Below are 57,527 nucleotides of genomic sequence, written 5' to 3'. Positions count from 1 at the left end.
CGGTAATGGGCGTATCTTCAACCGGGCCGGATTCTTCTGTCGGTGTAACGACAGGGGGCGGAGGAGATACAAATTCGCCGCGAAGCTGGCTGTAGAAAAAGGACAGCGCCTGCGCTGATTTCTTTTGCGCTTCGGTCATGGCCAAGCTGTCGTCTTGCAGGCTGTTGGCCAGCGTGCTTTCGAGCGCATCGATCGATGGATCCCACGACCACTGCGCGGCGGTTTGCCTGCCATTCTCGATGAGCTTCGCACGTAGATCGCCATCGTCCAGCAAGCGCTTTACGGCTTGACGTGCTTCATCGATATTCAGTGCATCGACGACCAGCGCATTCTGCCCGTCGATGATGTATTCGTCGTGCCCGGTGACGCGACCAACCACCACCGCCCCACCACAAGCCATCATCTCCATGGGAGGGCCAAAAAAGCCCTCGACACGGCTGAGCTTCAGCAAGATATCGCAGCTTGAGTAGATGCGCCGCATCTCCTGCATGGGAACGGATTCAAAAAAGCGGTCGCAGCGCCACCCTGCTTCCGGTTTCCCGTACGAGCTCACGCACCAGATGTCGGCATCCAGATCCTGGACCGCCAGGAAGGCCTCCCGCATGCCTTTGTAGGGCAGGCCTATTGCGCCCTCAAGCAGGATGCGCGGCCTGCGGCCTTTGGGTTCAAGTGGCTCGCAGGGATGAAAGATATTCTCATCCAGCCCATTGGGAACAAGGGCTGCGTCCTGGCCAAATTCGTTCCTGAGCCACGCCCTGATCCAGCGGGCTTCGGTCAGGTAGCGGAAATTGACCGAATAAGAGAGGCGCGTAATATGCTGCCACCCGCTACCCTCCGGGTGGAAACGGGTTTCGTCGGACTGGACGAAATAGAAATGGCGTCTTGCTGGCAGGATGGGAGTACGAAACGCCGTAGACCACGCAGTGGCGATCAACACGTCGACATTTTGCGGGTATTCCGTGAGGGGAATGACCGGTACTTGCTGCTCCGGGAACCAGGACATGTCGGCAGCCGCCCCGTCCACCACCAGAAAGACCTCATGCCCCCGCTTTTGAAGGCGGTTTGCATGCTGGCAGATCACGGCGATTCCGCCCGAAACTCCACAACCGGGGATTAAATAGCAGACTCTCATTTCATTACTCGGCCATATGGCTGGAATTAATCTGGGTGGCGTATCAGGATGATCTGACTAGCTTGGCTAGGCGGCTGAAATTGCTTCGAACAATTCTCTGGGTGCTACTCAGGGCATCAAGACTCCAGGCGGGCTGTCCCGCTCTGAAGCGCTCCACCTTGCCCGTATTGATGCGCTCGATCAGGTCAATATACTGGCGTTTTCCATGCAGACGCTCGAGAACCCGTTCGTATCCACTTCGGGCAATTTTATCCCGTTCGTCCTGATGGGTAAGGTAGTAGGTCACTGCGTCATACATTTCTGCAGGGGACGACACTTCGACGTAGTCGATCCCCGGTCGCAGGATATCGTTCGGTGTGATCTTCTCACTGATCAGAAGCGGGCCGCAGGCAAGCATCATTTGTACGCGCGGCTCCCAGGACACCTCGTTTTCCGCGTGAACGTTGAGGCATATCGAAGACTGATGAATGTAATCTACGAGTTCGGGGCCCCACAAGCCGTGGCAAATGTGAAGAAATTGCCGAGTATGCTTTAGGGCACCGAAATATCTTTCGCGATGCGCGGTGCTGCGGCCGATGAAGAAAAGGTCCCATTTCTTGGGACGAAGATCTGGCTTGTATACGCCTGTCGCGACGGGGAACGGAAAATGCCCCGAACAATGAATGCCATCCCGAGCCATGATCGGCAGGGACGCATCGTCATAATGAAACAGATAATCGTAAGGCAAGTGCCTGATCTGCCTGAAATGCAGGTAGCGGTTTACGCTGTCCCAGGTCTTTTCGAGGCGCCCGTCGATGATTCGCGGGAAGGGTTCGCTCGACAGGGCGATCTTGATCCCGGGAATCCGCTCCAGAACCTCCGCCGGCATGAATTCGCCACGGAAAAAGAAATTAAAGTCAGCCCCGAATTCAATCAGCTCGCTGAAATCTCCCCGTTCCAGCATGCGGACGAGCTCGAACTCCCTGACCTCAGTATAGTCGTCAAGGTCGTGCTCATAGGTGAACCGGAAATACTCAGGTTGAGTAATGAATGCCAGCTTTTTAATTGCCCGATTCATGTCGTGTGGTCTGCCTGGCGCGGGTGCCGGTTGCTGAGTGTGATGTTCTTTGCTCGTCATGCCTCGGGGGCGAGCGATGTGGCTCTATTGCGAGTCAATTCCGGGAGAAAAGGGCGGATAGCTTCTTCCCGATCAGGGTAAAGAGATAGCGCCACTCATTGGCCTTGGCCAGCTGTTCGTCCTTGTTACTCAGCATTTCGGCGGCATGCTCCAGACTCTGGTCCTTTTGACGCAGCATGTCCGCAGCCTGCGCGAGAGACTCATCCTTCAGATGGAGCATGTCCGCAGCCTGCGCAAGAGACTCATCCTTCAGATGCAGCATGTCCGCGGCGTGTGCGAGGGATTCATCCTTTTGGCGCAGCATCTCAGCGGCCTGGGCCAGGTGTTCGTCCTTCTGGCCCAGCATCGCGGCTCCCGCGGCAAGATGCTGGTCTTTCTGCTGCATCAGTCCGATGGCATTGTCGATGTCTCTCTGCTTCAGGAGAACCAACTCGGCCTCTTCAATCGGTTGCTCGAATAGCCCACCGGAAAAATCGGGTAATTCGGAGTCGGACGCGAGCGCCATCCAGAAGATCGGCATCGCCAGCCCCGATGCTTCCTGAACCTTGTCCTGTTCTTTCCAGTACGAAATTGCCGTGGCGGGCGTTGCCTCCGGCAAGATCAGCGAGCCGTAGACGACCCGTTGGCCAAAATAGCGTGTCTGCTTGAAGTTGCTCGCGATCAACGCCTTGAACTCTTGTTCGTAAAGTTCCTTGACGTGATGGGGGTTGATGACGCCTGGTTTTTCGGAGTAGTAGTACTTATCGGGACTCGAAATCAGGACGACTCCACCGGGACGAAGTACGCGCCGGATTTCGGCCAGCATTTCGTCGTGGCGGTCGTGGTGTTCAATGGTCTCGAAGCTGATGACAACATCTACGCTGGCGTCAGGCAGAGGGATGGCCGCACAGTCGCCCACCCGATATTCCAGATTGCCAGCCTTATAGGTACTGCTCGCATGCCGGACGGCGTCTTCCGAAATATCGACGCCGGTCACCTTCGCGGCTTTCCCGGCAAGGATTGCAGACCCGTAGCCTTCTCCGCTTGCGATATCGAGCACGATCTTGTCATGGCATATGCGCTGCGCCAGCAAGTAGCGGTGCAAATGCTCCAGCTCAATGTTGCCGATGGTGCCCGGGATGTAGCGCTCGCCGGTAAATTCCAATGGATCGATCTGGTCGCTCATGCCGACTCTCCGGAAACCTCAAGTACGATATTCTGCATCGGGATGCCAATCAGCCCGGTCGACACGCTGCTGCTCGTGGATTTGAAACCCAATGCATCATGGATCCAGTGGTGCTGAATGTGTTCATCCTGCGTGCCGTCGGCCAGCGCCACATTTACCGTGTAGTCACCCATCGGCAAGATCGGCATCTGGAAGGTAAACCGTGCTTGCAGGATTTTCTCCTGTCCGCAGCTGACGGGTTTGTCCTGATAAGCCAAGTAGGTGTTATCACCGAACAAAGCCTGCCCAAGCCGATCTTTCACGAAGAAACCAAAGATCGGGGAGTCCAGCGGGGTTTGTGTGTGTGCGGTAACCAGCAAGGTTACCAACTCTCCGCCAACGACCCAGTGAAGCGCTTTGCCGTCCTGGTCGAGAAACGCAACGTCCACGATCTGGGCGCCGCCTTTGCCAAAGGAGGCTGCTTCAGGGTCAAAGCTGAAAATCTGCATATCGTTGCGCAGATTGCTCGCATTGATGTATTTGAGGCGTTGATCTTCCTGCTGAAGTTGCCGTCGATGCTGAAACTCTGCAGGTTTCATTCTCGTTGTGGTGCTCTTGCCTTGCTGAGCCTCGTAGAACGCTTCCAGGTAGAGGTCGCAGACGTCCTTCGGGTTGCCGGAATGCTGAACTTGGCCTTTTTCCAGCCACAGGGCGTGGTTGCACAGGCTCTTGATTGAGCCGGCGTCATGACTGACAAACAGGACGGTACCCGTTTTCATGAAGCCGCGCAGAAAGCGCATGCATTTTTGCGTAAAGAAGGTGTCGCCAACGGCCAGGGCTTCGTCGATGATCAGGATGTCGGCATTGACGTGCGCGATGACGGAAAAAGCCAGTCGCACCATCATCCCGCTGGAGTACGTCTTGACGGGTTGTTCGATGAAGTCCCCGATATCGGCGAAGGCGAGGATGTCGTCGAACTTGCCTTCGGTCTCCTGCCTGCTCATGCCATAGATGGCACAATTCATATAGACGTTTTCGCGCCCTGTGAACTCGGGGTTGAAGCCGGATCCCAATTCGAGTAGCGCTGCGATTCGTCCGTTTGACGTCACGCTTCCATTGGTGGGATTCAGCGTGCCGCAGATCATCTGCAGGAGGGTGGACTTGCCACTGCCATTACGGCCGATGATGCCGACCGTTTCGCCCTTGCGGATTTCGAACGATACGTCCCGCAGGGCCCAGAACTCCCGGTAGTACTGTTTGCGTCCCCGCGCCAGCATCTGCAACAACCGGTCTTTCGGCTGTTCGTAGATGTGATAGCACTTGCTGAGGTTCTCGACCTTGATTGCAATCTCAGAGGACATCCGCAAACCCCTTGCGTGTTTTCTGGAACCAGGCGAAGCCAAGGCAGGCTACGACGCCGGTTGCGATGACGTACTCCCCAAGCAGCATCCAGTCAGGCAGCCTGCCCCACACCAGCACCTCGCGCGCCATTTCGATGGCGGGGGTGAGCGGGTTGAGGAGCATCAGCGGACGATAGGTCTCGGGAAGCGCGCTGAGGGGGAAAAAGATGGGAGAGAGGAACATCAGGGTGGACACGGCAATGCCGGTTATCTGCGCGATGTCGCGCAGGTAGACCCCGATCGCTGCCAGGAACCATGATATTCCCAAGGTCAGCAGGAGCAGGGGAAGCAGCACGAAGGGCAGCAGCAGCGCCGTGGGGAAGGGGAGGCCAAAGATCGAGACATAAAAGACAAGCCATACGATCAGGCTTGCCATCATGTGGAACAGAGCGGAGCCAAGTGTCACCACCGGCAGGATCTCGAGCGGGAAAACCACCTTCTTGACGTAATTTGGATGCGCCAGAATCAGCCCCGGCGCCTTGTTAACGCACTCTGCGAAGAGGTTGAACACCAGCAGGCCGGTAAAGAGAACCAGCGCGAATTCGGTCTTGGAGTCACTTCCCGCCTGCCAGCGAGCCTTGAAGACGACGCTGAACACAAAAGTGTAAACACCAAGCATGAACAGCGGCAAAAAGAACGACCACAACATGCCCAGCATCGAGCCCCGGTAGCGGCCCATGATGTCGCGTTTGATGAGCGTGCCAATCAGTGTGCGATGCCGCCACGTGCTACCGAGCAGTTCGCGGGGAAAACTAGAAAAATTCTGCATGCATGTCTACCTTCACTCACGCGGCACGAGCCTGCCACCTTCCTGGTGTGCCCGCCATGCTTGGCGGCGGTGGAAGTTGCCTCAGGCATGACGGCTTATTGGCCCGATTCATTCGATGCTGCAGGGCGACCGCGGGGGGAGGTGAAGAGGGCTCCGTTGAGGGGGCTGAGGGCGAAGAATCAACAGGCAATCCTGTCTGGGCTGGGGCGGGCGGAGTTTAACCTTGGAGGCTGCGTGCCTGCAATGGCCGTGTTGGTTTGGTAGTGGCTTTCGTTGTGGCCCCTTTGCGGCTGGCATGTTCTTGATTCTTTTGGGGTTGGGCCAAGTGCATAGGCGGCGCTTCTGTTTGGAGAGGTTGTCTACTAGAACGTACCGAAAACGCCGTGTGCATTGCCTTCTGTCACCGGGGCTGTCGTGAGTTCCGTTGGCCTTAAGCAAGTGGGGTATGTTGTGTTTTCTTGTTTGTCAAGCGAGTATGCCCGCTGGACGCTTCTGTTGAGTGTGGTTTATGCGCAAATCTGGCGGGGGGTCTGGCTTGTGTCGTGGCGCGATCCGCGCTAACCTCCCGTTGGATGCACCTATAAATTGCTAATATTGGCTCATTTTATGGACTTCATTCTGAGTTGCCTTGGCAACCCTGACGGAATGCCATGTCGCTTTGCAGGTGTTTGGGCTGGCGATGCGTTAGGGGGTTTTCAGGCAGTTTTAGGTTTGCAGCTAAGTTGATTGCAGTACATGCCAGTGCTGTATTTTCACTGTTTTACCCTCAATCGATTGGGAGTTTTTCATGGCAATTCCTTCGTGGTTTAACGAATATACATATCTTGAAAGTAAGCTGGCGCAACTGAAGGCTGCCGGGGAAACGAAGTACACCAACATCCTTCAGGTCAAGGACGCCATTCTGGCGGCGGGTTTCGCCACGGTTTTTGATCACTACGAAGGCTATGGCCTGCTCGAGCGGACCAACCCCAACGATTGGTTCAACACCGCCGAATACCTGCAAGCCAAGGCCAACCAGCTGAACGCAACGGAGCACGTGACCACGTGGACCGCTGACCGTGTGGCCGTCGCCATCGCCAACGCCGGTTTCAAGAGCGCCTTCGAGCACTTCGCTCAGTGGGGCTGGAAGGAAGGCGTCAACCCCTCCAACGCTTTCGACCTGAACGCTTACCTCGAGAGCAAGGCTGCCCAGTCCAACCTGACCGTGGATCAGCTGAAGGCCGCGCTGATCAATGCCGGTCTGGATCCGGTTACGCACTACATCCTGTACGGCTCCCATGAAGTCGGCGTTCTGGTTTCCGCTGTTCCGGTTGATGAGCAAGTGAATGGCGGCGTGCTGCCGACCTTCACGCTCGTCCCGAGCGCCAACAGCGTGGACGAAGGCGGTCATGACCTGATCACCCTGCATACCACCAACGTGGCTGCCGGCACGATCCTGACCTACAACATCACCGGCATCGATGCCAACCGGCTGGCCAACGGCGCCACCGGTCAGGTGACCGTCGACTCCGACGGCTACGCCACCATCGATCTGAGCGTTGTTGCCAACGGTCACACCGACGGCCTGACCACCGCGGTCATCTCCCTGTCGAACGGCAAGGCTTCCGTGAACATCGCGGTGAACGACACCTCCGTGACCCCGCCGCAAGTGCTGACCACCAGCGCGACCGACGTCATCACGGCGCAAGCCACCAACATGCTCATCCTGGGTCAAGTGACCGACAGCGCTCAGCCCACCCAGGCCAACACGCTGCACGCGTCCGACGTGATCCACGGCAACGCCGACTTCCAGAACACCCTGAAGGTGACCGCTGATGGCGCGAACCCGACCGTCGTCGGTTTCACCATGGATGGCGTGCAAACCCTGGAAGTGGACTCCTACGCCACCGGTGAAGGCGGCGTCACCCTGGGCCTGGTCAACGTTCAGGGCCTTGAGCATGTCGTGTCCTACAACAGCACCGGCAACATCGACCTCAAGTACGTGCAGAACGTTGTCGACCTGACCCTGTCGGGCACCGGCGGCACGGCTGCCAACGGCATCGACGTTACCGTTGAGTACTCCTCCGATGCGGTGAACCCCGTTGCGGGTGGCAGCACTGTTCAGGAAATCAACCTGAACCGCTTCGCCGGCAACATCACCGTTGGCGATGCGGACGCCAAGGGCATCACTGAAGTCGACGTGGCCACCACCGGCCGTGCTTCCGACATCACGCTGACCAGCAATGAACTGGAGACCCTGAACATCTCCGGTGCTGCAGCTCTGACGCTGGCCACTTCCAGCAGCTACCTGGGCACTGTTGATGCTGCTACTTTCAACCAGAACCTGAACCTGACCGCCCAGCTGGCCGGTGATTCGACCGTTACCGTTGGTAATGGCCAAAACACCCTGAATCTGGATGTCTACGGTGGTTCCACTGCCGGTTTGATTCCGGCGTCGGTTCTGCCGTCCGGTGATACCGTCATCACCGCAGGCAATGGTGGCAACACCATCAATGTCACCGAGCATGCCGATTCGACTCATGAAGCCTCCATCACCGTCGACACCGGCACCGGTGCGGATACGGTGAATGTGATCGGTCTCGAGCGTGGCCTGACCAATGTCACCGTTGATGCAGGTGCTGGTAACAACACCGTTACGGTGGGTGTCGAGAGCAACTGGGCTAGCGGCGGTGCCGATAATGCCCACTTTGCCAACAACGTCAGCGTGACCACGCTGGGTGGCGATGACTCCGTTGCCGTGGCCAAGGCCAATTCCCTGACGGTCAATGTGGGCGATGGCACCAACACGGTTAGCGCTTACGACGTCACCTACGATGCCTCCATCACGGGCGGCGCTGGCAACGACAGCGTGACTCTCGGCAATGTCGGTGGCAGCCTGACCGCTTCGCTGGGTGATGGCTCCAACACCCTGACTGCCGGTGACATCGGTGTGGACGCGACCCTGACCGGTGGCGCTGGCAATGACAGCTTCACGGTTGGTGACGTCGGTTCCACCCTTGCCGTAACCCTGGGCGAAGGTGATAACTCCCTGACGACCGGCACGGTGCAAACCGCAGCAGTGGGCGCGGGCAACGGCAACAACACCGTCTCCATTGGCGATCTGTATACCGATGCAGCCCTGACCGTGACCCTGGGTGACGGTAACAACAGCGTGAGCCTCGGCCATGCGGACAGCGGCGGTGCTGATATCACGATCACCGCGGGTAACGGTAACAACAACGTCGATCTGAGCCAATTCACCGGCTACGCTGCCGACGACTATGAGCTTGGTGTTCCTGCCGACCAACTGCACGTGACCCTGGGCAACGGCGACAACACCGTGGAACTGGGTTATGCCGGCCTGGAGTTCTACGATACCAACACGCCGGCGGGTTACACGATTGCTGCTGGCGATTCCGGCAACAACACGCTTATCGTTGAGTCCTTTGACCACATTTCCGCTACGGGCGATTTTGCGAATGTCAGCAACTTCCAGACCCTGGAAATCACTGGTGATGTTTCCGGCAGTTTCGACGGTGCCCTGACCGGTGCCAACGAGACGGGCATCAAGACCTACGTTTTCAATGGCGAGATCGACGACAATCTGGCGCTGACCAACGTCAACGACGAAGTGACCGTTGATATCAACGACGGTACTGACCGCAACGTTGGCTGGGGCCATGCGCTGGAGCTGAGCATCGCTGCCATCGCTCCCGCTGGTCCGGTGCCTGCCGCGGCAACCACCACCGCCACGGTGAATATCAATACCTGGGACGAGACCGAGTTCGCGTACGGTAGCCATGGCAACGGCAATCACGTCACCTTTGGCAACGTGGGTACGCTGAACCTGAACGTGGCCTATGACCCGGTATGGAATGATGTCAACGGTAGCACTGTCCATATTCGCAACGTCGTCGCGCAAAACACCACGACCCTGAACATCTCCGGCAACGCTGCCGTCGATTTCAGCACCGCGTCGGGCAGCAGCGATGTGGCGAACCTGGCTCTGGTCGATGCTCACACCCAGACCGGCGATCTGACCCTGGATCTGTCCGACAACGAGCATCCTGTGGACGGCATCGAGATCATCACCGGCTCCGGCACCAACGACATCACCACCGGCTACGGCAAGGTGACGATCGATGCCAGCCGCAGCAATGCCAACAACACCTTCCACGTTGATTCCGGCGGCGGCGACATCAGCGTCACCGCGGGCGATGGCAACAACGATGCGGGTGACAATGGCTACCTGTGGACCGATGTGGGCAACATCACGGTCAACATGGGCAACGGCAATAACTACATTTATTCCGAAGCTCTGGCCGGCACGACCAACATCACGCTGGGTAACGGTAACAACAGCGTTTATGCCAATACTTACGCGGAGGACGACTCGGCGGGCAACGTCACCGTTACTGCGGGTAATGGCAGCAACTACGTTGAAACCGGCTATGACACCGGCGAAGGTGCTCACCTGGTGAATACCACCGACACGGTTACCCTGGGTCTGGATCATGAAGTCACGACCTGGGATCTCCAGGGCGGGCGCAGCACCGTGACGATGACGGGCAATGTCAGCGGCAGCACCGACGGCGACAACACCGTCTACTCCTACAGCCATGACTCGGTGATCACCACCGGTTCCGGCAACGACGCCATCTGGGTGCAGAACGACGGTATTACCGAAGTGCACGCCGGTGCGGGCGACGACGAAATCAACTTCTCCTACGCGAGCGAGCTGACCGCGGCCGACATCCTGGACGGCGGCACGGGTAACGACACGGTGGACATGTCCGCCTGGGGCGCCGGCTCTCTGAGCGTGCAGGATGATTCGTTCTTCCGCCACTGGAACAGCATCGAGAACTTCGTTCTCGACGGTGGTGGCAACGACATCACGCTGGGCTGGATCGCTCAGAACGATGCGGGCCTGAAGACCGTGGCGCTGTCGTCTACTGGTGCTGGCGATACGCTGCGCTTCAACAATGACTTCACCGGTACGCTGGCAGTCATTCTGGGCGGTGGTGCTGACACTATCGCCAGCAGCGTGATCAACCCCGTGACCGCCGGTGGTCCGGCTGCGCTGAATGTGTACGCCTACGATGGTCAGGTGCTCGCTTCCGACAGCCTCTCTGGCTTCAACGGGACTGACACCCTGTTCCTGACGGCTGATAACGGCGCAGCCGACCTGACCGCTCTGAAGGGCGGATTCGAGAAGGTAACCGTCGAACAGTCCTACACCGATGTCTACGGCAACACCAACGGCACTCAAGGCGCTAGCACCACCTTGAACCTTGGTCTGGTGAGCGGCGGTACCGATACGGTCAACAATGGCAAAGCCCTGACCATTGACGCAACCGCTCTGACCAATGAAATCGTGTCCGGCGGTGGTAACGCGCTCGATGTGAACGGCAACACCATCTGGAAGGCTGGCACTTTCAACCTGCTGGATAACGGTGAGCTGAGCATCAGCAACAACCTGACCATCAAGGGTGGCGAGGGCGCCAACAATATCCAGTTGGGTCACACCACTGGCACCGTCTCCATCGATCTGTCCAACAGCACGCTGTCCTTGGGCTTTGCCAACACCGTTACGCTGGGTTACGGCAACAGCACGGTGACGCTGGGTGACAATAACAACCTCGTTACTCACAACGGTACTACTGGCAACACCACGATTACCGGTGGCGACGGCAGCAACATCGTGAACGTTGGTCATGCAAATGGTGTGGGCCCCACTGCTTACACCAGTGTGGACAGCGTCACGCTGGGCGACGGCAACAACCTGGTGCTCGAGGCGTCTACTGGTCTCGGCTCGTCCTTCACGACCGTGCTCGGTAACGGTAACAACATCGTCACCAGCACTGCTCTGACGAACAGCGTGACGGTGGGGACCGGTAACAACGCGATCAACACCTCTGCGACCTTTGGCTCCACCAGCACTGTGGTGGCTGGTAGTGGTAACAACAGCATCTACACGGGTTCCGGTAGCGATTCCGTTACTGTGGGGACTGGCACCAACTCCATCACCGCTGGCTTGGGTGCAGATACCATTACCCTCGGTAGTGCTGCTGCTGATGGCCGTGGCGTCGATACCATCTACTACACCAGCGTTCAGGACTCCTTTGGTACGTCTCTGGATAGCATCACCGGCTTCAAGGTCGGTTCGAGTGGTGATGTGATCGACTTGTCGGGTGTGTTGGCTGAAGCGGTGAGCAAGTATGGCGTTGGCGGTTCCGTCGATGCCGGTCTGTTCACGGGTGATATTGGCGGTAATTACGCCATCAACTTCCTGGGCGTCGTCAAGAATGCCGTCTTTGCTGGTAACGCGCTGGCTTCTGCCGATCACTCCACGTTGAACGTGGTGTTCGACGCGGGTGATAACGCGCTGATCGTTGATGCTGACTTCAGCGGTACGATCTCCAACGGTGATCTGACGATCGAACTGGTTGGTATCACCTCCGGTTCCGGTGCAAGTATCACCAGTGGTTTTGCCGCTGCTAACGTGCATGCCACGACTATTCCTGTTGCTTAATACTTTATGTATTTTGGATAGTTCTTGCAGGGTTAAAAGCCTGTAAGTTAGAAGGCCAACCGCAAGGTTGGCCTTTTTTTATCATTCCCCGGAATGCGTAGCGGACCCCAAATCGAAATGAGCGAGTCACAATCCAATAATTCCCAGCCAGAACCCAAACAACGGCCGATGCGGGTGGCCTATGTTTCGCCGAGTGCATTGTTCGATCCGGCCAGTGGTGCGGCGCAGTCCGTGCAAACCATGCTGGGCGCTCTGGCCGCGAAGGGCGCTGAATGCCATGTGCTGACGGCAAGTTGTTTCGACTCGCCGCAAGGAGATCAATTGCCGGCGTTTCTGGAGGCGCTGGGTTTGAAGCCGGGTAGAACCAGGAAGGATGGTCCGGTTGTCTGGCACGGGATCGCCGGAAAACTGCACGTGCATATGATGCACGTGCAGTCGCAACGCCGCATGACGATGCAGACATGGGAAGAGACCGGTTTTCTGGAGCTTGCGCAGGACTGGCTCAAGCAGGTGCGGCCGGATGTCGTCATCACCTTTGGCGGATTGCTGCTCGACATGGAACTGATGCGCCAGGCGCAGGCGCATGGTGCGGCGGTGGCTTTCTATCTGGCCAATGGCAATTACCATAAGCCGCAGACCTTCGAGTCCGTGGATGTGGTGCTGACCAATTCCAGCAGCACGGCGGCGTTGTACAAGAAACGCATGAATCTGGACGCCTGCAATATCGGCTTGTTCGTGGACGGAGAAGCGGCCAAGGCGGCTGCGGCGGAGCGGAAGTATGTGACCTTCATCAACCCGCAGGCGGAAAAGGGCGTGACCCTGTTCGTCAAGCTGCTGGAGCGGGCGAAGGATGAATGCCCGGATATGAAGTTTCTGGTGGTGGAGAGCCGTGGGCAATTGCTTCCCGCAATCCAGAAGCTTGGGCTGTCCGAGTCCCTGCTGGAAAATGTCATGCGTGTGCCGCGTCAGCACAACCTTAAAGCGGCTTACGCCGAGACCCGGATCCTGTTGATGCCGTCTTTCTGGTTTGAAGCCGCTGGACGTGTACTCATTGAAGCTACTTCAAACGCCATCCCCGTGATTGCCGCCAATCGAGGTGGAATTCCGGAGACGCTGGCGGGAGGCGGCGTTGTCCTCGATGTCCCCGAGGCATGCATCAAGGATCACTGGCAGGTGCCCGACGCGCAGACGGTGGATGTCTGGTGGGAGCAACTCAAGCGGCATTGGCTTGACCCGCAGGTGTACCAGCAGGCCAGCGATACAGCCCTCAAGGCTGCGCAAGCCCATGCGCTGGATGCCAAGGCGGGTCGGTTGTTGAAACTGTTGCATGCCGCCATGGCGCACCGTAGTCAGAAGCAACAGCGCAGACGCCAGGTGCTGCTCAGCATGCAGCAGCAATCGGAAAAGGCATGATGGCGTATCCCCACATCCTTTCGCCGCAGGCCGCGCAGGTATGGCATTTGAGCCAGCAATTGGCCGCATTTGAACGTGCTTCAGCGGAACAGCAAAGGCAGGTTCAGGCCCAGTCACTCCGTACGCTAATGGACTGGGCCCAGCAGCACAGTCCATTTTGGCGCGGGCGGCTACAGGCGATGCGGGGAGGCGCGCTGACAGATGTCCGGGAACTGCTGGCAGATTTGCCCCCACTCACGCGGGAGGATCTGCAGACCCATTTTGATGCCATGGACTGTTCGGTGGCGCTGGGGGGAGAGCAGGCCTGCATCTTGGCAAGGACAAGTGGCTCGACGGGGCGGCCGGTCACGGTGAAAAAGCACCGCATACCCTACCTGCTGCGCTATCAGGCGCAAACCTTGCGCAATAGCGCCTGGCACCAGATTGATGCCAGCAAAGCGCTGGTCAATATCGGGCCACGTCGCCCGGATGATGCGTCTGCGTCCTGGGGGGCGCCGGAATCCTTGTTTGGCAGAACGGGGCCAGCCCGCAGCGTCAAAGCGGGAGATCGGGACATCGCAGACGTCTTCAAGATTCTCCTGAAGGATCCGCCAGCTTACGTGGTTACCAATGCAAGTATCGCAGCCGGGCTGGCGAAATACGTATTGGAAAACAAGCTGCAAACACTCAGGCTGGATGCGATCCTGGCCACAGGTGAGGCGAGTACGGAAGAGATCAGGAGCTTGTGTCATGAGGCATTCGGCGCTCGGATGCTCGATCGTTACAGCAATGAGGAAGTGGGCTGGATGGCTATTCAATGTCCAAGGCACAACCACTTGCATGTCTTGTCGTCGAACTGCTTGCTGGAGATCGTTGATGACGACGGGCAGCCCAGCCCGATCGGGCGGCCTGGCAAGGTACTCGCTACCGCTTTGCACAGCGAAGCGATGCCGCTGATTCGCTATGAGACAGGGGATGTGGCCGAATGGGGAGAGCCATGTGATTGTGGGATACATCTTCCCGTGATCAGGCGGATATGGGGCCGGGATCGTGAATTCTTCAGAACCCCCTCCGGCGAACTGCGCTACATGGCGCTGTTGGCGGATGATTTTCTGGCATTGGCGCCGATACGCGACATGCGTCTGCGTTACTACACGAATCCACTCGCGTTGCTGGAGGTGGTTGCATTGCAAGCTTTGACGGCGGAGCAAAAGTCCGCCCTGAGCGGCAAGATCCAGAGCATGCTGGGGTTCGACTGTCCGGTCGTGGTCGAAGAGAAGGCTCGGATAGATTGGGGTGGAGGGAAGCGGATCGCATTCATGTCGGTGCCATCGTCGTACCCATGACTGGGAATGCAGCCAGGCAGTCCGGCATGTCGTCATGGGCGAGTTGCGCGGTAACTTCTGGTGCAGAGGGCGGGGAATCTGTCAGGAATCTCCTGTATAAGGCCGCAGGAGCATCTAGTGCTTGCACTCGCCGGCCTCTGCCGCGAAACTTCGGACGCCATGAACGACCCTGTGATTATCAGTGGCACGACACTCGTGCCTGATGCAAAGATTTCTGCACCCGCCGCTGAAGGTGTTGGCGTGGATGAACTGCTGGAACTCCATGCCGTCAAGGCTGAATCCATCGGCTGGTGGCCCGTGGGCGCCGATGCTTACCTCCACGCCGTAGATTGGTCTGGTGATGGCGCGACTGTCATCAGCATTGTTGGTATACCGCAGGATGCCGAGGAAGGCGTACCGACCCTGTTGTTGGTTTGAGTCTGGCTGTCCATGACTGAGTTGCAACGTTTCACCACCGAATTCGTGGAACTGGAAGATCGCATCCGCCTAAGCGGCGAAACCGCTCCGGGGGAGGCGGAGGTCTTGTGGTTGACCCGGCGGCTGATCGGCCGCCTTGTGCCCCATCTGTGCTCTTGGTTGGAGAAGCAGGGCGGCATGGGAGTCGCCGTAGGTGACCACAATGTGGTCGACGCAGTGCAGGGCTTCGCCTTGCAGGCGGCGCTGCAATCACTGCCATCGCTGCCGCCAGTGCCACCGCAGCAGGCTCGGCGCAGCTGGCTGGTGCAGTCCGTGAATATGGCCAGCAGCGGGAATGCGCTACGCCTCGCCTTTCGGGGCGTGGACGATGCGCGTGTGTCTCTGATCCTGCGACCCCAGGCCTTGCGGCAATGGCTCGGTATCCTGCACGGTCAATGTCGTGCGGGAGCGTGGCCCATGGACGCCTGGCCTTCCTGGGTGGTTGAACCAATATCAAGTGATATGCCGCAAGCTATGCTGCATTGATGATTTCCTGAAATTGTATCTGCATGAACATTCTGATTATTCATCCGCATTTTCCCGGCCAGTTTTCCCATCTGGCCGTGGCTTTGGTCCAGGCCGGACATACCGTTGTCGCTCTTACGATGCAGGCCGTGACCGTAAAGGAATGGGAGGGCGTGCGCCTGGTGCCGTTTACGCCGCCGCGTCGTCCTGCAGTGGGCGGGCACGCTTGGCTTGCCGACCTGGAGGGCAAGACCTTTGTCGGCGAAGCGTGCATGCGCGCCGCCTTCGGGCTGAAAGCCGAAGGCTTTACGCCCGAGGTGATCGTGGCCCATTCGGGTTGGGGTGAGAGCCTGTTCATCAAGGATGTCTGGCCGGAGGCACGTCTCGGTATTTGTTGTGATCATTTCCGGCGGGCTGCCGACGGGGCCTTCGATGCGGAGTTCGCCGCAGAGGAGCCGGTTCAGGCCCAGGGACCGAGTCTGCGGATGCAGCAACTGGCCCAGCGTTTGCAGTTCGAGCAGGCTGATCAAGGCATGGTACCGACCCGCTGGCAGGCCGACTCTTTTCCGGAGTCCTGGCGCAGGCGCCTGTCGGTGGTGCCGGACGGGATTGATACCGATGGGCTGGCGCCGAAGGCAGATATCAGCCTGACCCTGGACGGACAACTGCCGCTGACCCGTAATGACGAGGTGCTTACCTTTGCCTGCCGTGAGCTGTTGCCTCAGGCCGGCTTCCATGTGTTCATGCGCGCCGTGCCGGATATTCTGCGTCGCCGGCCGGGCACCCAGGTGCTGATTGCCGGTGGTGACGGGCGTGAGACCGTAGCTCAGGGCGGTCGGGCCTGGCGGGAGTCGCTCGCCGCTGTGCTGAAATCACAGCTTACGGAGAGCGAGTGGGCGCGGGTGCATTTCGTCGGCGCGCTGGCGTATCCCCAGTGGATCGGGTTGCTGCAGTTGTCTACCGTGCACGTCCAGCTGAGTTATCCATCGGTGGTACCGGCAGGGCTGCTGGAGGCGATGAGTGTCGGCTGTGCCATTGTCGGCAGCCGGACAGTGCCGCTCGAAGCGGCCATCCAGCATGGCGAGACCGGGAGCCTGGTGGATTTCTTCGATAGCCAGGCACTGGCGGACGAGGTCGGCCGGCTGCTCGATGCGCCCGAGGAGCGAGCCCGTCTCGGGCAGCAGGCCCGGGAGTTCGTCCGTAGCCATCACGATGCGCGGACGGTGTGCCTCACGCAGCAACTGGCGTGGGTGGAGGGGCTCACCGCCACGGCGCCCGAAGCGGTGTTCGGCACTGCCGAACTGCGCGGCAGCCTGCAGGACATCCTCGCGCTCCTGTAGGAGCGCACGAAAATCCGCCCTTACGGAGAACGTGTTACGTAATCCGTAGGGGCGAATTCTTTTGCCGGTCGCAGGCTCAGCCGCGTGGCGTATCCAGCCAGTTGTTGATGGTCTGGATCTCGGTTTCGTTGAGGGAGTTCACCAGCCCCTGCAGCCGGACGCGGGCCAGGACGTAGACGAGCCGCGCCTGGGCCAGATCTCGCTTGGTGTTGATCAGTTGCTGTTGGGCGTTGAGGATGTCCACCCGGCTGCGGGTGCCGGCCGGATAGCCTTTCTGGTTGGAGTCGAGGGCCCGTTCGGCGGAGCGCTCGGCCTGCTGCAGGGCCTGGATCTTGGCGATGCCTTCTGTGATGTTCTGGTATTCCTTGCGTACCTGGAGGCTGACTTCGCGACGACGAGCCTCGTACTGCTGCTCCATCTTCTCGATGTTGGCGCGGGCCTGGCGCATCTGCGAAGACACGTTACCGCCGGAGTACAGGGGAATGCTCACCTGCACGCCGAACTGGGAGGTCAGGTAGCGTGTGTTGATGGAGACGTTGTTGTCGCTCTCGCTCATCGTGCGCTGGACCACCAGGTCGGCGGTGGGGTAATGGCCGGCGCGGGCTTTGGCAAGTTCCTGGTTGGCGGATTCGATGCTGGAGCGTAGCGCCCGCAATTCCGAGTTGGTCTCTTCCGCCCGGGTGATCCATTCTTCGACTTCGTTCGGGAAGGGCGGGGTCAACTCCAGGCGGGCCGGCACCAGATCGGCGATAGTTTCCACCGGTTCATTGACGATGACCTGCAGTGCCCGGCGCGTGTAGCCGAGGTTTTGACGGGCTTCCAGTTCCTGGGCGATGGTCATGTCGTAGCGGGCCTGGGCGTCGTCCACGTCGATGATGGTGCCCTGGCCCTTGGCGAGACTCTGCTTGGCCGCGGCCAGCTGGAGGCCGTAGGCATCCTTCTGGGCCATGATCAGGGCGTAGTGGGCCTTGGCCATCAGGGCTTCGAAGTAGGCGCTGGCCATGCGTACGACAAGGTCTTGCTGGCTTTTGTCCAGGTTGGCTTCCGCAGTTGCCACGTCGGATTGAGCCTGTCGGTAAACGGCAAAATTGTATTTGCGGAACAGCGGCTGGCGCAGGCTGATGCCATAGTTGCTGCTGAAGTAGTCGTAATTGGTCTTGCTCAGCGTTCCCAGCAGAGAGTTTGGGGAGCGTTGCTCCGTGATGTTCTTGCTGCGCGACAGGCTGCTGGAGACGTTGGGCATCAACTGGGCGCGGGCCTGGGGGATGGCTTCCCGGCGGGCGTCGGTATCGGCGCGAGCCGCCTGGAAGTTGGCGTCCTGGCTGAGGGCCCGCTCGTAGGCTTGCATGAAGTCGATGGCGCCGGCTTGCGTGGCGGCTAGCGTCAGTACGACAGCGGCGGTCAGGCGGGGCAGGCCGGTGCCGGCGATGGATTGGACTGTGTGGCGGATTTCGAACACGGTTTATTCCTCTTTCATCGCTGCGGCGAAGCGCTTCAGCAACGGATGGAGCAGGTACTCGAGGACGGTACGCTGTCCCGTCTTGATGACGACTTCAGCGGGCATGCCGGCCTGCATCTGACGGTCGCCCAAGGTCTGCAGACCTTTGTCGGTCAGGGAAATCCGGGCCAGGTAGTAGCTGCTGCCGGGAGCGTTGGCGGTCCCCGGTTCGTTGATCAGATCGGTGGAGATGGAGTCCACCTTGCCTTCGACGACCAGTGCCGGGGAATGGGCGAAGGTCGAGAAGCGCACATCGGTTTCCTGGCCCGGCTTGAGACGATCGATCAAGTGCGGCGGCACGTGGGCTTCGAGCAGCAAGGATTCATGGCGTGGCACCACATCCATCAGCTTCTGGCCCGGTCCGATGACGCCGCCGACAGTCTGGGTGGTCAGACCTACGACTTGCCCTTCCACCGGAGAGCGGATGGTGGTGCGGGTCAGTTCGTCGCTGGAGGCTTTCATTTTTTCGGCGTCGGCCTGGACCTCCCGGCGCACGTCGGCGAGCTGGCCGTCCACTTCCTTGCGGTATTCCTCCTGGCGGGCGCGGGCGCGGGCGCGGGCTTCGGCGATGCCCTGGCGGGAGCGCAGGATGTTGCCCTGCAGGTCGGCCATGGCGGCGGTGGCGTCGGCCAGCATGCGTTCCAGTTCCAGCTGCTTGTTGCGCGGGGCGTAGCCCTCCTTGACCAGATCGCGGACGCCGCTCAGCTCGTCCTGCACGTTGTCGTGCTGGTCTTTGCGGCTGGCCAGTACCCCCTGATAGCCTTGAATGGAGGCTTCGAGGCCGCGGATGTTCTCTTCGTAGGCCTGCAGATCGGCCGCCAGTGCGCTGCGACGGGACTGGAACAGGCTCTGTTGGGTGTCCAGGGTCTGGCGGACCAGCGGATCACTGCTGACCTTCTGCAGGTCGGGGTGGAAGCTGATCTTTGCCTGCCCGGTCTGTTCGGCGACCAACCGACCTTCCATTGCACGGACGGTCAGGTAATGTTGGCGGACGGATTCAAAATTGGCCTGGGTGGCGGCGTCGTCGATGCGTACCAGCGGTGCGCCGGACTTCACGAACTCGCCCTCCTTGACGAAGATCTCCTGGACGATCCCGCCGGTCAGGTGCTGGATTGTCTTGCGCTTCGTGTCGATGCTCACGATGCCCGAGGTGGGAACGCCTTCGTCCAGGGGGGCCAGCGAGGACCAGAGCAGGAAGCCGCCGAAGCCGAGGCCGAGTACCCACAGACCGATGCGGGCGGGACGGGCGGTATCGGTGGGCAGCTGAGCCTCTGCTTCCTGGAGCGGTTTGGCAGCAATGGACAGGTTGCCAGAATTGGAAGTGCTTTGATTGACCATGACGGCTTCTCTGGAAATGGGTTGCTACTGGGGTCAGGCGGGCTGTGTCACAGGGCTGTGCCCTTGTTGGGACGTAGCCTGGCTTTGAAGTGTGTCGATGACGTCCGCGCGGGGGCCGTACAGCGCGATGCGACCGTCGTTCAGTACCAGCAGGCGGTCGGCAACATTGAGTACGCTGGGCCGATGGGTGACGACGAAGACGGTACTGCCCTGCTGTTTGAGGTCCTGGATGGCTTTGAGCAGAGCGGCTTCACCGACGTCGTCCAGGTTGGAGTTGGGCTCGTCGAGCACCAGCAGTCGGGGATCACCGTACATGGCACGGGCAAGTGCAATGCGCTGGCGTTGGCCGCCCGACAACAGTCCGCCGGCCCGGCCCATTTCGGTATCGTAACCTTGCGGAAAGCGCAGGATCATGTCATGGACGCCGGCGCGTTGGCAGGCGCGGATGACTTTCCCGGGATCGACGTCGCCGAAGCGTGCGATGTTCTCGGCGATCGAGCCTTCGAACAATTCGATGTCCTGAGGCAGGTAGCCCAGGTAGGGGCCCAGCTCCTCCCGTTCCCAGTGTTCCAGCGGTACGCCGTCGAGTTGTACGCGTCCGTCGGTGTATGGCCAGATGCCCACCAGCGTGCGTGCAAGAGTTGATTTGCCGGAACCGGAGGGGCCAACGACGCCGATCACTTCGTTGGCCGGGAAGTCGATGCTCAGATCTTTGAGAATGGCTTGCGGACGGGACGGTGCCGTGGCGACGACATTTGTGAGGCTGAGCTGCCCCTTCGGTTCGGGATGTATCAGGGTCGTGTCCCGCGGCGGGTTCTGGGCCAGGGTTTCTTCCAGTCGCAGGAAGCCCTTGCGGGCGGACAGGAGGGACTTCCAGGTCGTGACGATCATGTCCACCGGCTGGGTGGTGCGACCGATCAGCACGTTGGCGGCGACCATCGCGCCCGGGCTCAGTTCGCCGCGGATCACCAGTATGGCGCCCGCGGCCAGGGCCAGGGATTGCTGCGTGTAGCGTACGAACTTGGTGAGTGCCTTGATGCGCTCGGAGACATTGCTGGCCTCGCGGTTGAGTGCCAGGTAGTGCTGCTGGCGACTCTTCCAACGGGTACGCAGGTTGTTCAGCATGCCCATGGCCTCGATGACTTCGGCGTTACGAAGCTTGCTGTGAATGTAGCCGCTGACTTGGCCACCTGCCTCCTGGGCGGCTTCGATGGGCGCGTGCGACATCCGGTGGGACACCCAGGCCATGCCAACGAGTATCAGAGAGAAAATGATGCCCAGAATCCCTAGCCACGGATGCAGCATGAACAGTACTGCCAGGTAGATTGGCGTCCAGGGCGCGTCCATGAGTGCGAACAGCCCGTTGCCGGTGAGGAACTGGCGAACGTTGGCCAGGTCACTGAAGCCTTGGGTAGGCTGTTTGCCCTGTTGGCGCAGTGCGGCTTCAAAGCTGGCAGCGAAGACCCGGGAGTTCAATTGCTGGTCGAGCCTGATGCCGAGGCGGACAAGGACGCGCGAGCGGGACCACTCCGCAAAGGCCACGGCGGCAAAGCAAAGCAGCATGACGATGGTCAGCACCGTCAGCGTAACGAGGTTCTGGCTGAGCATCACCCGGTCGAACAACTGCAGCATGTACATCGTCGGGGTCAACATCAGGATGTTGATCAGCACCGAGAACAGCAGACAGACCGTGAACTCGCGACGGAAGGCCCACAGAACGGCGCGTAGCTCGCTGTGCTGGAAGGAGGAGGGAGTCTTCATCAGGATTTGATGGGCTGGATGTGGGGGTCAGGCTGCAGCCGATTGGGGCGCGAGTACGGCCTGCTGGGCGCCGCGCTGCAGGGCAGCGAGGACTTCGTCACGCGGACCGTAGGCCTTCACCTGGCCATCGGTGAGCAGTAGCAGGTTGTCCACGGCCACCAGCACGCTGGTGCGATGGGTGATGACGATGATCGTCGAGCCCTGGGCCTTGAGGCTCAGCAGCGTATGGACGAGGGAGCGCTCACCGGCTTCGTCGAGACTGGAGTTGGGTTCGTCGAGTACGATGAAGCGCGGGTTGCCATAGATTGCCCGGGCCAGGCCGATGCGCTGGCGCTGGCCACCGGACAGGCGGCAGCCGTCGTCGCCGATGTTGGTTTCATAGCCGTCGGGCAGCGCCATGATCATGTCGTGGACGCCGACAGCGCGGGCTGCAGCCTCCACCTTGACCATATCTACCTCGCCGAAGCGGGCAATGTTCTCGGCCAGCGCGCCGTCGAAGAGTTCCACCTCCTGGGGCAGGTAGCCAAGGTAGGGGCCCAGTTCGGCCTTGTTCCACGGATAGATGTCCACGCCATCCAGGCGTACCTTGCCGTTGACGGCAGGCCATACGCCGACCAGCAGACGGGCCAGCGTGGACTTGCCGGAGGCGGACGGACCGATCATGCCTACCACTGTGCCGGATGGAACCCCGAAACTCACTCCACGCAGGATGGCCGCCTGTGAGCCAGGGGCGCCGGCGATCACGCCTTCTACCGACAGTTGCCCCTTGGGGGCGGGGAGTGGCATGCCAGGTTCCCGTAGCGTGACGTTCTCGAGCAGGTTGTCGAGGCGAGCATAGGCCTCCCGTGCCGCCACCACCTGCTTCCAGGCGCCGATGAGCTGCACGATCGGTGACAGTAGTCTGCCGCCGAGGGTCGAGGCGACGATGACCAGGCCACCGCCATGGGGAAAGAGGCCCGTGATGATGAACCAGCAGCCGGCGCCCAACAGCAGGGATGACTGGGATTGCTGCACGAATCTCGACAGGGCCGAATAAGTGCCGGCCTTGTCCGAGGCGTGTGCCTGTTGGCGCAAGGTCTCGTTCTGGCGCTTGAGCCAGCGTTGGTGGATGCCGCCCTGCATGCCCATCGCCTCGATGACCTGAGCGTTGCGCAGGCTGTTGGCGGCGTAGCTCTGTGCAGCGATGGCGGAACGATTGGCTGCACTGAGTGGCGCCTGGGTGTCCCTTTCGGTCAGCCAGGCGAGGCCGACCTGGATCAGTGCGCCGACGATGGACATCCAGCCCATCTCCGGATTGATGAAAAAGATCGCGAAGATGTAGAGCATCGCCAAAGGCACGTCGATGATCGAGATCAACGCATGGCTGGAGATGAAGTCGCGCACAGTGCGCAGGTCCTGCAGCATCTGGCCGGTGGCGCCGGAGAGACGACGCAGGTTTGCTTCAAAGACAGTGTTGAAGACACGTTCGTTGACGCTCGCGTCGAATTTCAGCGCGATCTCGTGCAGTATGCCGCTGCGCACCCATTCAAGGGTTTCCATGACGATGTAGAGCACGACGACCAGCAAGATCAGCATGCCCAGCGTTGTCAGGTTGCGGCTGTTCACCACCCGGTCATAGACCTGGAGCATGAACACCGTGGGTGTCATGACCAGCAGGTTGATGAAGAAGCTGAAGAAGATCACCTTGTGGAAGGCGGATTTCTGCTGCAGCAAGGCTTCGCGCAGGGCGGAGATTTTTTCGCCGGGCTTCATGGCTGTTACCTGAAAGGGGCTTACATGGATGCCGACTGGGTGGCTTCCTCAGTCGGAGAGGCGGGAAGGCTGTTTTCGGAGACGAGCACGTACTCGGGCAGGTCGCCGCTTTCATCGAGGCTGATGTCGATGCCTTCGGCTTCAGTGGCCTGGGGGTCGGAAAAAGTGAAGGACAGGCGGTAGCTGCCCTGATCCGGGGTCTGGGTCAGCACGATCTCGCGCAGCTTGCTTTCCTGGAAGCGCTGCACGTCGGTGTCGGTGAGGTTGAGCTGGAACTTCATGCGCCCGTCGAGGGTGTACATGGACAGCTGGCCAACCTTGACGCTCAGGGTGTGGCGGTCGAAATACACTGGCAGGCTGGGCTGAAACTGCAGTAGCGGCAGCGGTTTGTCCGGATGGCGGGCGACGTTGAACGGGCTTTGCGGGTGCTGGAACAGCAGGCGGCAGGTGCGCGATACGGAGTAGATCGCGTTGCAGATCATCTGCGAGCCAACCTGCGGGAAGCGCTCACGCAGGCTGCGGTAGGCCAGGTGATGCAGGCCGACGCGGTTCCAGCAGCGGGTGTCCCGCACGATGGGCGCCAGTGCGTTGCACACTTCTGCCACCGCCTGTTGCAGGGCGGCCAGGCGCTCCCGTTGCTCGGGCAGGACGTTAAGAGGAATGTGCACTGAAAAGTTCATATAGGAGAATATATCACGGATTCTCCTATATGAACTTTTGTGGCGACGCCTGCTGCCCCGGTTGCGGTGGCCAAGGCTGTTGCCGGATACTGCAACGGAATCCCGTTTTCTGCTGACAGGCAAGCATGTCCGATACATTGCGCTGGCTGGCCGTGCCCATGGCATGGTTGGCGGCTTGGCTGGCCACGCGGGCGTGCTGCCACCCCGCGAGCCGGCTGTATTTTCTCGATCATCCGAACGAGCGCTCCCTGCATTCGCAGCCCATTCCGCGCACCGGCGGTGTCGGCGTGATGGCCGGCAGCCTGGTCGGCGTGGGGCTGACCGCGGCCTCCGGCTGGCTGCCGCACAACGTGCTGCTGGCCTTCGGCGGCGCCGTTGCGCTGGCCCTGCTCGGGCTGTTCGACGATCGCCACACCCTGCCGGCGCGCCTGCGTTTTCTCGTGCAGGTGCTGGTGGCCGCCAGCTTCCTGTACGGAGCAGGCCTTTCGCCGGGCTGGGCGATGGGCGCCCTGTTGCTGGTGTCCCTGGTGTGGCTGGCCAATCTCTACAACTTCATGGACGGCTCCGACGGGTTGGCCGGCGGCATGGCCCTGTTCGGCTTCTCCGCTTATGCGGTGGCGGCCTTTCTGGGCGGGCGCTTCGGCCTGGCGCTGGCGAGCGCCTCCATCGCCGCCGGGGCGGCGGGCTTCTTGCTGTTCAATTTTCATCCGGCGCGCATCTTCATGGGCGACGTGGGGTCGGTACCCCTCGGTTTCCTGGCAGGAGCCCTCGGCCTCGCAGGGTGGGGCGGCGGAGCGTGGCCGTTGTGGTTCCCGCTGCTGGTCTTCGCGCCCTTCGTGCTGGATGCCACCGTTACCTTGCTGCGTCGTGCGCTGCGCGGCGAGAAGGTCTGGCAGGCCCATCGCAGCCATTACTACCAGCGCATGGTGCGGATGGGCCTGGGACACCGGGGCACGGCCCTGCGGGCGTATGCATTGATGCTTGGAACGGGGGGTTCGGCGGTGCTGATCCTGCCCTCAGGGTTTTCGCTGCAGTGCATCACGCTTACAATGTGGATCATCGTTTTTTTGGCGGTAGGCGTGTGGGTTGACCACCGTTGGCGGCGTTTCGACGCTGCAACGGCTGCCAAGTCTTGAAGGAAGTCATGTCCCGGTCATTGCTGGTATTCCTGTCGGACCTGTTCGGGGTTGCACTGACGTGGTGGCTGGCCTACCTGGTCCGCTTCAATACCGACATTCCCGCCGATTTCATGCCGGCCTTCGGCGTGGCGCTGCCCATCGTGCTGCTGTTGCAGGGCGTACTTTTGCGGACCTTCGGCCTGTATCGGGGGATCTGGGTGTTCGCCAGCCTGCCCGACCTGCTGCGCATCCTGAGGGCGGTGGGCGTCGCCACCCTGGTGACACCGCTGGTGCTGGTCGTCGCGGTGCGTTACTACCCCACTGTGCCGCGCCTGATCTACATCCTGCAGCCCCTGTTGCTGATCATGTACATGGGGGGGACGCGGGCCCTCTACCGTACCTGGAAGGAGTTCCGGCTGTACGGCGCGCTGCGCGCCCAGGGTCAGCCGGTCATCGTGATGGGCGCCGGCGAGGCCGCGGTCGGGTTGATCCGGGAGCTGTCGCGGTCGTCCGAGTGGCGGGTCGTCGGTCTGCTCGACAAGACGGGCGAGAGCGAAGGGCGGGAGATCTACGGCTGCAAGGTGCTGGGCGCCTTCTCCGATCTGGCGCGGGTGGCGGCGGAGCACCGTGTCGGCCACGCCATCATCGCGCTGCCCCAGGAGCGCCACGAGCTGCGTCGCAGTGTGACGAGCATCTGCGTGCGGGCCGGCGTCAAGGCCCTGACGGTGCCGGCCATCGAGGACGTGATGCTGGGGCGCGTGAAGGTCGGGGATGTCCGCCAGGTGGATGTGGAAGACCTGCTGGGGCGCGATCCGGTGCGCATCCATGCGGCGGAGGTCAAGGAGTACCTGCGCGGCAAGACGGTGATGGTGACCGGCGCCGGTGGCTCCATCGGTTCTGAACTGTGCCGCCAGATCGCCCGTTTCGAGCCGTCTGTGCTGGTCTGCTTCGAGCTGTCGGAATTTGCGCTGTACCGCCTGTGCGAGGAGTTCCACACCTATTTCCCGAACGTGCAGCTGGTGCCGCTGGCCGGCGACGTGAAGGACGCTGTCCGCGTCGACGAGGTGCTCAAGCGTTACCGTCCGCATGTGATCTTCCATGCCGCGGCCTACAAGCATGTGCCCCTGATGGAAGAGGACAACGCCTGGCAGGCGGTGCGCAACAACGCGCTGGGTACCTGGCAGGTGGCGCGCAGCGCGGTGGCCTTCGGCATTCCGCGTTTCGTGCTGGTGTCCACCGACAAGGCGGTCAATCCCGTCAACGTGATGGGCGCCACCAAGCGCCTGGCCGAGCAGGTGTGCCAGGCCCTGGCGGCCCATGGGAGCACGCAGTTCGAGATCGTGCGTTTCGGCAATGTGCTCGGCAGCGCGGGCAGCGTGATTCCCAAGTTCCAGGAGCAGATTGCCGTCGGTGGGCCGGTGACGGTGACCCATCCGGAGATCACCCGCTATTTCATGTCGATCCCCGAGGCGGCCCAGCTGGTGCTGCAGGCAGGCTCGATGGGCAAGGGCGGCGAGATCTTCGTGCTCGACATGGGTGAGCCGGTGAAGATCGCCGAACTGGCGCAGGACATGATCCGCCTGTCCGGGCGCAGCGCGGACGAGATTCGCATCGTCTTTACCGGCCTGCGCCCCGGCGAGAAGCTCTACGAAGAGGTCCTCGCCGATGCCGAGGAAACCCGCGCCACGCATCATCCGAAACTGCGCATTGCGCGGGCGCTGGCGGTCGAGGAGGGCTGGCTCGATGCGCTGCTGCTGTGGCTGCGTCAGCGCCGCCCGGTGGATGGCCCCGAGGTGCGCCGCGAGCTGCGCCGCTGGGTGCCCGAATACACGCCGGCCAATATCACGGCGCCGCATCTGCGGCCGGTGACGCAGGCCGCCGGAAGGCATTGAAAATGGCAACTTACGCAATCGGCGACATCCAGGGCTGCTTCCAGTCCCTCACCGCGCTGCTCAACCGTGTGTCCTTCGATCCCGCCCACGACCGCCTGTGGCTGGTCGGTGATTTGGTGAACCGCGGGCCGGATTCCCTGCACACCCTGCGCTTCGTGCGCGACCTGGGGCCTGCGGCGGTCACCGTGCTGGGCAACCATGACCTGTACCTGCTGATGGTGGCCTACGGGGCGATCCGCAACCGCGGCAAGGATGACACCATCCAGGCCGTGCTCGACGCGCCGGATCGGGAGGCACTGCTGGGCTGGCTGCGCACGCGGCCGCTGATGCACGTCGAGAACGGTTTTGCGATGGTCCATGCCGGCCTGCTGCCGGGCTGGACGGTGGAGCAGGCGCGGGCCCTGGCCCGGGAGGTCGAGGGGGCGCTGGCCGGGCCTTACCATTCGGACCTGCTGCATAACATGTGGGGCAGCGAACCCGCCGCGTGGAGCGACGATCTGCGCGATTACGAGCGCATGCGGGTGATCGTCAATGCGATGACACGCATGCGCTTCTGCACGGCAGATGGCGTGATGGACTTCAAGGTCAAGGGCGAGGTGACCAAGGCCCCGAAGGGCTACCTGCCCTGGTTCGAGGTGGCGGGGCGGAAGAGCGCCGATAGCACCGTCGTCTTCGGCCATTGGTCGGCGCTCGGGTTGCGCGTCGAGCCCAATCTGATGGCGCTGGACTCCGGCTGTCTGTGGGGGCGCGAGCTGACCGCTGTGCGGCTGGAAGACCGGGCGGTCTTCCAGGTGGCCTGTCCGGGCCTGGCCCACGGCAAGCCCAAACCCTCCTGAACGTTCAGTCGGCGATGCGCGCGGCGATGCGATCCCGCGCCGCGTGGGCGATGGCCTTGCGGTCCGGCAGTTCGCCGGGCTGGATGACCGGTGCCACGCGTATGCGGGCGATGATTTCCGGTTCCGCGATGATCGCCTTGATGCTGTCGAGCAGGCTGAGGTCGCCGTCGTAGGCCGGGGAGCGGGTGTAGCGTCCGTCCGGCAGGCGATAGGCGATGGCCAGCGGCTGGATCGGTGCGCCGGCTTCGATGGCCGGCTGCAGCAGAGCCGCATGGAAACCCAGCACGTGGCTGCCGTCGGTAGTGGTGCCTTCCGGGAAGATCGCCACGTGGCGGCCACGGCTGAGCAGGCCGCCGATTTCTCCATTCACGATCTTGGCGTGGCCGCGGCTGCCGCGGCGCAGGAAGACCGTGTCGTTCTTCGCTGCGAGCCAGCCGATCAGCGGCCACTGGCGGACTTCCGCCTTGGACACGAAGGCGGCTGGATAGGCCGCGTTGATCACGAAGACATCGAGCCACGACACATGGTTGGCGACCAGCAGGCTGCCGGGCACGACGAAGGGCTCGTCGGTCTGCAGGCGCACGCCCAGCGTGCCCAGCAGGCGCGCCGACCAGCGCTGGCGTTGGCGCAGGCGCTTGTGTGCGGACAGGAAGGGGAAGGCAAACGCCGCCAGTAACAGGCCTTGCAGCAGGTGGACTGTCAGGTGGGCGGCGCGAGCGATGCGGATCGGGCGAGGAGTGGGGCTGGCGGGTTTCAGTCCTTGCGTCCCATGAAGTGTTTGGCGTAGCGGGCGTCGAGCCGGGAGACCGGCAGCAGGATCGGCAGATCGGCCGTGTTGAAGTCCGGATCCCAGGCCGGATCGCCGCAGATCCACGCGCCGGCACGCAGGTAGCCCTTGATCAGCGGCGGCGTGTCGGCGTCGAGATCCTGGCGCAGGGCCTGGATCGGCAGCGGCGTGCGGGGGAAGACCCGGTATTCGAGCGGGCACAGATGCTCGTCCTTGAGGCGATTATACAGGCTGGCTGCGGCATGCCCGCCGTCGGCCATGCTGATCGACGCGCAGCCGATCAGGTAGTCGTGGTTGTTCTCGAGCATGTAGCGGGCGAGGCCGGCCCACAGCAGCGTGATGACGGCGCCGGAGCGGTAGTCAGGATCGATGCAGGAACGGCCGATTTCCACCATGCGGCCGCGCAGGTGGCGCAGGCGGGTCAGGTCGAATTCGCTCTCGGAATAATAGTTGCCGACTTCACGGGCGGCGGACGGCGACAGGATGCGGTAGGTGCCGACGATGCGGCCGGCGTCCTCGTCGCGCACGATCAGGTGGTCGCAGAAGGCGTCATACAGGTCGCGATCGACGCCCGGCGTGCGGCTCGACAGGCGGGCGCCCATTTCTTCGGCGAACACGCGGTAGCGCAGCTTCTGGGCTTCCAGAATCTCGGTGGAGCAGCTGGCCAGCCCGACGTGCAGGTTGCGACCGGGGCGCTGGGCGACGTGTTGTTCCTTGTGCAGCATTGACGGAATCCTCATTGGGTTTCCGCGCATTGTGAAAATGCTGCATTGCGGCGCCGTGAAGAGGGCGTTACGGACGTGTGACCGGATCCTGAATCCGGGCACTTCTCCGCGTGGTTCCCATTCCGTGGGGGTGAATGTGATCAATCCCACGGAATGGAATGGGGTCAGCGGCTGACGCGGGTGTTGCGGCCGTCCTGCAGCAGGCGCACGCGCTCACCGGGCTTGAAGTTCTCGCCGCCGTCCTCCTGCACGATGGCCAGCAGTTCGCCGTTGTCCATCTTGAGGGTGACTTCGACGCCCTGCTGGCGGGTCAGGCCTTCCTCCGCCGCCGAGCCGGCCAGGCCGCCGGCCACCGCGCCGACGACGGCGGCAATGGCCGAGCCCTTGCCGCCACCGACCGTGCTACCGGCCACGCCGCCGATTGCGGCGCCGGCAACCGTTCCGACGGGAGACTTGGTGCCTTCGAGCTTCACCGGTCGGACGCTTTCGATGACGCCCATGCGCACGCTCATCACGCGCCGGGCTTCGGTCCGTTCATAGTCACCACCACCGAGGCCGGAGGCGCAGCCGGCCAGGTTGATTGCGGCCAGCAGGGCGAGGGTCAGGCTGAGGATTCGCATCATGTGTCCTTTTTTCACCACAGGGTTGAGCCGAAAGCCGCGCGATAGGCGTCGGCGATTTCGTCGCGACTGGGCGCGTGATTTTGCCCGCCGCGGCAGGCGATCTTGAGGGCGCCCATCAGCGAAGCCAGACGCCCGGTCTGTTCCCACTCCATGCCCTGTTCGATGCCGTACAGCAGGCCTGCCCGGTAGGCATCGCCGCAGCCGGTGGGGTCCTCGAGGGCGGTGGCGCGGGCGCAGGGGATCTCGATGCGGCGACCGCCGGTGTAGATCTCGGAGCCTTCGCCGCCACGGGTCACGACCAGCGCCTTGACTTCGCCGGCCAGGGCTTCGAGGCTGCGTCCGGTGCGCTCACTGAGCAGGCGCGCCTCGTAATCGTTGACCGTGCAGTAGTCGGCCAGTTGCAGGCAGGCCAGCAACTCTTCGCCGTTGAACATCGGCAGGCCCTGGCCGGGATCGAAGACGAAGGGGATGCCGGCTTCTGCGAACTGGCGGGAATGCTCCAGCATGCCGTCGCGGCCGTCGGGGGCAACGATGCCCAGCGTGACGCCGCGGGTGTGCTCCACCTTGTTGAGGTGGGAATGGACCATGGCGCCGGGGTGGAAGGCGGTGATCTGGTTGTCGTCCAGGTCGGTTGTGATGAAGGCCTGGGCCGTGTAGGTGCCGGGGACGAGGGTCACGTGGGCGCGGGACAGCTCAAGGCGTTCCAGGCGTTCCAGGTAGGGGCCGGCGTCGTCGCCGACGGTGGCCATGATCAGCGGATCGCCGCCGAGCAGCTTGAGGTTGTAGGCGATGTTGCCGGCGCAGCCGCCGAATTCCCGGCGCATCTCGGGCACCAGGAAGGAGACGTTCAGGATGTGGATCTGCTCGGGCAGGATGTGATTCTTGAAGTGGTCCTGGAAGACCATGATCGAATCGAAGGCGATGGAACCGCAGATGAGCGTGGACATGGCGTCGGGAGAAAGTGGCGAAATGATTATGGGGTACCGGCCCGGCAGGCCGGCGCGGGCGAATGCTGCCGGATATTATCTTGCGCCGCCGGCCGGGCGTTCAGGGGTAGAACGCGTATACCCGGTAACCGGCGGCGGCTACGCCGGGCGCGTCGAAGCGGACCCGGGCGGGCACTTCCTTGCGGGCCGGGAAGGCGTCCTGCGGCATGTCGGCGGGCAGCCATTGCTTGGGCTCCAGAACGCGGCGCACCAGCGCCTTGTCGCGGGCGTCGGTGAGGGTGATTTCCAGGTGCGGCCAGGCCTGCGCGAATTCGGCGCGGTTGCGCAGCGTGGCATGCAGCGTGAAGGAGGCTTCGCGGTTGGCATCCGGCTGGATGTCGGAGCTTTCGATGGTGATCGACGCGGATTCGCGCGGCAGCGGCAGCTCGCAGCCCATGCCGGCGCAGATGCTCTCCATGAAGAGCCGCATCTGCGGGGACGACTGGGCGATGTCGCTACGGAACACCAGCACGCCCTGGGCCAGCAGGGCCAGCAGCAGCAGCGTGGCACCGGCTGCCCAGGCCGCCTGTTGCAGCGCGGTGGGGCCGGCGGGCTCGGAGGTTTCTTCCAGAAGGTCGTCCTGCTCATCCGGCTCGTCTGCTGCACCGATGCCGATGACGGGTTCCGCTGCGGTCTCGATCGGTAGTCCGAGCACGGGCTCGGGCTCTGCGGTCGGGGCCGCGGGGATGTCCCGGTCCAACGTCTGCAAGGGTGTGCCCGGGGTGTCGTCAACGACCTTCTTGTGCAGTAGCGAGTCGAAGTCGAGGGGGCCGTCCTCGATCAGCGCTGCGTCGGGCGGACGCGTCAGGTCGAGCTCGGAGGCATCCGGCCAATCGGGCTTGAAAGAAAAGGGGGCGGCGGCGGCGGTGTTGTCGTCGGCGTGATCTGGTGCCGGGAGGTCGTCGTCCAGCGGATCCTCGTCCAGCACGTCCTCGCTCGGGGGGGCATCCTCGCTTGGAGCGGCCGCTGCCGGGGGCTTGGCGGCGCCCGGCCAGGTATCGAACGCGTCGAAGTCGATTTCGCCGCTGGGTTCGATGCGCTCATCCACGATGTCCGGCAGGGCCGGGGCCGGGGCCGGCGCGGGTGCGTGCTGTTCGTCGGCTTCGTCGAGAGCGATGAAGGCCAGGTCATCCGCAAAGGCCTCCGGGGTGGCTGCGGGCGCTGCAACCGGAGGCGCGGGCGTTTCGTCCGCGGCGATGTCGTCGGGGGCAGCTTCGTCGTCGTCCGGCTGTTCCACAAGGGCGACGACATCCTCGTGCTCCGGCGCGTCGTCGAGTGCATCGTCGTCGGTACTGGCCGGGGCTTCGGGCGGCTTCTCCTGCAGGACGAACAGGGGCGTGTCAGATGCCGCGACGACCGCTGTCGTGGCGGGCGTGGCCGACGGCAGGTCGTCGGCCAGCGCTTCTTCCTCGACCTGGTTTTCCAGAGCGTTGAAGGCGTGCTGGCACTGGCCGCAGCGTACCCGCCCTTGCCGGGCATTCAATTGCTCGGGGCGCACCCGGAAGGTGGTTGAGCACGCCGGGCAGCGCGCGAGGATCATGACTGCGCCGCAGCCGGCCGGTCGCCCTCGAGGCGGACCCAGCCGTCCAGGGTGGCTCCCACGCGCAGGGCGATGAAGGGCGCGTAGGCTTCGATGACGTCACCGGCCTGGGCTTCCAGCACGCCGGACAGCGCCAGCTTGCCGCCGGGCGCGACGCGGGCGGCGAGCAGCGGGGCCAGCATCTTGAGCGGATTGGTCAGGATGTTGGCGACGACCCGCTCAAAGGTGCCGTCGAGGGGTTTGGCAGACACCTGCAGGTGCAGGCTGACGCCGTTGTTGGCGGCATTGTCGGCGGCGGTTTCGACGGCCTTTTCGTCAATATCCACGCCGGTGACATCACCTGCGCCCAGCTTGGCGGCGGCGATCGCGAGGATGCCGGAGCCGCAGCCGTAGTCGAGGACGCTGACGCCCGCCGGAATCTCCGCGGTCAGCCATTCGAGGCACAGGCGAGTCGTGGGATGCGAGCCCGTGCCGAAGGCCATGCCCGGATCGAGCACCAGATTGATCGCGTCCGCGTCCGGGGATTCGTGCCACGACGGCACGATCCACAGTTTGTCGGTGATGCGGATCGGGTCGAACTGGCTCTGGGTGAGCTGCACCCAGTTCTGTTCTTCGACTTCTTCGATGGTAAACGGCGGCACGGCGTCGAGCCCGACCGCCGCGGATGCGGTGGCCAGCGCCGCCGCCAGGTCGGTGTCGGTGTCGAACAGGGCGACGACACGGCTGTGGTCCCACAGGCTGGCCGGGTGCATGCCCGGCTCGCCGAATTGGGGCTTTTCCGCGTCGGTGCCGGCGTCGGCGTCGTCGATGCTGACCGACAGCGCGCCATGCTCCATCAGCGCTTCGGACAGGGCTTCGGCGCGCGTCGCGTCAGCCTGCAGGATGACTGAGATCCACATTCAGGCCTCCCGTTGGGCCGCCCCGAGGGAGGCCTGGGCCCCCTTGGGGGGCAAGGAATGAAATGAGTGGGGGCGCACCATCATCAGTTCTTGCTGACTTCGTTACGGCCCGCCAGCTTGTGCTCCAGATAGTGGATGCTGGTGCCGCCTTCAACGAAGCGGGCGTCGAGCATCAGTTCCTGGTGCAGCGGGATGTTGGTCTTGATGCCTTCGACCAGCATTTCCGACAGCGCGATGCGCATGCGGCGGATCGCCTGATCGCGGGTGTCGCCGAAGGCGATCAGCTTGCCGATCATCGAGTCGTAGTGCTGCGGCACGGTGTAGCCGTTGTACACGTGGGAATCGACGCGGATGCCGGGGCCGCCGGGAACGTGCCAGTTGCTGATCTTGCCGGGACAGGGCGTGAACTTGAACGGATCTTCGGCGTTGATGCGGCATTCGATCGCATGGCCGCGGAATTCGATGTCCTTCTGCCGGTAGTTGAGCTTCTGGCCGGCAGCAACGCGGATCTGTTCCTGCACGATGTCCACGCCGGTGATCAGCTCGGTGACCGGATGTTCGACCTGCACGCGGGTGTTCATCTCGATGAAGTAGAACTCGCCGTTTTCGTACAGGAACTCGAAGGTGCCGGCGCCGCGGTAGCCGATCTTGCGGCAGGCTTCGGCGCAGCGCTCGCCGATGCGGGTGATGTGGCGGCGCTCGATGCCCGGTGCCGGGGCTTCCTCGATGACCTTCTGGTGGCGGCGCTGCATGGAGCAATCGCGCTCGCCCAGGTAGATCGCGTTGCCGTGCTGGTCGGCCAGCACCTGGATTTCCACGTGGCGTGGGTTCTCCAGGAACTTTTCCATGTACACGGTCGAGTTGCCGAAGAACGCGCCGGCCTCGGAGCGGGTGGTCGTGACGGCGTTGAGCAGAGCGGCCTCGGTGTGCACCACGCGCATGCCGCGACCGCCGCCACCGCCGGCGGCCTTGATGATCACCGGGTAGCCGATGGCGCGGGCGATCTTGACGATCTCCTTCGGGTCTTCGGGCAGTGCGCCGTCGGAGCCGGGTACGCAGGGCACGCCGGCGGCCTTCATGGCGTCCTTGGCGGAAACCTTGTCGCCCATCAGGCGGATGGTTTCGGCGCGCGGGCCGATGAAGACGAAGCCGGACTGCTCGACCCGCTCGGCGAAGTCGGCGTTCTCGGACAGGAAGCCGTAGCCCGGGTGGATGGCTTCCGCGTCGGTGACTTCGGCGGCGGAAATCAGTGCAGGGATGTTGAGGTAGCTGAGGGCCGACGAGGCCGGCCCGATGCACACGGATTCGTCGGCCAGCTTGACGTACTTGGCCTCGGCGTCCGGCTCGGAGTGGACCGCGACGGTCTTGATGCCCAGCTCACGGCAGGCACGCAGCACACGCAGCGCGATCTCGCCACGGTTGGCGATCAGGATCTTTTCGAACATCGCCATGATTTAGCCGATGACGAAGAGGGGTTCGCCGTACTCGACCGGTTCGCCGTTCTCGACGAGGATGGCCTTGACGGTGCCGCTCACTTCAGCCTCGATCTCGTTCATCAGCTTCATGGCTTCGATGATGCACAGCACGTCACCGGCGGAGACGCTCTGGCCGACCTCCATGAGGGGCTTGGCGCCCGGTGCGCTGGCGCGGTAGAAGGTGCCGACCATCGGCGACTTGACCACGTTGCCGTCCGGCAGCGCCGGTTCGGCAGCGGCGGCGGGGGCCGCCGGCGCGGCGACGGGGGCGCTGACAGCGACCGGGGCTGCAACGGGGGCGGCCATGTAGCTGACCGGCGCGGGGCCCGAGGCGTGTTTGGCGATGCGAACCTTCTCTTCGCCTTCGGTGACTTCCAGCTCGGAGATGCCGGACTCCTGGACCAGGTCGATCAATTTCTTGAGCTTGCGAAGATCCATAGTATTCCCCTTGATATATGTGAAGCGGCCGGCAGCAAGGCCGGCCCGCCGATGTCTTGTGTTTAGGCGCGAGCTGCGCGCAGACGGGCGAGGGCGAATTCGAGGGCGAGTTGATAGCCCTGGGCGCCCAGCCCGCAGATCACTCCCACAGCCTTGTCGGAGAAGTAGGAGTGATGGCGGAACGGCTCGCGGGCGTGGATGTTCGACAGGTGTACTTCGACGTACGGGATGGCGACGCCTGCAAGGGCGTCCCGCAGTGCGACGCTGGTGTGCGTGTACCCGGCCGGATTGATGATGATGAAATCGACGGCTTCGCTTTCCGCCGCCTGCACGCGGTCGATCAGCTCGCCCTCGTGGTTGCTCTGGAAGGACTCCAGCAGCACGCCGTCGGCCTTGGCCCGGCTCTCCATCGCTGCATGGATGTCGGCGAGGGTCGTCAGCCCGTAGATGCCGGGTTCCCGGCGACCGAGCAGATTGAGGTTGGGGCCATGCAAAACGAGAATCCGCGGCTGCGGGAGGTTCTCGTCAGTGGCTTCCTGGGTGCTGGTTTTGCGCGTCATGAGTGCAAGTTTGCCGTAATTACGCGCAAGTTGTCCACCGCGCGGCCCCTGCCGTATGCGTCAGGACTTGCTCAGTTCGGCGAGTTTGCGGTCCAGTTCCTGTTCGGACAATTCACCCAGTTTGATCAGGCTGATGTTGCCGCTGCGATCGATGACCAGTGTGAAGGGCAGGCCCTGGGCGCTGTTGCCGAGTTCCTCGGTCAATTGGACTAGGGACGGATCGCCGATCACCAGCGGGTAGTCCACTGCCTGCTTGGCCTGAAAGCCGGCGACGTTCTTGGCAGTGTCGATGCTGACACCGACAAATTGAACGCCTTTGCCAGCGTATTTGCGACTCAGCGCCGAAAATGCCGGAATTTCCTTGCGGCATGGCGGGCACCAGGTCGCCCAGAAGTTGACCACCAGCACCTTGCCCTTCCAGGCCGAGAACGGCTGCTGGGTGCCCTTGGCGTCAGGCAGGTCGAGGGCCAGCAGCTTGCCGAGGGCGGTGCGCTGGGTCTGGGACAGGTTGGTTGCCGGCGCCGCCGCGTTGGCGTTCGTCGCGTAGGACGTATACAGGCCGGCGCCGGCGGAGGCCAGCGCGACGGCGGTGACGAGGGCGAGGGTGGTGCTGCGACTCATGGATGGATGGGGGCTTCGGCCGGTGTTTCGTTGACGAGAGCTTCGACGACGGACAGGCGCGCGCGTTCCATCTGGCGTGCGCCGTGGCCGCCGCGGCGGCTCAGGCGCTCCACGTCGGGGGAGTAGATGCGCAGCTTGAACGGGATGTCGTCCCAGTCGAAGACCAGGATCGCCTCCGGGCCGTCGGGCTGGTTGCGGCGCGGCTCACGATGCTCGTAGGCGACGTTGTTGTTGAGGAAGAAGATCTCCACTTCCTTGGCGCTCTCGGGAAAGAGATCGATTTCCACTTCCGAGTAGCGCCCGGCGGTGCCTTCCAGCACCGGCCCGGTGAGGTAGGGGCGGAAGGCTTCCAGTTCGCGCATCACCTCGATGGCCGCCGAGCGCATCACGTGCTGGCGCTCGAGGTGCTCTTCGTCCTGGAAAACAGCGAGATAAGTGCGGACTTCGGCCTCGATCTCCGCATTGTTGGGCAGTTCGTCTGCGGCCAGGGCGCCGAGCTGGCGCGCGGCCTTGCGTTTGGCGAAGCCGTAATCGCTGATGCCGTCTTCGGCGATCATGCGGGCCGCCAGAGCGGCGATTTCACGGCGCAGGTTGCTGCGGTGTGGAACGGCAGGGCGCGGCATGGAAGGTCGAAGCTCCCCGTTCGATTAGAATAGGTCCCATTTTACACACGACTGTTGCGGCACTGTTTCTGTCGCTTAGACGAATAATGCACATACACATTCTCGGCATCTGCGGAACCTTCATGGGCGGCGTGGCCCTCCTCGCGCGGGCTGCCGGCCATACGGTGACGGGCTGCGATGCCAACGTCTATCCGCCTATGAGTACCCAGCTCGAAGAGCAGGGCATCCGCCTCGTCGAAGGCTACGGCGTCGAACAGCTGGACATGGAGCCCGACGTGTTCGTCGTCGGCAACGCGATTTCCCGCGGCAACCCGCTGCTGGAGGAGATCCTCGACAAGGGCCTGCCCTATGTGTCCGGCCCCCAGTGGCTGGCCGAGAACGTGCTGCAGGGGCGCTGGGTGCTGGGCGTCGCCGGCACCCACGGCAAGACCACGACCACCTCGCTGCTGGCGTGGATCCTCGAGGATGCGGGTCTCGATCCGGGGTTCCTGGTCGGTGGTGTGCCGAAGAACTTCGGCCTGTCGGCGCGGCTGACCGAGTCGCCGTTCTTCGTCATCGAAGCGGACGAATACGACACGGCTTTCTGCGACAAGCGCTCCAAGTTCGTCCATTACCGCCCGCGGACACTGATCCTGAACAACCTGGAGTTCGATCACGCGGACATCTTCGCCGATCTGGCCGCCATCGAGACGCAGTTCCACCACCTGGTGCGCACCGTGCCGCGGCTCGGCCGCATCGTCGCCAACGCCGCCGAGGAGTCGTTGCCGCGGGTCATGCAGCGCGGCTGCTGGTCTGAGCTCGAATGGTTCAACGACGCAGCCGGCTGGTCGGTGGCGGAGGGTGCCAGCGAGGACGAGGTGGTGATCCGCCACCTGGGCAAGGAGATCGGCCGCCGCCGGCTGCCGCTGTCCGGCCGCCACAACCGGGCCAATGCGCTGGCGGCGATCGCCGCGGCGCGGCATGTAGGCGTTACGCCGGACGTGGCGCTGGATGCGCTGAGCCGCTTCGAGGGGGTCAAGCGCCGCCTCGAATTGCGCGGCACGGTGCGCGGCGTGGCGGTGTACGACGATTTCGCCCATCACCCAACCGCCATCACGCTGACCGTCGAAGGCCTGCGCCGCCAGGTTGGTGATGCGCGCATCCTTGCGGTGCTGGAGCCGCGCTCCAACACCATGAAGCTCGGCGTCATGAAGGACCAGCTGCCGGCCAGCCTGGCCCAGGCCGACAAGGTCTTCTGCTATGCCGCCAACCTGGGCTGGGACGCCCGTGGGGCGCTGGCACCGATCGCCGGCAAGACGCTGGTCGAAGATGATCTCGATGCGCTGGTGGCCGCTATCGTCGCCGAAGCCCGCGACGGCGACCGAATCCTGGTCATGAGCAACGGCGGTTTCGGCGGCATCCACGGCAAGCTGCTGGCTGCCCTCGGGCAGTAAGCTGCCGGATGGATTGAGCGCTGGGGTGAGTACATTCACCCCGGTAATTCAGCGTGCCGATTCGGCGCTCAGCTTTTCAAAACGCCGCGGAAAGCCCGCTGCTGGTTGCCGGTGGCGGGCTTTTGTCTTCTGGAACAGGGGCAGGGCCACGGCCAGCGTGATGCACAGCAGCAGTGCAGCTCCGGTGTTGTGGGCGACGGCCAGCGGAAGCGGCAGTTGCAGCAGCACGTTGGCGATACCCAGTCCGATCTGCAGGCCCAGCGCAGCGAGCAGCGCGACGCCTGCCACGCGCTTGTGCCTGCGGGCCAGCAGGCGCAGGCCGAGGCTGCCGGCGACCAGTAGCACCACACCGGCGAACAGGCGGTGGGTCCAGTGGATGGCGGTCAGGGCGGCGGCAGGCAGCAGGGCGCCGCTGGCGGTGATGCCCAGCTCACGGTCCAGCGTGAAGGCGTGGTGGAAATCCAGCGCTGGGTCGAAGCTGCCCTGGCAGGTCGGAAAATCCGGGCAGATGGCCGCCGCGTAGTTGCTGCTGACCCAGCCACCGAGGGCGATCTGAACGACGACGGCGACGAGCACGATGGCCGCGTGGGCCTGCAGGCCGGCGCCGATGCCCGGAGTCGGACGGAAAACGCGGCTTTCCCGCAGAACGAGGGCCGCCAGCAGCGCCAGAGTCGTCATGCCGCCGAGCAGGTGGCTGGTGACGATCACCGGTTTAAGCAACTGGGTGACGGTCAGCATGCCGAGGGTGGCCTGCACCAGCACCACGGCGAGCAGGGCCAGTTCGAGCGTTGGCTTGCGCCGGGCGCGGTGCCGCCAGCCGAGCACCGCCAGGCCGGCGATGCACAGGCCCAGGGTGCCGGCGGCGTAGCGGTGGATCATCTCCTTCCAGGCTTTGCCGGCTTCCACGCGCTGGCCGAAGGCCGCTTCGGCGGTGCTCACTTCATGGGCATGTTCGGGGACGCCGACCAGCTGGCCGTAGCAGCCGGGCCAGTCCGGGCAGCCGAGGCCGGCGTCCGACAGGCGCACCCAGGCGCCGAGGGACACCACCACGAGGGCGAGCAGGAAGGCGACGACAGCGAGGGTGCGCCGGCCGGACGGGCGCGCCCTCATGCCAGCCGGTCCAGGAACAGGGCCGCGAACAGGCCGGTGAGGTAGATCAGCGAATAGCGGAAGGCGTGCCGCGCACGGTCGTCCGAGTAATCGCGCCACAGGATCCAGGCCTCCCGCAGGTAGCCCAGGTTGAGCAGGCTGACCAGCGCCATATAGACGCCGCCGGACAGGCCCAGCGTGCAGGGCAGGTAGGACACGGCCGCCAGCAGCACGGTGTACAGCAGGATGTGCAGGCAAGTCAGCGGCACGCCGTGGCTGACCGGCAGCATCGGCAGCCCGGCACGGGCGTATTCCTCGCGCCGGTAGCAGGCCAGCGCCCAGAAGTGGGGCGGTGTCCACAGGAAGATGATGAGGAACAGGGCCAGTGCCGGCAGGCCGATGCTATCCGTCATCGCTGCCCAGCCGAGCACCGGCGGCATCGCGCCGGACGCGCCGCCGATGACGATGTTCATCGGCGTGGCCGGTTTCAGGATCACGGTGTAGACGATGGCGTAGCCGAGGAAGGTGGCGAGGGTCAGCCACATGGTCAGCGGATTGACCGCCATGTGCAGCAGCCACAGGCCGGAGCCGCCGGTCAGGCAGGCCAGGCCGAGGGTTTCGGTGGGGCTGATCAGCCCCAGCGGCAGCGGGCGGCCGCGGGTGCGGGCCATACGGGCATCGATGGTCCGCTCGACCAGGCAGTTGATCGCCGCGGCGGCGCCAGCCACAAGGGCGATGCCGACGGTGGCGGCGAGCATCAGGCCGGCTGGCGGCCAGCCGGGTACGGCGAGGAACATGCCGATCAGTGCGGTGAACACGATCAGGCTGTTCACCCGCGGCTTGCACTGGGTCAGGAAGGCGCCCAGGCGCAGGCCGAGGGGAGCGGGTGCGGCGGTGCTGCGGAGGGTCGTCGGCATGGCGGGGATCTCCGGGGTTGTGTGTCAGCCGGCCCACGCATAGCGGAGCAGGCGTTCCATATCCTTGAGGATGCCGCGCGGGTCGGCATCGGGGGCATAGCGCAGGATGATCTTGCCGAGCGGATCCACCACGTACACGCGGTGGCCGTGGCCATCCAGGTCGAAAGCCGCGCGGGCAGCGGCGTTGCGCGCTACGGCAGCATGCAGGTCGGGCTGCAGGGCGTGCAGCGGGGCGATGTCGGGCGCCGTCTGGTCGGACAGCCAGGTGCGCTGGACCCGCGGCATCTGCTTGTAGAGGGCGACGTGGATCTGGCGGGTGGCGACGATCCAGTTGCGGCAGGCGGCGTCGCAGGGGCCGGGGCCGGCCACCACCAGGCTCCAGTGACCGTCGAAGTCCTGTTCGCCGAGGGGCTGGCCGGCGGCGTCGGCCAGCGGCGGCAGCGTGCGCGGCGGTGACAGCAGTTCGCCGTGGTTGCCGGGCTGCTCCGGGTGCCAGCCCCAGGCATACAGGCCAGCGCCGATGGCGAAGGGCATCAGCAGCAGGGCCAGGATCAGCAGCAGCGGGCGGTAGCGGCGCATCAGCGGCGCCTCCAGCCGAGGGCCAGCCAGATCAGCGTTGCGGAGGCCGCGAAGCCGTACCACTGGTAGGCGTAGGACAGGTGGCGTTCGAGGCGCTCGTCCGGGCGCGGCCAGTCACGCACGAAGCCGGCTGGTGCGGCGGCGTCCAGTTGCACGACCACCGGCTGCACCGGCCACGGGACGAGCCGGACGAAGCGCGCCAGGTCGAGGTTCTGCCAGACCGGCTGCCAGGCACCGTCGTTGTCGCTCCCGCCCAGCGTGAAGAAGCGGGTGCCCGGTATGACGGCGGTGCCGCGCAGTTCCAGCGGGCCGCTGGGCGTATCCACCGCGGGAATGTCGGTGTGGCGGGCGGAAGCCGGAATCCAGCCGCGGTTCACCAGCACGCGCATGTTGCCGCCGTCGATGTGGAAGGGCGTGATCACGTGGTAGCCGGCCTGTTCCCGATGGATGCGGTTATCGACGAGGAACTGGCGTTCGGTCTCGAAGCGGCCGCGGATCAGCACCGGCCGCGAGCGCAGGCTGTCGGCGTCGGCCGGCGTGTTGCCAAGGCTCACCGGTGCGTCGGCGCTGCGCTGGTCGAGCAGGGCCTGGGCGGCCTGCTTGCGTTCGGCCTTGCCGTACTGCCAGTTGCCGAGCTGGAGGCAGCCTGCGGCGACGGCCAGCGCGAGCAGGCCGCCCCACACCGAGGGGCGAAAGCGGCGGCCGCTTGTGATGGCCCGGACGCCGGCGCACAATCGGCGAACCGGGTTCGGGGAGCGGGCTGTGGCATTCAAGTTGGCCGTGGTGTTCATGCTGTTGCTGGTGGTCGGCAGCCTTTTTTCGGGCCTGTTCTTCCTTTATCGCGACAGGGGTAACGGCGACCGGGTTGTGCGGGCGCTCACCTTGCGCGTCTCCCTCTCCCTTGTGCTCTTTCTCGGCTTGCTGCTGGCCTGGCATTTCGGCGCCGCGGGGCGCTAGAGCCAATAGACCACGACGAACAGCAGCAGCCACACCACATCCACGAAGTGCCAGTACCAGGCCACCGCCTCGAAGGCGAAGTGGCGCTTGGCGTCGAAGTGTCCGGCGAGACAGCGGCCGGTGACGACGGCCAGCATGATCGCGCCGAGCGTCACGTGGAAACCGTGGAAGCCGGTCAGCATGAAAAACGTGGCGCCATACACGCCGGCGCCCATCGTCAGGCCCATTTCGGTGTAGGCATGGTGGTATTCGTAGGCCTGAAAGCAGAGGAAGATCACGCCCAGCAGCACGGTGAGGATCAGGCCCAGGTTGAGCTGGCTGCGGGAGCCCTTCATCAGCCCCCAGTGGGCAAAGGTCAGCGTGACGCCGGAGCTCAGCAGCAGCGCGGTGTTGATCGCCGGGATGCCCCACGCGCCCATCGGCGTGAAGGGGGCGCCCTTCGGGCCGGCAGTCGGCCAGGCGGCGGTGAAGTCCTTGTACAGCGTGAAGGCCGGGTCCATGTGGGCGAGGGCCGGCACTGAGATGTTGCGGCAGTAGAACAGCGCGCCGAAGAAGGCCGCGAAGAACATCACCTCCGAGCCGATGAACCACACCATCCCCTGGCGGAAGGACTTGTCCTCCCAGTCGGTGTAGGCGCCGCGCTGATTTTCGGTGATCACCGCGCCGAACCACTTGAACAGCACGAAGATGATCACCGCCGAACCTCCAGCCATCACCCAGGGTCCCGGCGCGAACTTGTTCATCAGCAGGATGAAGCCCAGCGCCAGCAGGAACATGCCGCCGGACAGGAAGACCGGGTAGAGGGTCGGCTGCGGCACATAGTAGTGGCCGGTGTGGGGCGCGGCGGAGTTGGCGTGCGAGGCGTTCAAGGCGGACTCCCTAGTTAGGATTCGGTGCCGGGAAGAAGGCGTAGGCCAGCGTGAGTTCGCTGACTTCCTCGCCGATGTCGCCGTCGATGACGAAGGTCAGGGCCATCTCGCGGCTCTCGCCGGGGGCGAGGGTCTGTTGCTTGAAGCAGAAGCAGTCGAGCTTGCGGAAATGGCGGGCTGCCACGGTTGGCGACACGCTGGGCACGGCCTGGCCGACGATGGTCTTGTCGGACAGGTTGCGGACCAGGAAGCGGGTGGTGCGCAGTTCGCCGGGGTGGAGCTCGATGGACGGCTCGAGGGGGCGGATCTCCCACGGCAGGCCGGGCATCAGCGTGGAGGTGAATTGCACGCCGAGGCTGCGGGCGTAATTCACCGCGCTCGGCGGTACGTCCTTGGCCTCGATGGCGTCCTTCAGCGTCTTGCCGTTGAAGCCGACTGCCCGGCACAGGGTGTCGTAAAGGGGCACCAGCGCGAAGCCGAAGGCGAAGAAGGCCGCCGCGATCAGCAGCAGACGGACGACCAGTCGGCCGTGCCGGCGCGGCGGCGGATTGAGGGCGGCCTCGCGCATGGGCGTCGTCAGCGCTCGATCAGGAAGCCGATCAGGTACAGCCCCAGCGCGATGGCGCCGAGGGTCCACGCGAAGCGGGCCGAGGCACGGCGGCGTTGGGCCAGGTCGTCGGAAGTGAGATGCATGATGTGGTCCTCCATGTTCAGCTCGTCTTGATGACGGGCTGGGTTTCCCAGGAGTGGTGGGGCGGCGGGGAGCTGAGTTCCCATTCCAGCCCCGCGGTGCCTTCCCACACCCGGTCGGTGGCCTTGTTGCCACCCTTCACGCAGCGCCAGATGTTGTAGGCGAAGATCAGCTGGGACAGGCCCAGCGCGAAGGCCCCTACAGTCGATATGGCATTGAATTCGGCGAACTGCAATGCGTAGTCGGGAATACGCCGCGGCATGCCGGCAAGGCCGAGGAAGAACTGGGGCATGAAGGTGAAGTTGAAGCTGATCACCGTCAGCCAGAAGTGCAGCTTGCCGAGCTTCTCGCTGTACATGTGGCCGGTCCATTTGGGCAACCAGTAGTACACGCCGGTCATCACGCCCATGATGCCGCCGGCGAACAGCGCGTAGTGGAAGTGGGCCACGACGAAGTAGCTGTGGTGGTACTGGGCGTCGGCGGCCACGTCGGCCAGCACCAGGCCGGTCAAGCCGGCGATGCCGAACAGCACGATGAAGCCGAGGGCGAACAGCATCGGCGTCTCGAAGCTCATCGCGCCGCGCCACATGGTGGCGATCCAGCAGAAGAACAGCACCGCCAGTGGCAGAGAGATCGACATGGTGCTGTACATGAAATACAGCAGCGCCGGGACCGGCAGGCCGGAGGTGAGGAAGTGGTGGGCCCACACGATCAGGCCCAGCACGCCGATGGCGATGAAGGAGTACACCTGGGCGTCATGGCCATAGACCGGCTTGCGCGTGAAGGTGGACAGCACGTGGGGCATCAGGCCCCACACCGGCAGCAGCAGGATGTACACCTCCGGATGGCCGAAGAACCAGAACAGGTGCTGGAACAGGATCGGGTCGCCACCGCCGGCGGCATTGAAGAAATGGGTGCCGAAGTGGCGGTCGGTGAGCAGCATGGTCACGCCGCCGGCGAGCACCGGCAGGGTGATGATCAGCAGCACCGCGGTGACCAGCCAGCCCCAGCAGAACAGCGGCATCTTCATCAGCGTCATGCCCGGGGCCCGCATGTTGAGGATGGTGGCGATGATGTTGATCGAGCCCATGATCGAGCTGATGCCGAGGATGTGGATCGAGAAGATCGCGAAATCCACGCCGATGCCGCCCTGTACGGACAGCGGTGCGTAGAGCGTCCAGCCGGTGGCGACGGCGCCGTCGCCGATGCCGAACAGGGCCAGGAAGAAAGGCATCGTCAGCAGCAGGGCGGCCGGCGGCAGCAGCCAGAAGCCCCAGTTGTTGAGGCGCGGTAGCGCCATGTCCGGCGCGCCTATCATCAGCGGGATCATCCAGTTGGCGAAGCCGGTGGCGGCCGGCATCAGCGCCGCGAAGATCATCACCAGCGCATGCACGCCGATCAGCTGGTTGAAGAACTCCGGCTTCATCAGCTGCAGGCCGGGCTGGAACAGTTCGGCGCGCACCCCGAGGATCATCGCCCCGCCGACGAAGAACATCAGCAGGGAGAAGGTCAGGTACATCGTGCCGATGTCCTTGTGGTTGGTGGTGGTGAGCCAGCGCAGCAGGCCGGTGGGATGGTGCCCGTCATGGTGATCGAGGGCATGGGACGCGGTGTTCATGCTGGACTCCTCAGCGAAGTGCCTTGATCTGGGCGGGCTGGATCATGTCGCCCTTGGTGTTGCCGAAGCTGTTGCGCTCGTAGGTAATGACCGAGGCGATGTCGGCGTCGGACAGGGTGGTCTTGAAGGCCTGCATCGCGGTGCCGGCCTTGCCGTTCATGACCCGGTCCACGTGGCTGTCGGGGATCAGCTTGCCATCCGGCGACAGCAGCGGACCATTGACGATCTTGCTGCCGGCCAGCGCCGGGAAGGCCGGCGGCAGGCCCTGGCCGGTGGGCTGGTGGCAGGCGGCGCAGATCTTGTCGTAGGTCTCCTTGCCGTGGGCCATCAGCTCGTCGCGGGTCCAGGTGCGGTCGCCACTGGCGGCCGCGGCAGCCAGTTCGGTCTTCTTCTTGTCCACCCAGGCCACGTATTCGGCTTCCGGCACAGCCTTGACGACCACCGGCATGAAGCCGTGGTCCTTGCCGCACAGTTCGGCGCACTGGCCGCGGTAGATACCGGGCTCCTCGATGCGTACCCAGGTTTCCCGCAGGAAGCCGGGGATCGCGTCCCGCTTCACGCCGAACTGGGGTACCCACCAGGTGTGGATCACGTCGGTGGAGGTGAGCAGGACGCGTACCTTCTTGCCGACCGGCAGCACCACCGGGTTGTCCACTTCCAGCAGGTAGTGCTCGCCCTTGGTTTCCTTGCCCTCGATCTGCTCGCGGGGCGTGGCCAGCGTGCTGATGTACTTGATGCCGGAGTCTGGGTATTCGTACTGCCACTTCCACTGCATGCCGGTCACCTTGAGCACCATGTCGGCCTTGGTGCGGGTGTCCTCCATGTCGATCACCGCGTGGAAGGCCGGAATGCCCATCAGCACGAAGTCGATGAACAGCAGGATTGCGAAGGGCACCAGTACCCAGAACCATTGCAGGGCGCCGCGCGGGCCGCTGAAGCGGGCCGGCTCGGCGCCGATGCTCTTGCGATGGGCGATCATGGAATAGACCATGATCGAGAACACCACCACGAACAGCACCGTGATGATGACCATGAACTGGTTGTGCATCGACAGCGTGTCACGCCCGATCGGGGTGACAGGCTTGGGGAAATTCCACGTAAAGTCGGCGAGAGCTGAGCCGGAGACGAACAATAGGCCGAGTGCAGCGAGGAGTCTGGCCTGGGAGCGGGGGACGGTTGGGCTCAAGTCTCTACCTCTCTTTTCGTGGGATGATCGGACCCGCGGCGGTTAATGAGGTCTGGCGAGGTGGCGGGAGAGATCCGAGAAAAGCAGCCTGCGTTCATCCGCCGTCAGCAGGCGTCCCACCCGGGCGGTGTGCCCGTGTGAGCGGACGTACAGTAGTGGGTCGGGGCCGTCGGCGGCTTCGAGCGAGACGCGGGCCCAGCCGGCGTGGAAGCGCTGGCGGAACGAAACGGAAGACTGGCGGGTCGAGACGATGAGGCTGTCGTCGTCGAGCTGGATGGATTCGTAATCGGCGGCCTGGCGATCGATGGCGCGCAGCACGATGAAGAGTACGAGAAGTTCGAGGCCGGCGAAGGGAAGCACCAGCCACGCACCGGCCAACAGGAAGCCCGTGCTGACGATGAAGCTGGTGGCGAGGATCAGAGCGATCACGCCGCGCCGCAGTGTGGGGGTGAGTGAGCAGTTGGGGCGCGCGATCCAGGATCGCGCGCCCGCTGCCTCTTTCATTGTTATAGCCATGGCGTCTCCTCCAGGCCTCGTCTGCGTCTTTTTGACGCAGATCAAATTCTGGCGGCAGTGTAGCATCGCCTTCCCGTTTTGCAGTGCACTTTTTCAAAGCTCAGTTAATCTGGTCATAAGGATTTTTTAAATGTTTGCGTTGTTGCGATGCGGCATTGCTGGTTTGGCAGCACTTTGCGTGCTCACAGCCTGTTCGCCCGAGGGTAAGAGCGGGGCGCGGGAGAGTTTCGCCAGTACCGACATCACTGGTGCGAACTACGCGAACGGGTTCCGCCTGACGGATCACCGCGGGCAGCTGCGTACCCTGGCCGACTACAAGGGCAAGGTGGTGACCCTGTTCTTCGGCTACACCCAGTGCCCCGACGTGTGCCCGACCAACCTGCTCAACATGGCGCAGGTGATGCGTGAGCTGGGCCCGGATGCCGACAAGGTGCAGGTGCTTTTCGTGACCATCGACCCCGAGCGGGATACGCAGGAACTGCTGGCCCAATACGTGCCGGCCTTCGATCCGCGCTTCGTCGGCCTGTATGGCGACCTTGCCACGACGCAGGCGGTGGCGCGGGATTTCAAGGTGTTCTACCAGAAGCAGGGCGATGTGCAGGGCGGGCGCTACACGGTGGATCACTCGACCGGTACTTATGTCTACGATCCGCAGGGCCGGCTGCGCTTGTACATCAAGCATGGCGAGAAGCCGGCGGTGATCGTTGCCGACTTGAAGCGCCTGCTGGCCGGCAAGTAGCAAGAAAAAGGGCAGCCCGCAGGCTGCCCTTGGCAGGGATGGCGCGTGCGCCGGGCCGTCAGGCCAGCGCAACCAGGTGGCTGCGCATCTTCTGCATGGCCTTGGCCTCGATCTGGCGGATGCGCTCGGCGGACACGCCGTATTCGGCGGCCAGTTCGTGCAGCGTGGCGGCATCGCCTTCGGTCAGCCAGCGGCGTTGCACGATGGTCCGGCTGCGCTCGTCCAGGTTGGCCAGCGCTTCGTGCAGGCCCACGTCCTGCAGGCGTGAGGCCTGACGCTGGGCGATGACTTCGGAGGGCTCGGCGTGCGGGTCAGCCAGGTAGGCGATCGGCGCGAAGCGCTCTTCCTCGTCGTCAGGGCCGCTTTCCAGCGCCACGTCCTGGCCGGACAGGCGGGTTTCCATCTCGCGGACTTCTTCCGGCTTGACGCCCAGCTGATCGGCTACCGCCAGCACGTCCGCGCCCTGCAGCGTGTTGCTGCTGCTCTTCAGGCTGCGCAGGTTGAAGAACAGCTTGCGCTGGGCCTTGGTGGTGGCGATCTTGACCAGGCGCCAGTTCTTGACGATGTATTCGTGGATCTCGGCCTTGATCCAGTGGATCGCGAAGGACACCAAGCGCACGCCGCGGTCCGGGTCGAAACGCTTGACGGCCTTCATCAGGCCCACGTTGCCTTCCTGGATCAGGTCGGCGTGGGGCAGGCCGTAGCCGAGATAACCGCGCGCAATGGCGACCACCAGGCGCAGGTGGGACAGCACCAGCTTGCGCGCCGCTTCCAGATTCTCGTGTTCCCGGAAGCTGTGGGCGAGATCGGACTCTTCCTTCTCGGTCAGCAGCGGGATGCGATTCACACTCTGGATGTACTGGTCCAGACTGCCAACCGCGGACGGAACGGGAAACGACAGGGTTTGAGACATCGACGGCTACCTCCTTCGCGGCAATATTAGCACTCCCGTTCTGTGAGTGCTAAGGGGGGCGAATGGTTCCGCTGCTGATTATTTCTGCTGAGCTTATCAAGTTCCCGAGAGGTCGCTGGAGGCGCCGGGCAGCGGGCATCGGTGTACCTGGGGCAGCGAGGTTAAAGCCATAGGGCGCGCCGCCGTTAAGCCTTGCACAAAAAAAATGAACCGGTAATTCGGAAACGGGGCGGATACACTTCGGCCATGACAGGCGCGATTGCGGGGCGTGTTCCATCACGCCACCACAGCGCCCCTTGCCCGCGTCCCAGCGCCGCCGGGGTGGAGACTTCCTTATGAGCATTTACGCGAGTAGCGACAAGCCCGAGGCCCTTGCTGCCCGGCACACGATCCTGATCGTCGACGACACGCCGCAGAATCTGGCCGTACTGGGTGAGTTGTTGCAGCCCCATTACCGGGTGCGCGCCGCAAACTCCGGCGAGCGGGCGCTGCGGGCGGCCGCGCTCGCGCCGCGCCCCGACCTGATCCTGCTCGACGTGATGATGCCGGGCATGGATGGCTACCAGGTCATGGAGCACCTGCACGCCGACCCGGCCACGCGCAACATCCCGGTGATCTTCGTGACGGCCATGAACGCCGCCGAGAATGAGGAGCACGGCCTGGCCCTCGGGGCGGTGGATTACATCACCAAGCCGATCAACCCGGCCATCGTGCTGGCGCGGGTGCGCACCCACCTGGAACTCAAGCAGGCCCGCGACCGGCTGGCCAACGAGAATGAATGGCTGGAGCGCGAAGTCAGCCGGCGCATGAGCGAGAACCTGCTCGTGCAGGAGCTCAGCGTGCGCGCGCTGGCCTGCCTCAGCGAGGCCCGCGACAACGAGACCGGGCGGCACATCGTGCGTACCCAGACCTACGTGGATCTGCTGGCCCGCCACCTGGCGGAACACCCCCGTTTCAATCCGGCGCTGGGCGGCGCCCGCCTGGGCATGGTGGTGAAGGCCGCGCCGCTGCACGACATCGGCAAGGTCGGTATTCCCGACAGCATCCTGCTCAAGCGTGGCCGGCTGACCACCGACGAGTTCGAGATCATGAAGGCCCACCCGGCCATCGGCGCCGACGCCATCGACAAGGCCATGGCTCAGGCCCTCGAGAGTGCCGACGAGGCCTCCGCCGCCCAGGCCGGCGAGGCTTTCGCCTTCCTGTGCATTGCCCGCGAGATCGCGCTGGGCCACCACGAGAAATGGGACGGCAGTGGCTATCCGGCGGGCCATGCCGGCGATGCAATCCCGGTGTCGGCGCGCCTGATGGCGCTGGCCGACGTCTTCGATGCGCTGATGAGCCGGCGTATCTACAAGCCGCCGATGACGCTGGAAGAAACCACCCGGATCATCGTCGGCGGGCGTGGCACCCACTTCGACCCAGATGTGGTGGATGCCTTCCTGGCCTGCAGCGACCGCTTTGCCGACATCGCCATACGTTTCGCCGATCCCGATCCCGAGCCGGAGGTGGGCGGAGCCCACTAATGAAGCGCCATCTGCCCTATCCGTTGTTCCTTTTGCCGGCGGTGGTGGTCGCCATGCTGGCGGCTGGTTTCAATTTGTTCTCCCTGTACAGCCTGCAGGCCGATCGACAGCTCTTCGAGGCTTTGCGGACGCAGGGCGTCACTGCCCTGGTCGGGCACGTCGCGTTGTTTGGCGGTGGGCTGATGCTGGTGCTGTTGGGGTTGTGGGCCGTCATCATCTACTGGGTCACCCGTCGCCTGCATGGTTTGAGCGCCGTGCTGCAAGGGCTGGCGGCTGGACAGGTGAACCCGTCGGAGCTTGCCGAGGTGGAACGTCTGGGCGCTGATCCGCGCAGCGTGCTGCGCCGCCTGGCAAGGGCAGTGCTGGCCTTCCGGCAGGCGTTGATCACCCAGAGCGAGGTCCAGGCCGAACTCCACAAGCTGGTGATGGCCGTCGAGCAGAGCCCCGAGAGCATCGTGATCACCAACCTCGAGGCGAGCATCGAGTATGTGAACGAGGCCTTTGCACGTAATACGGGCTACTCCCGTCAGGAAGCCATCGGCCAGAACCCCAACATGCTGCAGTCGGGGCTCACCCCGAAGTCGACCTACGACAGCATGTGGGAAGCTCTGGCGCACGGGGATACCTGGCGCGGCGAGCTTATAAACCGGCGCAAGGACGGCAGCGAATACGTGGAGCTGGCCAACATCGCGCCGGTGCGCCAGGCGGATGGCCGCATCACCCACTACGTGGCGATCAAGGAAGACATCACCGAGAAGAAGCGCAACGCGGAGGAACTGGAGCACTACCGCGCCCACCTGGAGCAACTGGTGGCCGAACGCAGCGCGGAAGTGATCGTCGCCATGGAGGCGGCGGAGGCGGCCAGCCGCAGCAAGAGCGAGTTCCTGGCCAACATGAGTCACGAGATCCGCACGCCGATGAACGCGATCATCGGCCTGACCCACCTGCTGCGGCGCGATCTCGACGAGCCGCGCCACATCGACCGCCTGTCCAAGATTTCCGGTGCCGCCCATCATCTGCTGGGGATCATCAACGACATTCTCGACCTGTCCAAGATCGAGGCCGGCCGCCTCGAGCTGGAGTCCGTCGATTTCGAGGTCGCGCGGGTCATCGACAACGTGATCAGCTTGATCCGCGACAAGGCCGAGGCCAAGCGCCTCGCGGTGCACGCCGACCTGCGGGATGTGCCGCCGCTGCTGCGCGGGGACGGCCTGCGCCTGCAGCAGATCCTGCTCAACTTCGCCAGCAATGCGGTCAAGTTCACCGAGCACGGCGAGATCGTCCTGCGCGCCCGCCTGCTACCAACGGACGATGGGCGCCTGTGGGTGCGCTTCGAGGTGCACGACACCGGCATCGGCCTGTCCGCCGGGCAGCAGGCCGAACTGTTCCAGCCCTTCCTGCAGGCGGATGCGTCAACGACCCGCAAGTACGGCGGCACCGGCCTGGGGCTGGCGATTTCCCGGCGTCTGACCCAGCTCCTCGGCGGGCGCATCGGCGTGGGCAGCGAGCTCGGGCGCGGCAGTACATTCTGGGTCGAGCTGCCGCTGCAAACGGGGCAGGGGCGCCTGCAGGCATCGCCGCCGGCGCGGGCCGTCGAGCCGGAACGCGCACCGGCCGGCGCTGCCGAGTGCCGCCTGCTCCAGCGCCACGGTGGGCGCATCCTGCTGGTCGAGGACAACCCGATCAACCGCGAGGTGGCGCTGGCGCTGCTGGAAGGCGTCGGCCTGCAGGTCGAGGTAGCTGGCGACGGGCTGCGGGCGGTGGAGCAGGCGCGCGGCGCGACCTACGACGTGATCCTGATGGACATCCACATGCCGGTGATGGACGGCCTCGCCGCCACGCGGCTGATCCGGGCCCTGCCGGGCCACGGCATGACGCCCATCCTGGCGATGACCGCCAATGCCTTCGACGAGGACCGGGAGCGCTGCCTGGTGGCGGGCATGAACGACCACATCGCCAAGCCGGTGGTGCCTGAAACCCTTTACCGGACGCTGCTGCAGTGGTTGCCCGAAGGGGCGGGCGGACATGCCGCCAGGCCACTGCCAGACGCGTCCGCAGACGATCCCCGGCGCGCCCGCCTGGCGGCGGTCGACGGCCTCGACCTGACTGTCGGCCTGCGTGCCACCCGTGGCCGCGTCGATGCCTATGTGCGCCTGCTCGGAAGCTTCGTGACCAGCGAGGTGCCGGCCGAACTGAAACGGGCGCTGGTGGCCGGGGATGTGAAGACGGCTCATCGCCATGCCCATACCCTCAAGGGGCTGGCCGCAACCCTCGGCATCCCCCGCCTGCAGGTCGCTGCGCTGGCCCTCGAGGGAGCCCTGCGCGACGGCGGCGGCGTGCCCAGCGGCGAGCTGGTGGTGCAGGCGGCTGCCCTCGAAGCCGATTTCGTTGCGCTGTGCCAAGCCCTGAAGGACGTGCTGCCGGCCGCGGTGGCGCCGTCGCCAGCGCCCGCGCAGGTGGACTGGCCGCTGCTGCGGCAGGTGTCGGCACGCCTCTTGGCCTTGCTGGCCGAATATGACCTGGCCGGCACGTCCCTTTTCGGCGAGCATCGGGCCCTGTTTGCGGCGGCCTTCGGCGCGCATGCCGCAACGCTGGAGCGGCAGATCGCCGATTTCGATTTCGACCATGCGCTGACGACCCTGCGCACGGCGCTGGACGAAGTGTCGGTCATGGACTGAACGCATGCCCGCCCGTCTCCTGAGTCGTCTGCCCGTCCTGCTCGCCGGGGTCTGTCTCGGCGCCGGGGTGCTTGCTGCGGACGACGGCCGGCCGCCGCGCACGTCGATCACCGTGGCGCTCGACGACAACTTCCCGCCCTATACGCTGCGCGACGCAAGCGGGGTACTGCAGGGCATCGTGCCGGATCGCTGGCGGGCCTGGCAGGCCCGGACCGGCGTGACGGTCCGCCTGCTGGGCATGGACGGTGCGAAGACAGAGGAGGCCATGGGGGCCGGTACGGCGGACGTCATCGACACCATCGTCCGCTCCCCCGAAAGGGATGGGCGCTACCTGTTCTCCGCCCCCTATGCCCGCCTCGACACCATGCTGTTCTTCCAGCAGGACTTGTCGGGCATTGTCGACGCGGGCTCCAGCCGTGGCTTCGTGGTCGGCGTGAAGGAGGGCGACGCCTGTGTCGAGCGGCTTGCCGTGGAGGGCTCCACCAACGTGCGCCGCTACCGCAGCTTTGCGGCCCTGGTCGGCAGTGTGGCGGAGGGGCAGCTGCGGGTGTTCTGCATGGATGAGCGGCCGGCGGCGTATCTACTGCACCAGTTCGGCATCGCCGACGATTTCCGGCATACCGCGCCGATGTACGTGCAGCATTTGTACTGGGCAGTTCGGCGTGACGACGAGGCCTTGCAGCGCTTCATCGCCAGTGGTTTCGCGGCCATCCCGGAAGAGGATCTGGGGCTCATCAACGAGAAGTGGTTCGGCGCGCTGCTGGAGCCGTCGGCGCTGCCCTACCTGCGCTACGCCGGTTATGGCTTCGTCGCGCTGGCCCTGATGGTGCTGGCCCTGGTGGTATGGAGCCGCCAGCTCAGTGGGCGCGTCGATGCCCGTACCGAGGAGCTGCGCCGGGCCCTCGATGAAGTGCGGCTGGCGCGCCACGAAAGCGAGGCGGCGCGGGATCGCCTGGAGGACGAGGTAGCTCGCCGCACCGCCGACCTGGCGGCGGCGATGGCCGAGCAGCAGGCGCTGTTCGAGTCGGCCAGTATTGGCATCGTGCTGACCCGCGAGCGCCACATCGTGCGTGGAAACCGGCGTCTCGACGAGATGTTCGGCTATGCGCCGGGCGAGCAGGTCGGCCAGTCGAGCCGCATCTGGTATCCGGACGATGCGGCTTACGAGCAGGTCGGCAAGGCGGTCTACGAGGTTCTCTGGCATGGCAGCACGCGCACCTGGGAGCAGCAGGCGGTGCGCAAGGACGGCACGCGCTTCTGGGTGCGCATGGCGGCACATGCGGTCGATGGCGGGGATCCGGCGCGGGGTGTGGTCGGCATCTTCGAGGACATCACTGCCGAGCGGGAGGCGGCCGACAAGCTGCGCCTCGCCTATGCCGAGCAGCAGGCGATCTTCGACGCGGCGACATCGGGCATGGCGCTGATCGTCGATCGCACGCTGCAGCGCGGCAACCGCCAGTTGCACGACATGTTCGGCTGGCCGCCGGGCGCCATGCTGGGCCGCCCGACGCGCATCTGGTACGCCGACGACGCGGCCTGGCAGATCGGCGGCGAGCCCTACGCGCAGATCTGGCGAGGCGAGACCCACAGCCGCGAACAACAGCTGATGCGCCGTGACGGCAGCCTGTTCTGGGCACGGCTCACCGCCCGTGCCGTCGATGTGAACGATCATGCCCGCGGCTCGGTGTGGATCATCGACGACATCAGCGCCGAGCGGGACGCCATCGACGCCATGCGGCAGGCCACCGCGATGGCCGAGGAGGCGGCCCGCATGAAGTCCGACTTCCTGGCCAACATGAGCCACGAGATCCGCACGCCGATGAACGCCATCGTCGGCATGGCCTACCTGACGCTGCGCTCCGAGCTGACGCCGCGCCAGCGCGACTACCTGGAAAAGATCCAGGGCTCCAGCCAGCATCTGCTGGGCATCATCAACGACATCCTCGACATCTCCAAGATCGAGGCCGGCAAGCTGGTCATCGAGCGCACTGATTTCGAGCTGGAACGGGTCCTCGACAACGTCACCAGTCTGATCGCCGACAAGATCGTCACCAAGGGGCTCGAGCTGATTGTCGATGTGGCCGACGACGTGCCGGGCAGCCTGGTCGGCGACCCGCTGCGCCTCGGCCAGATCCTCGTCAACTACGCCAACAACGCGGTGAAGTTCACCGAGAAGGGCGAGGTGGCGATCCGCGTGCGGGTCGTCGAGGCGGTGGGCGACGGCGTGCTGCTGCGCTTCGAGGTCCGCGACACCGGCATCGGGCTCAGCAGCGAGCAGCGTGCCCGTCTGTTCCGCAGCTTCGAGCAGGCCGACTCGTCCACCACCCGCAAATACGGCGGCACCGGCCTGGGCCTGGTGATCAGCAAGCGCTTGGCCGAACTGATGGGCGGCGAGGTGGGCGTGGACAGCACGCCGGAGGTGGGCTCCACGTTTTGGTTCACGGCGCTCCTGGGCCGCAGCACGGCGGTGGTGCGCCGGTTGCTGCCAGGTGCAGACCTGCGCGGCCGGCGCATGCTGGTGGTGGATGACAATGCCAATGCCCGTGACGTGATCGGCGAGATGCTGCGGCGGATGGCCTTCGCGGTGCAGGCCGTGGATTCGGGGCCGGCGGCGCTGGCCGAGCTGGGGCGGGCGGCGGCGGCAGGGCATCCGTATGAAGTGGCCTTTCTCGACTGGCAGATGCCCGGCATGGATGGCATCGCCACGGCCGGCGAGATCCGTCGCCTGTCCCTGAGCTCGCCGCCGCGCCTGGTGATGGTGACGGCCTATGGGCGCGACGAGCTGATGAAGGCCGCCGAGGAGGCGGGCATCCGCGACGTGCTGATCAAGCCGGTCGGGGCGTCCCTGCTGTTCGACACGGTGATGCGCACGCTGGGTAGCGATGGTGGCCTGCGCCCGCGGCCGGCACCGGCGACGGACGTCCTGCCTGCGCCCGGCCCGCTGCGCGGCGCCCGCGTACTGCTGGTGGAGGACAACGAGCTCAACCAGGAGGTGGCCAGCGAGATGCTGCAGCAGGTCGGCCTGCAGGTGGACGTGGCCGACAACGGCCAGGTGGCCATCGACAAGGCGTCCGGCGGCCACTACGACCTGATCCTGATGGACGTGCAGATGCCGGTGATGGACGGCCTGACCGCCACCCGCGAGATCCGCCGCTTGCCCGCCTGCGCAAGGCTGCCCATCGTGGCGATGACCGCCAACGCGATGGCCGGCGACCGGGAGCGCTGCCTGGCGGCCGGCATGAACGACCACGTGGCCAAGCCCATCGACCCGGAAGCCTTGTGGGCGACGCTGATGCGCTGGATCACCGTGCCAGGCACCGGGGCCGTGCAGGGGACGGCCGGAGCGCCCGGGCCGTTGCGGGAGATTCCCGGCCTGGACATGGTGGCCGGCCTGCACCACGCCCTCGGGCGGGAGGCGCTCTACCTGTCGCAGCTCGACAAGTTCGTGAAGGGGCAACAGGATTTTGCCGGGCGCCTGCAGGAGGCGCAGCAGGCCGGCGACGGGGAGACGGCGACCCGCCTCGCCCATACCCTGAAGGGCGTCGCCGCGCAGATTGGCGCCCATGAACTGAGCACCCGCGCCGCCGACCTGGAGCATGCTCTGCGCCGGCAGGATGCTGCGCCTGCGCTGGCGCCGCTGCAGGCCGAGGTGGCAGCCGGGCTGGCAGCCCTCGTCGGGGCGATTGCCGCGGTACTGTCCCCGTCTGCGCCGCCGGTTGCCGAGCCGCCCGTGGATGCCGGCGCCGTGGCTGCCGTATTCGGCCGCCTGGCCGAATTGCTGGCTGCCGATGATTTTGCCAGCGGGCAACTGCTCGACGCCCAGCGGCCGCTGTTACAGGCTGCCATGGGCGAGCGCTTCGAATCCTTCGCCGGTGCGGTGGCGGATTTCGACAGTGATCGTGCATTGGCCGTGCTCATGGCATGTGCCGCGGAGCACCGTATCCCGCTGTAAGCACCGTCTACGCTGAATTCCTTCGCACAGATCAAGGTTTCTTCCTGGTGCGGGGCATAGGATCGCCCCGTCTGACAAAAACCACGAGCCTGCCATGGATGTTTCCCGCCGTCGTTTTCTGGGTGTCAGGGCGCCCGGCGGGTTTGCGTTCCGTCCGCCCTGGAGCACCACCGAAGACCGTTTCCTCGAAGCGTGCTCGCGCTGCGACGCCTGCCTGCCGGTTTGCCCGACCGGTCTGCTGAAGCGCGGCGCCGGCGGCTATCCGGAGGCGGATTTCACGTCCGCGGCATGCACCTTCTGTGGCGACTGCGCCCAGGCCTGTTCCACCGGCGCCATCAGCCGCGACACCGCGCAAAGCCCGTGGGCCTGCGGCATCCGCATCGATGAAGGCTGTCTGGCGGCCCGCAACGTGGAGTGCCGGGTGTGCGGCGAGATCTGCGATGCCGCAGCGATCCGCTTCCGGCCGCGCATCGGCGGCGTTCCGCTGCCCGACGTCGATAACACTGTTTGCACCGGCTGCGGCGCCTGCCTGGCGCCCTGTCCCACGACGGCCATCGTGCGCGTCGCCCTCGATCCTGTTCTGGAGCCGTCATGAACATCGCCAGTCTCGTCCTGCGCATCCATCCCCATGCCCGTGCCGCCG

The 57,527-nt window shown here is 64.1% G+C and carries 48 protein-coding genes (2 of these 48 cut by a window edge); 17 read left to right on the top strand and 31 right to left on the bottom strand.

The window, feature by feature from the left end:
• The 5 genes from AC3QL2_RS08530 to AC3QL2_RS08510 all read right to left on the bottom strand — a co-directional run.
• A protein-coding gene (locus tag AC3QL2_RS08530; RefSeq protein ID WP_493234605.1) for a glycosyltransferase family 4 protein crosses the window boundary here: on the bottom strand, window positions 1-1,081 show its 5' portion. It extends 119 nt beyond the left edge of the window; 1,081 of the gene's 1,200 nt are visible here — the first part of the coding sequence; its start codon is at window positions 1,079-1,081; the stop codon falls past the left edge of the window.
• Window positions 1,082-1,175: 94 nt separating this feature from the next.
• Window positions 1,176-2,249, bottom strand: a complete 1,074-nt coding sequence (locus AC3QL2_RS08525) for a glycosyltransferase family protein (RefSeq protein ID WP_493234606.1) — start codon at window positions 2,247-2,249, stop codon at window positions 1,176-1,178.
• A gap of 34 nt (window positions 2,250-2,283) precedes the next feature.
• Complete coding sequence (locus AC3QL2_RS08520) at window positions 2,284-3,414, bottom strand: class I SAM-dependent methyltransferase (RefSeq protein WP_493234607.1); 1,131 nt, start codon at window positions 3,412-3,414, stop codon at window positions 2,284-2,286.
• Window positions 3,411-4,754, bottom strand: a complete 1,344-nt coding sequence (locus tag AC3QL2_RS08515; RefSeq protein WP_493234608.1) for an ABC transporter ATP-binding protein — start codon at window positions 4,752-4,754, stop codon at window positions 3,411-3,413. Before AC3QL2_RS08515 ends, AC3QL2_RS08520 begins: the two co-directional genes overlap by 4 nt.
• Window positions 4,744-5,562 (bottom strand): ABC transporter permease, encoded by an 819-nt coding sequence (locus tag AC3QL2_RS08510; RefSeq protein ID WP_493234609.1) that lies wholly within the window; start codon window positions 5,560-5,562, stop codon window positions 4,744-4,746. The genes AC3QL2_RS08515 and AC3QL2_RS08510 overlap by 11 nt, the downstream gene beginning before the upstream one ends.
• A gap of 787 nt (window positions 5,563-6,349) precedes the next feature.
• On the opposite strand from AC3QL2_RS08510, the gene AC3QL2_RS08505 reads away from it, so the two are divergent.
• The 6 genes from AC3QL2_RS08505 (at window position 6,350) to AC3QL2_RS08480 (ending at window position 17,072) form a co-directional block, all read left to right on the top strand.
• A complete protein-coding gene (locus AC3QL2_RS08505; RefSeq protein WP_493234610.1) occupies window positions 6,350-12,073 on the top strand; it encodes a beta strand repeat-containing protein in 5,724 nt (1,907 codons plus the stop codon).
• 117 nt (window positions 12,074-12,190) lie between these two features.
• A complete protein-coding gene (locus tag AC3QL2_RS08500; RefSeq protein WP_493234612.1) occupies window positions 12,191-13,486 on the top strand; it encodes a glycosyltransferase family 4 protein in 1,296 nt (431 codons plus the stop codon).
• Entirely contained in the window at window positions 13,483-14,811 is a 1,329-nt protein-coding gene (locus AC3QL2_RS08495) for a phenylacetate--CoA ligase family protein (RefSeq protein ID WP_493234614.1), read from the top strand. The genes AC3QL2_RS08500 and AC3QL2_RS08495 overlap by 4 nt, the downstream gene beginning before the upstream one ends.
• Window positions 14,812-14,928: 117 nt before the next feature.
• Window positions 14,929-15,228, top strand: a complete 300-nt coding sequence (locus AC3QL2_RS08490; RefSeq protein ID WP_493234616.1) for a hypothetical protein — start codon at window positions 14,929-14,931, stop codon at window positions 15,226-15,228.
• A gap of 12 nt (window positions 15,229-15,240) precedes the next feature.
• On the top strand, window positions 15,241-15,753 hold the full coding sequence (locus AC3QL2_RS08485) for a hypothetical protein (protein ID WP_493234618.1): 513 nt from the start codon (window positions 15,241-15,243) through the stop codon (window positions 15,751-15,753).
• A 23-nt stretch (window positions 15,754-15,776) separates the two neighbouring features.
• Window positions 15,777-17,072: a glycosyltransferase gene (locus tag AC3QL2_RS08480; protein ID WP_493234619.1), complete on the top strand. Its 1,296-nt coding sequence runs from the start codon at window positions 15,777-15,779 to the stop codon at window positions 17,070-17,072.
• A 76-nt stretch (window positions 17,073-17,148) separates the two neighbouring features.
• Here AC3QL2_RS08480 and AC3QL2_RS08475 read toward each other — a convergent pair whose 3' ends face one another.
• From AC3QL2_RS08475 to AC3QL2_RS08455, 5 genes are read right to left on the bottom strand one after another with little or no spacing between them, the layout of a single operon-like run.
• On the bottom strand, window positions 17,149-18,531 hold the full coding sequence (locus tag AC3QL2_RS08475; RefSeq protein ID WP_493234621.1) for a TolC family outer membrane protein: 1,383 nt from the start codon (window positions 18,529-18,531) through the stop codon (window positions 17,149-17,151).
• A 3-nt stretch (window positions 18,532-18,534) separates the two neighbouring features.
• Complete coding sequence (locus tag AC3QL2_RS08470; protein WP_493234622.1) at window positions 18,535-19,908, bottom strand: HlyD family type I secretion periplasmic adaptor subunit; 1,374 nt, start codon at window positions 19,906-19,908, stop codon at window positions 18,535-18,537.
• Window positions 19,909-19,941: 33 nt separating this feature from the next.
• Window positions 19,942-21,669, bottom strand: a complete 1,728-nt coding sequence (locus AC3QL2_RS08465; RefSeq protein ID WP_493234623.1) for a type I secretion system permease/ATPase — start codon at window positions 21,667-21,669, stop codon at window positions 19,942-19,944.
• Between the two features lie 27 nt (window positions 21,670-21,696).
• Entirely contained in the window at window positions 21,697-23,421 is a 1,725-nt protein-coding gene (locus AC3QL2_RS08460; RefSeq protein ID WP_493234624.1) for a type I secretion system permease/ATPase, read from the bottom strand.
• Between the two features lie 20 nt (window positions 23,422-23,441).
• Entirely contained in the window at window positions 23,442-24,089 is a 648-nt protein-coding gene (locus AC3QL2_RS08455) for a hypothetical protein (protein ID WP_493234626.1), read from the bottom strand.
• A 137-nt stretch (window positions 24,090-24,226) separates the two neighbouring features.
• Here AC3QL2_RS08455 and AC3QL2_RS08450 point away from each other — a divergent pair, with 137 nt between their 5' ends.
• The 3 genes from AC3QL2_RS08450 to AC3QL2_RS08440 are packed head-to-tail and all read left to right on the top strand — an operon-like array spanning window position 24,227 to window position 27,947.
• Window positions 24,227-25,237: an MraY family glycosyltransferase gene (locus tag AC3QL2_RS08450; protein ID WP_493234627.1), complete on the top strand. Its 1,011-nt coding sequence runs from the start codon at window positions 24,227-24,229 to the stop codon at window positions 25,235-25,237.
• Between the two features lie 8 nt (window positions 25,238-25,245).
• Complete coding sequence (locus tag AC3QL2_RS08445; RefSeq protein ID WP_493234628.1) at window positions 25,246-27,111, top strand: polysaccharide biosynthesis protein; 1,866 nt, start codon at window positions 25,246-25,248, stop codon at window positions 27,109-27,111.
• A gap of 2 nt (window positions 27,112-27,113) precedes the next feature.
• The gene (locus AC3QL2_RS08440; RefSeq protein WP_493234630.1) at window positions 27,114-27,947 is read left to right on the top strand and encodes a symmetrical bis(5'-nucleosyl)-tetraphosphatase; all 834 of its coding nucleotides are present in this window, start codon (window positions 27,114-27,116) and stop codon (window positions 27,945-27,947) included.
• Window positions 27,948-27,951: 4 nt separating this feature from the next.
• On the opposite strand, the gene AC3QL2_RS08435 is transcribed toward AC3QL2_RS08440, so the two are convergent.
• From AC3QL2_RS08435 to AC3QL2_RS08385, 11 genes are all read right to left on the bottom strand, one after another.
• Window positions 27,952-28,530, bottom strand: a complete 579-nt coding sequence (locus AC3QL2_RS08435) for a lysophospholipid acyltransferase family protein (protein ID WP_493234632.1) — start codon at window positions 28,528-28,530, stop codon at window positions 27,952-27,954.
• A 170-nt stretch (window positions 28,531-28,700) separates the two neighbouring features.
• The gene (locus AC3QL2_RS08430; RefSeq protein WP_493234634.1) at window positions 28,701-29,474 is read right to left on the bottom strand and encodes a GNAT family N-acetyltransferase; all 774 of its coding nucleotides are present in this window, start codon (window positions 29,472-29,474) and stop codon (window positions 28,701-28,703) included.
• 149 nt (window positions 29,475-29,623) lie between these two features.
• On the bottom strand, window positions 29,624-30,082 hold the full coding sequence (locus AC3QL2_RS08425) for an outer membrane lipoprotein (RefSeq protein WP_493234635.1): 459 nt from the start codon (window positions 30,080-30,082) through the stop codon (window positions 29,624-29,626).
• A gap of 11 nt (window positions 30,083-30,093) precedes the next feature.
• A complete protein-coding gene (locus AC3QL2_RS08420; protein ID WP_493234637.1) occupies window positions 30,094-31,029 on the bottom strand; it encodes a carbohydrate kinase family protein in 936 nt (311 codons plus the stop codon).
• A gap of 100 nt (window positions 31,030-31,129) precedes the next feature.
• Entirely contained in the window at window positions 31,130-32,608 is a 1,479-nt protein-coding gene (locus AC3QL2_RS08415) for a DUF3426 domain-containing protein (RefSeq protein ID WP_493234639.1), read from the bottom strand.
• Window positions 32,605-33,507, bottom strand: coding sequence for a 50S ribosomal protein L11 methyltransferase (gene prmA, locus AC3QL2_RS08410; protein WP_493234640.1), 903 nt, complete (start codon window positions 33,505-33,507; stop codon window positions 32,605-32,607). The genes AC3QL2_RS08415 and prmA overlap by 4 nt, the downstream gene beginning before the upstream one ends.
• 83 nt (window positions 33,508-33,590) lie before the next feature.
• Window positions 33,591-34,952, bottom strand: a complete 1,362-nt coding sequence (gene accC / locus AC3QL2_RS08405) for an acetyl-CoA carboxylase biotin carboxylase subunit (protein ID WP_493234786.1) — start codon at window positions 34,950-34,952, stop codon at window positions 33,591-33,593.
• A gap of 9 nt (window positions 34,953-34,961) precedes the next feature.
• Window positions 34,962-35,420 (bottom strand): acetyl-CoA carboxylase biotin carboxyl carrier protein, encoded by a 459-nt coding sequence (accB, locus tag AC3QL2_RS08400; RefSeq protein ID WP_493234642.1) that lies wholly within the window; start codon window positions 35,418-35,420, stop codon window positions 34,962-34,964.
• 62 nt (window positions 35,421-35,482) lie between these two features.
• Window positions 35,483-35,980 (bottom strand): type II 3-dehydroquinate dehydratase, encoded by a 498-nt coding sequence (gene aroQ, locus AC3QL2_RS08395; RefSeq protein ID WP_481119878.1) that lies wholly within the window; start codon window positions 35,978-35,980, stop codon window positions 35,483-35,485.
• Between the two features lie 60 nt (window positions 35,981-36,040).
• Complete coding sequence (locus AC3QL2_RS08390; protein WP_493234643.1) at window positions 36,041-36,601, bottom strand: TlpA family protein disulfide reductase; 561 nt, start codon at window positions 36,599-36,601, stop codon at window positions 36,041-36,043.
• Entirely contained in the window at window positions 36,598-37,224 is a 627-nt protein-coding gene (locus tag AC3QL2_RS08385; protein ID WP_493234645.1) for a hypothetical protein, read from the bottom strand. The genes AC3QL2_RS08390 and AC3QL2_RS08385 overlap by 4 nt, the downstream gene beginning before the upstream one ends.
• Window positions 37,225-37,310: 86 nt before the next feature.
• Between AC3QL2_RS08385 and mpl the strand changes: the two genes are divergently transcribed.
• On the top strand, window positions 37,311-38,657 hold the full coding sequence (gene mpl, locus AC3QL2_RS08380; RefSeq protein ID WP_493234646.1) for a UDP-N-acetylmuramate:L-alanyl-gamma-D-glutamyl-meso-diaminopimelate ligase: 1,347 nt from the start codon (window positions 37,311-37,313) through the stop codon (window positions 38,655-38,657).
• 48 nt (window positions 38,658-38,705) lie between these two features.
• Here the strand turns inward: mpl and AC3QL2_RS08375 are convergent, their stop codons facing one another.
• From AC3QL2_RS08375 to AC3QL2_RS08360, 4 genes are read right to left on the bottom strand one after another with little or no spacing between them, the layout of a single operon-like run.
• Window positions 38,706-39,767: a COX15/CtaA family protein gene (locus tag AC3QL2_RS08375; RefSeq protein WP_493234648.1), complete on the bottom strand. Its 1,062-nt coding sequence runs from the start codon at window positions 39,765-39,767 to the stop codon at window positions 38,706-38,708.
• A complete protein-coding gene (gene cyoE / locus AC3QL2_RS08370) occupies window positions 39,764-40,663 on the bottom strand; it encodes a heme o synthase (RefSeq protein WP_493234650.1) in 900 nt (299 codons plus the stop codon). The genes AC3QL2_RS08375 and cyoE overlap by 4 nt, the downstream gene beginning before the upstream one ends.
• Before the next feature lie 24 nt (window positions 40,664-40,687).
• Window positions 40,688-41,242: a redox-active disulfide-containing membrane protein gene (locus AC3QL2_RS08365; protein ID WP_493234651.1), complete on the bottom strand. Its 555-nt coding sequence runs from the start codon at window positions 41,240-41,242 to the stop codon at window positions 40,688-40,690.
• Window positions 41,242-41,976, bottom strand: a complete 735-nt coding sequence (locus AC3QL2_RS08360) for an SURF1 family protein (RefSeq protein ID WP_493234652.1) — start codon at window positions 41,974-41,976, stop codon at window positions 41,242-41,244. The genes AC3QL2_RS08365 and AC3QL2_RS08360 overlap by 1 nt, the downstream gene beginning before the upstream one ends.
• A 28-nt stretch (window positions 41,977-42,004) precedes the next feature.
• Between AC3QL2_RS08360 and AC3QL2_RS08355 the strand changes: the two genes are divergently transcribed.
• Window positions 42,005-42,199, top strand: coding sequence for a twin transmembrane helix small protein (locus AC3QL2_RS08355; RefSeq protein ID WP_493234653.1), 195 nt, complete (start codon window positions 42,005-42,007; stop codon window positions 42,197-42,199).
• Here the strand turns inward: AC3QL2_RS08355 and AC3QL2_RS08350 are convergent.
• The 5 genes from AC3QL2_RS08350 to AC3QL2_RS08330 form a co-directional block, all read right to left on the bottom strand.
• Window positions 42,196-43,068 (bottom strand): cytochrome c oxidase subunit 3, encoded by an 873-nt coding sequence (locus AC3QL2_RS08350; RefSeq protein WP_493234654.1) that lies wholly within the window; start codon window positions 43,066-43,068, stop codon window positions 42,196-42,198. The two genes, AC3QL2_RS08355 and AC3QL2_RS08350, sit on opposite strands and share 4 nt — an antisense overlap.
• A gap of 10 nt (window positions 43,069-43,078) precedes the next feature.
• Window positions 43,079-43,636 carry a cytochrome c oxidase assembly protein gene (locus AC3QL2_RS08345; protein WP_493234655.1) on the bottom strand — a complete coding sequence of 186 codons (558 nt, stop codon included), beginning with the start codon at window positions 43,634-43,636 and terminating at the stop codon, window positions 43,079-43,081.
• A gap of 142 nt (window positions 43,637-43,778) precedes the next feature.
• Window positions 43,779-45,377 carry a cytochrome c oxidase subunit I gene (gene ctaD, locus AC3QL2_RS08340; RefSeq protein WP_493234656.1) on the bottom strand — a complete coding sequence of 533 codons (1,599 nt, stop codon included), beginning with the start codon at window positions 45,375-45,377 and terminating at the stop codon, window positions 43,779-43,781.
• Between the two features lie 10 nt (window positions 45,378-45,387).
• Window positions 45,388-46,563, bottom strand: a complete 1,176-nt coding sequence (coxB, locus tag AC3QL2_RS08335; protein WP_493234657.1) for a cytochrome c oxidase subunit II — start codon at window positions 46,561-46,563, stop codon at window positions 45,388-45,390.
• A 42-nt stretch (window positions 46,564-46,605) separates the two neighbouring features.
• Window positions 46,606-47,079 (bottom strand): DUF2244 domain-containing protein, encoded by a 474-nt coding sequence (locus AC3QL2_RS08330; protein ID WP_493234659.1) that lies wholly within the window; start codon window positions 47,077-47,079, stop codon window positions 46,606-46,608.
• A 130-nt stretch (window positions 47,080-47,209) separates the two neighbouring features.
• Between AC3QL2_RS08330 and AC3QL2_RS08325 the strand changes: the two genes are divergently transcribed.
• Complete coding sequence (locus AC3QL2_RS08325) at window positions 47,210-47,818, top strand: SCO family protein (protein WP_493234660.1); 609 nt, start codon at window positions 47,210-47,212, stop codon at window positions 47,816-47,818.
• A 58-nt stretch (window positions 47,819-47,876) separates the two neighbouring features.
• Here the strand turns inward: AC3QL2_RS08325 and rpoH are convergent, their stop codons facing one another.
• A complete protein-coding gene (gene rpoH / locus AC3QL2_RS08320; RefSeq protein WP_493234662.1) occupies window positions 47,877-48,731 on the bottom strand; it encodes an RNA polymerase sigma factor RpoH in 855 nt (284 codons plus the stop codon).
• 335 nt (window positions 48,732-49,066) lie between these two features.
• Between rpoH and AC3QL2_RS08315 the strand changes: the two genes are divergently transcribed.
• The 5 genes from AC3QL2_RS08315 to AC3QL2_RS08295 all read left to right on the top strand — a co-directional run.
• Window positions 49,067-50,254 carry a response regulator gene (locus AC3QL2_RS08315; RefSeq protein WP_493234664.1) on the top strand — a complete coding sequence of 396 codons (1,188 nt, stop codon included), beginning with the start codon at window positions 49,067-49,069 and terminating at the stop codon, window positions 50,252-50,254.
• Window positions 50,254-52,932: a hybrid sensor histidine kinase/response regulator gene (locus AC3QL2_RS08310; RefSeq protein WP_493234665.1), complete on the top strand. Its 2,679-nt coding sequence runs from the start codon at window positions 50,254-50,256 to the stop codon at window positions 52,930-52,932. Before AC3QL2_RS08315 ends, AC3QL2_RS08310 begins: the two co-directional genes overlap by 1 nt.
• A gap of 4 nt (window positions 52,933-52,936) precedes the next feature.
• On the top strand, window positions 52,937-56,884 hold the full coding sequence (locus AC3QL2_RS08305) for a response regulator (protein WP_493234666.1): 3,948 nt from the start codon (window positions 52,937-52,939) through the stop codon (window positions 56,882-56,884).
• 94 nt (window positions 56,885-56,978) lie between these two features.
• The gene (napF, locus tag AC3QL2_RS08300; RefSeq protein WP_493234667.1) at window positions 56,979-57,479 is read left to right on the top strand and encodes a ferredoxin-type protein NapF; all 501 of its coding nucleotides are present in this window, start codon (window positions 56,979-56,981) and stop codon (window positions 57,477-57,479) included.
• Window positions 57,476-57,527, top strand: the 5' portion of a protein-coding gene (locus AC3QL2_RS08295) for a chaperone NapD (RefSeq protein WP_493234669.1). 236 nt of this gene lie beyond the right edge of the window; only the first 52 of its 288 coding nucleotides appear in the window; its start codon is at window positions 57,476-57,478; its stop codon lies beyond the right edge, outside the window. The genes napF and AC3QL2_RS08295 overlap by 4 nt, the downstream gene beginning before the upstream one ends.

The sequence above is a fragment of the Zoogloea sp. GW822-FHT05C07 genome (genome assembly GCF_058800215.1).
This window is presented reverse-complemented; position numbering and strand designations above follow the sequence as displayed.

What these genes read in the sequence shown, in the direction of transcription:
- AC3QL2_RS08415 (WP_493234639.1), bottom strand. Translation starts at nt 32,608, where the DNA reads ATGATCCTCGCGCGCTGCCCGGCGTGCTCAACCACCTTCCGGGTGCGC.
- AC3QL2_RS08500 (WP_493234612.1), top strand. Translation starts at nt 12,191, where the DNA reads ATGAGCGAGTCACAATCCAATAATTCCCAGCCAGAACCCAAACAACGG.
- AC3QL2_RS08505 (WP_493234610.1), top strand. Translation starts at nt 6,350, where the DNA reads ATGGCAATTCCTTCGTGGTTTAACGAATATACATATCTTGAAAGTAAG.
- ctaD (WP_493234656.1), bottom strand. Translation starts at nt 45,377, where the DNA reads ATGAACACCGCGTCCCATGCCCTCGATCACCATGACGGGCACCATCCC.
- AC3QL2_RS08310 (WP_493234665.1), top strand. Translation starts at nt 50,254, where the DNA reads ATGAAGCGCCATCTGCCCTATCCGTTGTTCCTTTTGCCGGCGGTGGTG.
- cyoE (WP_493234650.1), bottom strand. Translation starts at nt 40,663, where the DNA reads ATGCCGACGACCCTCCGCAGCACCGCCGCACCCGCTCCCCTCGGCCTG.
- AC3QL2_RS08480 (WP_493234619.1), top strand. Translation starts at nt 15,777, where the DNA reads ATGAACATTCTGATTATTCATCCGCATTTTCCCGGCCAGTTTTCCCAT.
- AC3QL2_RS08345 (WP_493234655.1), bottom strand. Translation starts at nt 43,636, where the DNA reads ATGCGCGAGGCCGCCCTCAATCCGCCGCCGCGCCGGCACGGCCGACTG.
- AC3QL2_RS08390 (WP_493234643.1), bottom strand. Translation starts at nt 36,601, where the DNA reads ATGAGTCGCAGCACCACCCTCGCCCTCGTCACCGCCGTCGCGCTGGCC.
- AC3QL2_RS08315 (WP_493234664.1), top strand. Translation starts at nt 49,067, where the DNA reads ATGAGCATTTACGCGAGTAGCGACAAGCCCGAGGCCCTTGCTGCCCGG.
- AC3QL2_RS08465 (WP_493234623.1), bottom strand. Translation starts at nt 21,669, where the DNA reads ATGAAGACTCCCTCCTCCTTCCAGCACAGCGAGCTACGCGCCGTTCTG.
- AC3QL2_RS08365 (WP_493234651.1), bottom strand. Translation starts at nt 41,242, where the DNA reads ATGCGCCGCTACCGCCCGCTGCTGCTGATCCTGGCCCTGCTGCTGATG.
- AC3QL2_RS08325 (WP_493234660.1), top strand. Translation starts at nt 47,210, where the DNA reads ATGTTTGCGTTGTTGCGATGCGGCATTGCTGGTTTGGCAGCACTTTGC.
- mpl (WP_493234646.1), top strand. Translation starts at nt 37,311, where the DNA reads ATGCACATACACATTCTCGGCATCTGCGGAACCTTCATGGGCGGCGTG.
- AC3QL2_RS08430 (WP_493234634.1), bottom strand. Translation starts at nt 29,474, where the DNA reads ATGAGGATTCCGTCAATGCTGCACAAGGAACAACACGTCGCCCAGCGC.
- AC3QL2_RS08495 (WP_493234614.1), top strand. Translation starts at nt 13,483, where the DNA reads ATGATGGCGTATCCCCACATCCTTTCGCCGCAGGCCGCGCAGGTATGG.
- AC3QL2_RS08470 (WP_493234622.1), bottom strand. Translation starts at nt 19,908, where the DNA reads ATGGTCAATCAAAGCACTTCCAATTCTGGCAACCTGTCCATTGCTGCC.
- AC3QL2_RS08445 (WP_493234628.1), top strand. Translation starts at nt 25,246, where the DNA reads ATGTCCCGGTCATTGCTGGTATTCCTGTCGGACCTGTTCGGGGTTGCA.
- AC3QL2_RS08515 (WP_493234608.1), bottom strand. Translation starts at nt 4,754, where the DNA reads ATGTCCTCTGAGATTGCAATCAAGGTCGAGAACCTCAGCAAGTGCTAT.
- AC3QL2_RS08420 (WP_493234637.1), bottom strand. Translation starts at nt 31,029, where the DNA reads ATGTCCACGCTCATCTGCGGTTCCATCGCCTTCGATTCGATCATGGTC.
- prmA (WP_493234640.1), bottom strand. Translation starts at nt 33,507, where the DNA reads ATGTGGATCTCAGTCATCCTGCAGGCTGACGCGACGCGCGCCGAAGCC.
- aroQ (WP_481119878.1), bottom strand. Translation starts at nt 35,980, where the DNA reads ATGACGCGCAAAACCAGCACCCAGGAAGCCACTGACGAGAACCTCCCG.
- AC3QL2_RS08450 (WP_493234627.1), top strand. Translation starts at nt 24,227, where the DNA reads ATGTCCGATACATTGCGCTGGCTGGCCGTGCCCATGGCATGGTTGGCG.
- AC3QL2_RS08520 (WP_493234607.1), bottom strand. Translation starts at nt 3,414, where the DNA reads ATGAGCGACCAGATCGATCCATTGGAATTTACCGGCGAGCGCTACATC.
- AC3QL2_RS08425 (WP_493234635.1), bottom strand. Translation starts at nt 30,082, where the DNA reads ATGATGCGAATCCTCAGCCTGACCCTCGCCCTGCTGGCCGCAATCAAC.
- accB (WP_493234642.1), bottom strand. Translation starts at nt 35,420, where the DNA reads ATGGATCTTCGCAAGCTCAAGAAATTGATCGACCTGGTCCAGGAGTCC.
- AC3QL2_RS08485 (WP_493234618.1), top strand. Translation starts at nt 15,241, where the DNA reads ATGACTGAGTTGCAACGTTTCACCACCGAATTCGTGGAACTGGAAGAT.
- AC3QL2_RS08440 (WP_493234630.1), top strand. Translation starts at nt 27,114, where the DNA reads ATGGCAACTTACGCAATCGGCGACATCCAGGGCTGCTTCCAGTCCCTC.
- AC3QL2_RS08525 (WP_493234606.1), bottom strand. Translation starts at nt 2,249, where the DNA reads ATGACGAGCAAAGAACATCACACTCAGCAACCGGCACCCGCGCCAGGC.
- rpoH (WP_493234662.1), bottom strand. Translation starts at nt 48,731, where the DNA reads ATGTCTCAAACCCTGTCGTTTCCCGTTCCGTCCGCGGTTGGCAGTCTG.
- AC3QL2_RS08330 (WP_493234659.1), bottom strand. Translation starts at nt 47,079, where the DNA reads ATGGCTATAACAATGAAAGAGGCAGCGGGCGCGCGATCCTGGATCGCG.
- AC3QL2_RS08460 (WP_493234624.1), bottom strand. Translation starts at nt 23,421, where the DNA reads ATGAAGCCCGGCGAAAAAATCTCCGCCCTGCGCGAAGCCTTGCTGCAG.
- napF (WP_493234667.1), top strand. Translation starts at nt 56,979, where the DNA reads ATGGATGTTTCCCGCCGTCGTTTTCTGGGTGTCAGGGCGCCCGGCGGG.
- AC3QL2_RS08375 (WP_493234648.1), bottom strand. Translation starts at nt 39,767, where the DNA reads ATGAGGGCGCGCCCGTCCGGCCGGCGCACCCTCGCTGTCGTCGCCTTC.
- accC (WP_493234786.1), bottom strand. Translation starts at nt 34,952, where the DNA reads ATGTTCGAAAAGATCCTGATCGCCAACCGTGGCGAGATCGCGCTGCGT.
- AC3QL2_RS08510 (WP_493234609.1), bottom strand. Translation starts at nt 5,562, where the DNA reads ATGCAGAATTTTTCTAGTTTTCCCCGCGAACTGCTCGGTAGCACGTGG.
- AC3QL2_RS08305 (WP_493234666.1), top strand. Translation starts at nt 52,937, where the DNA reads ATGCCCGCCCGTCTCCTGAGTCGTCTGCCCGTCCTGCTCGCCGGGGTC.
- AC3QL2_RS08385 (WP_493234645.1), bottom strand. Translation starts at nt 37,224, where the DNA reads ATGCCGCGCCCTGCCGTTCCACACCGCAGCAACCTGCGCCGTGAAATC.